Origin of the sequence: Rhodococcus sp. 4CII (genome assembly GCF_014256275.1) — a bacterium.
In the GTDB taxonomy this organism is placed as follows: domain Bacteria; phylum Actinomycetota; class Actinomycetes; order Mycobacteriales; family Mycobacteriaceae; genus Rhodococcus_F; species Rhodococcus_F wratislaviensis_A.
This window is the reverse complement of the sequence record NZ_JACCFE010000002.1, coordinates 916,969-973,179: the sequence shown is the minus strand read 5'-3', so window position 1 is coordinate 973,179 and position 56,211 is coordinate 916,969. Positions and strand designations below refer to the sequence as shown.

General features: G+C 68.7%; 58 protein-coding genes and 1 pseudogene (2 of these 59 cut by a window edge). 27 read left to right on the top strand and 32 right to left on the bottom strand.

The window, feature by feature from the left end; all coding sequences use genetic code 11:
- Positions 1 to 325, top strand: partial view of a thymidine phosphorylase gene (locus tag H0B43_RS05505; protein ID WP_185728954.1) — the 3' portion only. 971 nt of this gene lie to the left of the window's left edge; only the last 325 of its 1,296 coding nucleotides appear in the window; the start codon falls outside the window, past its left edge; it ends in the stop codon at positions 323 to 325.
- A gap of 9 nt (positions 326 to 334) precedes the next feature.
- A complete protein-coding gene (locus H0B43_RS05500; protein WP_185728955.1) occupies positions 335 to 1,420 on the top strand; it encodes an adenosine deaminase in 1,086 nt (361 codons plus the stop codon).
- Positions 1,421 to 1,439: 19 nt separating this feature from the next.
- On the opposite strand, the gene H0B43_RS05495 is transcribed toward H0B43_RS05500, so the two are convergent.
- Both H0B43_RS05495 and H0B43_RS41320 read right to left on the bottom strand, forming a co-directional pair.
- Entirely contained in the window at positions 1,440 to 2,693 is a 1,254-nt protein-coding gene (locus H0B43_RS05495) for a primosomal protein (protein ID WP_185728956.1), read from the bottom strand.
- Positions 2,694 to 3,100: 407 nt separating this feature from the next.
- Positions 3,101 to 3,847, bottom strand: a complete 747-nt coding sequence (locus H0B43_RS41320) for a hypothetical protein (protein ID WP_252189858.1) — start codon at positions 3,845 to 3,847, stop codon at positions 3,101 to 3,103.
- Positions 3,848 to 3,893: 46 nt separating this feature from the next.
- Here H0B43_RS41320 and H0B43_RS41315 point away from each other — a divergent pair, with 46 nt between their 5' ends.
- Positions 3,894 to 4,172, top strand: coding sequence for a M23 family metallopeptidase (locus H0B43_RS41315; protein ID WP_312033914.1), 279 nt, complete (start codon positions 3,894 to 3,896; stop codon positions 4,170 to 4,172).
- Positions 4,173 to 4,175: 3 nt separating this feature from the next.
- Here the strand turns inward: H0B43_RS41315 and H0B43_RS05485 are convergent, their stop codons facing one another.
- From H0B43_RS05485 to H0B43_RS05470, 4 genes are read right to left on the bottom strand one after another with little or no spacing between them, the layout of a single operon-like run.
- The gene (locus H0B43_RS05485; RefSeq protein ID WP_185728957.1) at positions 4,176 to 4,481 is read right to left on the bottom strand and encodes a YbaB/EbfC family nucleoid-associated protein; all 306 of its coding nucleotides are present in this window, start codon (positions 4,479 to 4,481) and stop codon (positions 4,176 to 4,178) included.
- Positions 4,478 to 4,822, bottom strand: a complete 345-nt coding sequence (locus H0B43_RS05480) for a hypothetical protein (RefSeq protein WP_185728958.1) — start codon at positions 4,820 to 4,822, stop codon at positions 4,478 to 4,480. The genes H0B43_RS05485 and H0B43_RS05480 overlap by 4 nt, the downstream gene beginning before the upstream one ends.
- An 8-nt stretch (positions 4,823 to 4,830) precedes the next feature.
- Positions 4,831 to 6,021, bottom strand: a complete 1,191-nt coding sequence (locus tag H0B43_RS05475; RefSeq protein ID WP_185728959.1) for a C40 family peptidase — start codon at positions 6,019 to 6,021, stop codon at positions 4,831 to 4,833.
- Positions 6,022 to 6,023: 2 nt separating this feature from the next.
- Positions 6,024 to 6,347, bottom strand: coding sequence for a type VII secretion target (locus tag H0B43_RS05470; protein ID WP_185728960.1), 324 nt, complete (start codon positions 6,345 to 6,347; stop codon positions 6,024 to 6,026).
- Positions 6,348 to 6,480: 133 nt separating this feature from the next.
- Between H0B43_RS05470 and upp the strand changes: the two genes are divergently transcribed.
- Positions 6,481 to 7,104: a uracil phosphoribosyltransferase gene (upp, locus tag H0B43_RS05465; protein WP_185728961.1), complete on the top strand. Its 624-nt coding sequence runs from the start codon at positions 6,481 to 6,483 to the stop codon at positions 7,102 to 7,104.
- 10 nt (positions 7,105 to 7,114) lie between these two features.
- Here upp and H0B43_RS05460 read toward each other — a convergent pair whose 3' ends face one another.
- Complete coding sequence (locus H0B43_RS05460) at positions 7,115 to 8,704, bottom strand: phospho-sugar mutase (protein ID WP_185728962.1); 1,590 nt, start codon at positions 8,702 to 8,704, stop codon at positions 7,115 to 7,117.
- A complete protein-coding gene (locus H0B43_RS05455; RefSeq protein WP_185728963.1) occupies positions 8,701 to 9,483 on the bottom strand; it encodes a purine-nucleoside phosphorylase in 783 nt (260 codons plus the stop codon). The genes H0B43_RS05460 and H0B43_RS05455 overlap by 4 nt, the downstream gene beginning before the upstream one ends.
- 20 nt (positions 9,484 to 9,503) lie before the next feature.
- Here H0B43_RS05455 and H0B43_RS05450 point away from each other — a divergent pair, with 20 nt between their 5' ends.
- Genes H0B43_RS05450 through H0B43_RS05440 form a run of 3 tightly spaced genes read left to right on the top strand, consistent with a single transcriptional unit; the run spans position 9,504 to position 12,523 of the window.
- Positions 9,504 to 10,202 (top strand): enoyl-CoA hydratase/isomerase family protein, encoded by a 699-nt coding sequence (locus tag H0B43_RS05450; protein WP_185728964.1) that lies wholly within the window; start codon positions 9,504 to 9,506, stop codon positions 10,200 to 10,202.
- Positions 10,203 to 10,214: 12 nt separating this feature from the next.
- A complete protein-coding gene (locus tag H0B43_RS05445; RefSeq protein WP_185728965.1) occupies positions 10,215 to 11,375 on the top strand; it encodes a M20 family metallopeptidase in 1,161 nt (386 codons plus the stop codon).
- Positions 11,372 to 12,523, top strand: coding sequence for a M20 family metallopeptidase (locus tag H0B43_RS05440; protein ID WP_185728966.1), 1,152 nt, complete (start codon positions 11,372 to 11,374; stop codon positions 12,521 to 12,523). The genes H0B43_RS05445 and H0B43_RS05440 overlap by 4 nt, the downstream gene beginning before the upstream one ends.
- Positions 12,524 to 12,536: 13 nt before the next feature.
- On the opposite strand, the gene H0B43_RS05435 is transcribed toward H0B43_RS05440, so the two are convergent.
- On the bottom strand, positions 12,537 to 12,998 hold the full coding sequence (locus H0B43_RS05435; RefSeq protein WP_185728967.1) for a gamma-glutamylcyclotransferase: 462 nt from the start codon (positions 12,996 to 12,998) through the stop codon (positions 12,537 to 12,539).
- Between the two features lie 116 nt (positions 12,999 to 13,114).
- Here H0B43_RS05435 and H0B43_RS05430 point away from each other — a divergent pair, with 116 nt between their 5' ends.
- Positions 13,115 to 14,518 carry an NAD(P)H-quinone dehydrogenase gene (locus H0B43_RS05430; RefSeq protein ID WP_185728968.1) on the top strand — a complete coding sequence of 468 codons (1,404 nt, stop codon included), beginning with the start codon at positions 13,115 to 13,117 and terminating at the stop codon, positions 14,516 to 14,518.
- Between the two features lie 169 nt (positions 14,519 to 14,687).
- A complete protein-coding gene (locus tag H0B43_RS05425; protein WP_185728969.1) occupies positions 14,688 to 15,872 on the top strand; it encodes a PLP-dependent aminotransferase family protein in 1,185 nt (394 codons plus the stop codon).
- On the opposite strand, the gene glpK is transcribed toward H0B43_RS05425, so the two are convergent.
- Entirely contained in the window at positions 15,857 to 17,350 is a 1,494-nt protein-coding gene (gene glpK / locus H0B43_RS05420; RefSeq protein ID WP_185728970.1) for a glycerol kinase GlpK, read from the bottom strand. The genes H0B43_RS05425 and glpK overlap by 16 nt on opposite strands.
- 50 nt (positions 17,351 to 17,400) lie before the next feature.
- Here glpK and glpD point away from each other — a divergent pair, with 50 nt between their 5' ends.
- A complete protein-coding gene (gene glpD / locus H0B43_RS05415; RefSeq protein WP_185728971.1) occupies positions 17,401 to 19,143 on the top strand; it encodes a glycerol-3-phosphate dehydrogenase in 1,743 nt (580 codons plus the stop codon).
- On the opposite strand, the gene H0B43_RS05410 is transcribed toward glpD, so the two are convergent.
- Positions 19,121 to 19,657, bottom strand: coding sequence for a hypothetical protein (locus tag H0B43_RS05410; protein ID WP_185728972.1), 537 nt, complete (start codon positions 19,655 to 19,657; stop codon positions 19,121 to 19,123). The two genes, glpD and H0B43_RS05410, sit on opposite strands and share 23 nt — an antisense overlap.
- Positions 19,658 to 19,841: 184 nt before the next feature.
- Complete coding sequence (locus tag H0B43_RS05405; protein WP_185728973.1) at positions 19,842 to 20,801, bottom strand: oxygenase MpaB family protein; 960 nt, start codon at positions 20,799 to 20,801, stop codon at positions 19,842 to 19,844.
- A gap of 53 nt (positions 20,802 to 20,854) precedes the next feature.
- Here H0B43_RS05405 and H0B43_RS05400 point away from each other — a divergent pair, with 53 nt between their 5' ends.
- Both H0B43_RS05400 and H0B43_RS05395 read left to right on the top strand, forming a co-directional pair.
- On the top strand, positions 20,855 to 21,433 hold the full coding sequence (locus H0B43_RS05400) for a TetR/AcrR family transcriptional regulator (RefSeq protein WP_185728974.1): 579 nt from the start codon (positions 20,855 to 20,857) through the stop codon (positions 21,431 to 21,433).
- 7 nt (positions 21,434 to 21,440) lie between these two features.
- Positions 21,441 to 22,172, top strand: coding sequence for a DUF1353 domain-containing protein (locus tag H0B43_RS05395; RefSeq protein WP_185728975.1), 732 nt, complete (start codon positions 21,441 to 21,443; stop codon positions 22,170 to 22,172).
- Here H0B43_RS05395 and H0B43_RS05390 read toward each other — a convergent pair.
- Positions 22,169 to 22,918, bottom strand: a complete 750-nt coding sequence (locus H0B43_RS05390; protein ID WP_185728976.1) for an Fpg/Nei family DNA glycosylase — start codon at positions 22,916 to 22,918, stop codon at positions 22,169 to 22,171. The genes H0B43_RS05395 and H0B43_RS05390 overlap by 4 nt on opposite strands.
- Position 22,919: 1 nt before the next feature.
- The gene (locus tag H0B43_RS05385) at positions 22,920 to 27,428 is read right to left on the bottom strand and encodes an ATP-dependent helicase (RefSeq protein ID WP_185728977.1); all 4,509 of its coding nucleotides are present in this window, start codon (positions 27,426 to 27,428) and stop codon (positions 22,920 to 22,922) included.
- A 113-nt stretch (positions 27,429 to 27,541) separates the two neighbouring features.
- On the opposite strand from H0B43_RS05385, the gene H0B43_RS42780 reads away from it, so the two are divergent.
- Positions 27,542 to 27,814, top strand: coding sequence for a DUF222 domain-containing protein (locus H0B43_RS42780; RefSeq protein ID WP_312033916.1), 273 nt, complete (start codon positions 27,542 to 27,544; stop codon positions 27,812 to 27,814).
- 4 nt (positions 27,815 to 27,818) lie between these two features.
- Positions 27,819 to 28,211, top strand: a complete 393-nt coding sequence (locus tag H0B43_RS05380) for a DUF222 domain-containing protein (protein WP_312033917.1) — start codon at positions 27,819 to 27,821, stop codon at positions 28,209 to 28,211.
- Between the two features lie 231 nt (positions 28,212 to 28,442).
- On the opposite strand, the gene H0B43_RS05375 is transcribed toward H0B43_RS05380, so the two are convergent.
- The 3 genes and pseudogenes from H0B43_RS05375 to H0B43_RS05365 form a co-directional block, all read right to left on the bottom strand.
- The gene (locus tag H0B43_RS05375) at positions 28,443 to 28,823 is read right to left on the bottom strand and encodes a VOC family protein (RefSeq protein WP_185728978.1); all 381 of its coding nucleotides are present in this window, start codon (positions 28,821 to 28,823) and stop codon (positions 28,443 to 28,445) included.
- Between the two features lie 29 nt (positions 28,824 to 28,852).
- A pseudogene (locus H0B43_RS05370) lies at positions 28,853 to 29,858 on the bottom strand (acyl-CoA dehydrogenase family protein).
- A gap of 30 nt (positions 29,859 to 29,888) precedes the next feature.
- On the bottom strand, positions 29,889 to 31,406 hold the full coding sequence (locus H0B43_RS05365; protein ID WP_185728979.1) for an aldehyde dehydrogenase family protein: 1,518 nt from the start codon (positions 31,404 to 31,406) through the stop codon (positions 29,889 to 29,891).
- A 341-nt stretch (positions 31,407 to 31,747) separates the two neighbouring features.
- On the opposite strand from H0B43_RS05365, the gene H0B43_RS05360 reads away from it, so the two are divergent.
- The 3 genes from H0B43_RS05360 to H0B43_RS05350 all read left to right on the top strand — a co-directional run bounded on the left by H0B43_RS05360 (position 31,748) and on the right by H0B43_RS05350 (position 34,406).
- Positions 31,748 to 32,212, top strand: a complete 465-nt coding sequence (locus H0B43_RS05360; protein ID WP_185728980.1) for an Lrp/AsnC family transcriptional regulator — start codon at positions 31,748 to 31,750, stop codon at positions 32,210 to 32,212.
- Between the two features lie 65 nt (positions 32,213 to 32,277).
- Entirely contained in the window at positions 32,278 to 33,621 is a 1,344-nt protein-coding gene (gene lat / locus H0B43_RS05355) for an L-lysine 6-transaminase (RefSeq protein WP_185728981.1), read from the top strand.
- A complete protein-coding gene (locus H0B43_RS05350; RefSeq protein ID WP_185728982.1) occupies positions 33,618 to 34,406 on the top strand; it encodes a tyrosine-protein phosphatase in 789 nt (262 codons plus the stop codon). Before lat ends, H0B43_RS05350 begins: the two co-directional genes overlap by 4 nt.
- On the opposite strand, the gene H0B43_RS05345 is transcribed toward H0B43_RS05350, so the two are convergent.
- The 8 genes from H0B43_RS05345 to H0B43_RS42775 all read right to left on the bottom strand — a co-directional run bounded on the left by H0B43_RS05345 (position 34,370) and on the right by H0B43_RS42775 (position 40,433).
- Positions 34,370 to 34,702 (bottom strand): VanZ family protein, encoded by a 333-nt coding sequence (locus H0B43_RS05345; RefSeq protein ID WP_185730089.1) that lies wholly within the window; start codon positions 34,700 to 34,702, stop codon positions 34,370 to 34,372. The two genes, H0B43_RS05350 and H0B43_RS05345, sit on opposite strands and share 37 nt — an antisense overlap.
- Positions 34,703 to 34,704: 2 nt before the next feature.
- Positions 34,705 to 35,043, bottom strand: a complete 339-nt coding sequence (locus H0B43_RS05340; protein ID WP_185728983.1) for a hypothetical protein — start codon at positions 35,041 to 35,043, stop codon at positions 34,705 to 34,707.
- Position 35,044: 1 nt separating this feature from the next.
- A complete protein-coding gene (locus H0B43_RS05335; protein WP_185728984.1) occupies positions 35,045 to 35,458 on the bottom strand; it encodes a DUF1707 domain-containing protein in 414 nt (137 codons plus the stop codon).
- 62 nt (positions 35,459 to 35,520) lie between these two features.
- Complete coding sequence (locus H0B43_RS05330; RefSeq protein ID WP_185728985.1) at positions 35,521 to 37,308, bottom strand: acetyl/propionyl/methylcrotonyl-CoA carboxylase subunit alpha; 1,788 nt, start codon at positions 37,306 to 37,308, stop codon at positions 35,521 to 35,523.
- Between the two features lie 130 nt (positions 37,309 to 37,438).
- The gene (locus H0B43_RS05325) at positions 37,439 to 38,815 is read right to left on the bottom strand and encodes a condensation domain-containing protein (RefSeq protein WP_185728986.1); all 1,377 of its coding nucleotides are present in this window, start codon (positions 38,813 to 38,815) and stop codon (positions 37,439 to 37,441) included.
- A gap of 21 nt (positions 38,816 to 38,836) precedes the next feature.
- Positions 38,837 to 39,253 carry a SufE family protein gene (locus H0B43_RS05320; protein WP_185728987.1) on the bottom strand — a complete coding sequence of 139 codons (417 nt, stop codon included), beginning with the start codon at positions 39,251 to 39,253 and terminating at the stop codon, positions 38,837 to 38,839.
- Positions 39,250 to 40,149, bottom strand: a complete 900-nt coding sequence (locus H0B43_RS05315) for a sulfurtransferase (RefSeq protein ID WP_185728988.1) — start codon at positions 40,147 to 40,149, stop codon at positions 39,250 to 39,252. Before H0B43_RS05315 ends, H0B43_RS05320 begins: the two co-directional genes overlap by 4 nt.
- A gap of 41 nt (positions 40,150 to 40,190) precedes the next feature.
- Positions 40,191 to 40,433 (bottom strand): hypothetical protein, encoded by a 243-nt coding sequence (locus tag H0B43_RS42775; RefSeq protein WP_312033918.1) that lies wholly within the window; start codon positions 40,431 to 40,433, stop codon positions 40,191 to 40,193.
- Between H0B43_RS42775 and H0B43_RS05310 the strand changes: the two genes are divergently transcribed.
- Entirely contained in the window at positions 40,432 to 40,707 is a 276-nt protein-coding gene (locus H0B43_RS05310) for a group III truncated hemoglobin (RefSeq protein WP_312033919.1), read from the top strand. The two genes, H0B43_RS42775 and H0B43_RS05310, sit on opposite strands and share 2 nt — an antisense overlap.
- On the opposite strand, the gene H0B43_RS41305 is transcribed toward H0B43_RS05310, so the two are convergent.
- Positions 40,674 to 43,634 (bottom strand): condensation domain-containing protein, encoded by a 2,961-nt coding sequence (locus H0B43_RS41305; protein ID WP_252189860.1) that lies wholly within the window; start codon positions 43,632 to 43,634, stop codon positions 40,674 to 40,676. The genes H0B43_RS05310 and H0B43_RS41305 overlap by 34 nt on opposite strands.
- Positions 43,635 to 43,885: 251 nt before the next feature.
- Here H0B43_RS41305 and H0B43_RS05295 point away from each other — a divergent pair, with 251 nt between their 5' ends.
- Positions 43,886 to 45,634 (top strand): MFS transporter, encoded by a 1,749-nt coding sequence (locus tag H0B43_RS05295; RefSeq protein WP_185728990.1) that lies wholly within the window; start codon positions 43,886 to 43,888, stop codon positions 45,632 to 45,634.
- On the opposite strand, the gene H0B43_RS05290 is transcribed toward H0B43_RS05295, so the two are convergent.
- The 3 genes from H0B43_RS05290 to H0B43_RS05280 are packed head-to-tail and all read right to left on the bottom strand — an operon-like array spanning position 45,617 to position 48,289.
- A complete protein-coding gene (locus tag H0B43_RS05290; protein ID WP_185728991.1) occupies positions 45,617 to 46,261 on the bottom strand; it encodes a nucleoside triphosphate pyrophosphatase in 645 nt (214 codons plus the stop codon). The genes H0B43_RS05295 and H0B43_RS05290 overlap by 18 nt on opposite strands.
- Before the next feature lie 10 nt (positions 46,262 to 46,271).
- Positions 46,272 to 46,625 carry an acyl-CoA carboxylase subunit epsilon gene (locus tag H0B43_RS05285; protein ID WP_185730090.1) on the bottom strand — a complete coding sequence of 118 codons (354 nt, stop codon included), beginning with the start codon at positions 46,623 to 46,625 and terminating at the stop codon, positions 46,272 to 46,274.
- A gap of 23 nt (positions 46,626 to 46,648) precedes the next feature.
- Positions 46,649 to 48,289, bottom strand: a complete 1,641-nt coding sequence (locus H0B43_RS05280; RefSeq protein ID WP_185728992.1) for an acyl-CoA carboxylase subunit beta — start codon at positions 48,287 to 48,289, stop codon at positions 46,649 to 46,651.
- Positions 48,290 to 48,405: 116 nt separating this feature from the next.
- Here H0B43_RS05280 and H0B43_RS05275 point away from each other — a divergent pair, with 116 nt between their 5' ends.
- From H0B43_RS05275 to H0B43_RS05255, 5 genes are read left to right on the top strand one after another with little or no spacing between them, the layout of a single operon-like run.
- Entirely contained in the window at positions 48,406 to 49,254 is an 849-nt protein-coding gene (locus tag H0B43_RS05275) for a biotin--[acetyl-CoA-carboxylase] ligase (protein ID WP_185728993.1), read from the top strand.
- A gap of 16 nt (positions 49,255 to 49,270) precedes the next feature.
- Positions 49,271 to 49,828, top strand: a complete 558-nt coding sequence (locus tag H0B43_RS05270) for an HdeD family acid-resistance protein (protein ID WP_185728994.1) — start codon at positions 49,271 to 49,273, stop codon at positions 49,826 to 49,828.
- A gap of 15 nt (positions 49,829 to 49,843) precedes the next feature.
- Positions 49,844 to 50,401, top strand: coding sequence for a PH domain-containing protein (locus H0B43_RS05265; protein WP_185728995.1), 558 nt, complete (start codon positions 49,844 to 49,846; stop codon positions 50,399 to 50,401).
- Between the two features lie 39 nt (positions 50,402 to 50,440).
- Positions 50,441 to 51,121 carry a response regulator transcription factor gene (locus tag H0B43_RS05260; RefSeq protein ID WP_025432276.1) on the top strand — a complete coding sequence of 227 codons (681 nt, stop codon included), beginning with the start codon at positions 50,441 to 50,443 and terminating at the stop codon, positions 51,119 to 51,121.
- 8 nt (positions 51,122 to 51,129) lie between these two features.
- Complete coding sequence (locus H0B43_RS05255) at positions 51,130 to 52,464, top strand: HAMP domain-containing sensor histidine kinase (protein WP_185728996.1); 1,335 nt, start codon at positions 51,130 to 51,132, stop codon at positions 52,462 to 52,464.
- A gap of 3 nt (positions 52,465 to 52,467) precedes the next feature.
- Here the strand turns inward: H0B43_RS05255 and H0B43_RS05250 are convergent, their stop codons facing one another.
- Positions 52,468 to 53,013, bottom strand: coding sequence for a GtrA family protein (locus H0B43_RS05250; protein WP_185728997.1), 546 nt, complete (start codon positions 53,011 to 53,013; stop codon positions 52,468 to 52,470).
- Positions 53,014 to 53,144: 131 nt separating this feature from the next.
- Between H0B43_RS05250 and H0B43_RS05245 the strand changes: the two genes are divergently transcribed.
- The 3 genes from H0B43_RS05245 to H0B43_RS05235 are packed head-to-tail and all read left to right on the top strand — an operon-like array spanning position 53,145 to position 55,310.
- On the top strand, positions 53,145 to 54,404 hold the full coding sequence (locus H0B43_RS05245; protein WP_185728998.1) for a 5-(carboxyamino)imidazole ribonucleotide synthase: 1,260 nt from the start codon (positions 53,145 to 53,147) through the stop codon (positions 54,402 to 54,404).
- On the top strand, positions 54,388 to 54,915 hold the full coding sequence (gene purE, locus H0B43_RS05240; protein WP_185728999.1) for a 5-(carboxyamino)imidazole ribonucleotide mutase: 528 nt from the start codon (positions 54,388 to 54,390) through the stop codon (positions 54,913 to 54,915). The genes H0B43_RS05245 and purE overlap by 17 nt, the downstream gene beginning before the upstream one ends.
- Before the next feature lie 14 nt (positions 54,916 to 54,929).
- Positions 54,930 to 55,310 carry a hypothetical protein gene (locus H0B43_RS05235; protein ID WP_185729000.1) on the top strand — a complete coding sequence of 127 codons (381 nt, stop codon included), beginning with the start codon at positions 54,930 to 54,932 and terminating at the stop codon, positions 55,308 to 55,310.
- Here H0B43_RS05235 and H0B43_RS05230 read toward each other — a convergent pair.
- On the bottom strand, positions 55,295 to 56,014 hold the full coding sequence (locus H0B43_RS05230; protein ID WP_185730092.1) for a TIGR03089 family protein: 720 nt from the start codon (positions 56,012 to 56,014) through the stop codon (positions 55,295 to 55,297). The genes H0B43_RS05235 and H0B43_RS05230 overlap by 16 nt on opposite strands.
- Before the next feature lie 23 nt (positions 56,015 to 56,037).
- Positions 56,038 to 56,211: the 3' end of an LCP family protein gene (locus H0B43_RS05225; RefSeq protein WP_185730091.1), read on the bottom strand. It continues 1,299 nt past the right edge of the window; the window shows 174 of its 1,473 coding nt (coding positions 1,300–1,473); its start codon lies beyond the right edge, outside the window; the stop codon is at positions 56,038 to 56,040.

Below are 56,211 nucleotides of genomic sequence, written 5' to 3'. Positions count from 1 at the left end.
CCGGCACACCGAGGTGCTGCTCTCCGAGTCGGATGGCGTGGTGTGCGGACTCGATGCCATGGCGGTCGGACTCGCCGCCTGGCGGCTCGGCGCGGGCCGTGCCAGGCAGGGCGAACCGGTGCAGGCGGGGGCGGGCATCGAACTGCATGCGAAGCCGGGGGAGACCGTGTCGGTGGGAACCCCGCTCGTCACGCTGCACACCGACACGCCCGAACGGTTCGCCGCCGCGAAAGCCGCACTTTCCGAAGCCTGGACGGTGGTCGCCGACGCGCCGCCGGTCATCGCGCCGCTCGTCATCGAGCGGATCGAGGATCCGTCACGCTAACGTCGACGCATGACCGCACTGGATCTGTCGGCCCTGCGCCGAGCGCCGAAGGTGTTGCTGCACGACCATCTCGACGGAGGCCTCCGGCCCGAGACGGTTCTCGAACTGGCCCGCGACTGCGGCTACGACGCGCTGCCCGCCGACACGGCGCCCGCGCTCGCCACGTGGTTCCGGGAGGCCGCCGACAGCGGTTCGCTCGAGCGATACCTCGAGACGTTCGCGCACACGGTCGCCGTCATGCAGACGCCGGTCGGGCTCGAACGGGTGGCCCGCGAATGCGCCGAGGATCTCGCCGACGACGGTGTGGTCTACGCCGAGGTCCGTTTCGCGCCCGAGCAGCACCTCGAGGAGGGGCTGACGCTGGACGAGGTGGTGGAACAGGTGCTGCTCGGATTCGAGGCGGGGGAGTCCGCGGCGGAGGTGCGCGGTCAGAACATCCGGGTCGGGGTTCTGCTCACGGCGATGCGGCACGCGGCGCGGTCCCGGGAGATCGCGGAACTGGCGATCCGGTTCCGGGACCGCGGCGTCGTCGGGTTCGACATCGCCGGCGCCGAGGCCGGCAATCCGCCCAGCCGCCACCTCGACGCTTTCGAGTACATGCGGGGCAGCAACGCGCATTTCACGATTCACGCGGGTGAAGCGTTCGGTCTGCCGTCCATTCACGAGGCCATCGCGTTCTGCGGCACCGACCGCCTCGGTCACGGGGTCCGGATCACCGACGACATCACCATCGGCCCCGACGGCGTCCCGGTCCTCGGCAAGCTGGCGAACTATGTGCGGGACAAGAGGATTCCTCTCGAACTGTGTCCCAGTTCCAATGTCCAGACCGGGGCGGTGGACGCACTCGAGAACCATCCGTTCGACCTGCTCGCCCGGTTGCGGTTCCGGGTCACCGTCAACACCGACAACCGGCTGATGAGCGACACGAGCATGAGCCGGGAGATGCTCCGGCTCGTCGAGACGTTCGGTTACGGCTGGACGGACCTCGAGCGGTACACCATCAACGCGATGAAGTCGGCCTTCATCCCGTTCGATCAGCGGCTGCAGTTGATCGACGAGGTGATCAAGCCGGGATTCGCGGTGCTGGTGGGCTGAGCGCCCCGAGGGCGGGTGCTCAGACCTTCCGCAGGCGGGCCTCGAATTCCCGCTCGAGTGTCCGCCACGCCGTGGCCTCGGCATCGAAGGGTGCGCTCGGCGCCATCCGCGTCGGGTCCGGGTTGAGGACGAACGAGACGTACCAGCCCAGTGGCTCGGACGAGGCGAGTGCGGTTTCCACCGAATCGTCATCGGCGAAGTCGGCTGCGTCGGTAAATAATTCGACCGCAAGGTCCAGCTGGTCCGCGTCGACGGCCTCGGGGCCGGCGGCCAGGTCGTCGGCAAGACCGGGCAGGACGTACACGTTCTCGTCGGTGACCTCGACCTCGAGCGACCCGTCGACGGCCGCCACCTGGATCTCCTCGTATGTACTGACCTGCGCGAGGGCGTGCTCGTGGTTGTCGGCGAGGTACCGGGCCAGTGCGCGCTCGGACGTGAAGACGAAGATCGCGCCGTCGCGGCCGAGGAAGATCGCGTCGTCGTCCAGGTAGCAGCGGAGGGTGAAGTACGTCTCGCCGGACGTGATGATCTTGACGGGGTCTACTCCCACCGCACCCCAGAACGTGTCGTCCTCTTCCTCCTCCTCTTCCTCCGCGGTCCCCAGATCGAGTGCGACGAACTCTTCGTCTTCCTCGGCCTCCTCGGCGACGTCGTCCACGTCGACGGTGTTCTCGTCGGCCGCGACCAGCTCGGCCTCGGCCACGGCTACCGCCTCGGCGTCCACCTCGGGGGTGGCCACGATGTTGTCGACGGCGTCGAGGACGTCATCCCAGCCCTTCGCGATGGCCGCGCCGATCTGAGCCCACAGTTCCTCGCCCTCGCGTCCCTCGAATGCGCTGGCGCCGGCGGGGAGCGCGCCCAGGATGGGGTTCGCGTTGAAGAACTTGGTGACCACGTCCAGTTCGCAGACCTCACCGATGTTGCGCACCATGTTGAGCGTGTCTTCGAGCTCGCTCACGACGAGAGCGTCGGGGTCGCTCGCGGCGAGCTCCGGCACACCGATCAGATCGAAGCAGAAGTTCTCGTCGGGTTCGAGCTCGGCAGCGGAGAGCCCGGACACCACACCCCAGGCGGGGTGCTCGACGAGATCGTTGTCGGTGTTCGTACGGATGAAGGCGGCCAGTTCGGCCACCGATTCGAATCCGTACAGGTCTTCCTCGTGACCCAGGAATGCTTCCCACTCGTCGTCGCCCTCACGCCACCGTGGTGCCCACAGTGTCACGAGGTCTCCGTCGGTGAGACCGAGTTCGATCGGGACGATATCTCCAGCCATGGCGCGAAGCCTATCGACCCCGCGGCCAAAGTTATACCCGGGCCGTGTGCTGACCGTTTCCGGCGCCCGCCACCGTGGTGCCGCGGCGGGTGCGACGTCGACGGCTAATCGGTCCCGACGTCACGTGCCGCCGCCCTACCATGACGTTCAGTGTGCGTCGAGTCGTTCGAGGAGGCTGCATGTTCCGGATCGGCGATGTAACTCGAAGGTCCCGACGGCGGCGGTCGTTCGTCTCCTCGATCGCAGTGCTGGGGATGTGCGCGGCGACGGTCGCGTGCGGCACGTCGGACGCCTCCGGGTCGGGTTCGCCGAACTGGGGGACCGAATGGTCCGGTGCCGACCGGCTGCCGTCGACCGCTCAGCTCGACGGGCCCTCACCCGTGGCGCTGTCGATCCCGTTCGCGCCGTCACCCGTCGCCGCGACGGACGACCGCAACCATCTGACGTTCGAGGTCCATGTCACGAACACCGCGGCCGTTCCACTGCTCGTGCAGCGGGTCGTGATCGACGTGCCGCATCGAGCGGACAGCGCCCTCGCGACCTACGACGGCGACGCGGTGGCCGCGAACATGAACCGCGTGGGTGACAACGCGACCCCCACCGACCGCCTGCAGCCGGCTCAGCTCGGGATCTTCTTCGTCGATGTCGCGATGGACGATGCCACACCCATTCCGGACGGAGTGCAGGCCACCGTCTCCGTCCGTGCGCTGGAGACCCCGCCGCCGGAGCAGCCGATTCCCGGCCTCGCCGGGATGGTCGACGAATCCGGGGGTCCCGTGCCTGCCACCCTCGACACGTCGGTGTCCGTCCCGCTCTTCGACGGGACGGTCCCGGTGATAGGCCCGCCGCTCCGAGGGGACGGGTGGGCGGCGATGGAAGGCTGCTGCGCCGACAACACCCATCATCGCCGCGGCGTCTGGTCGGTCGACGGACGCCTGCTGAACTTCGAGAGGTATGCGATCGACTTCCTGGGAGTCGACCGGGAAGGGTTCGCCTACCGGGGCGACAACACCAAGGAGAACTACGTCGGCTACCGCGCCGACGTCCTCGCGGTGGCCGACGCGGAGGTCGTCTCGGTTCTCGACGGACAGGAGGAGAACGTGATCGGCGAACCGCAGCCCGAGCGCAACCTCACCGAGGCGACCGGAAATCACGTCGTGCTCGACGTCGGAAACGGTGTACGCGTTCTACGGTCACTTCGTGCCCGGCAGCATCTCGGTGCGGGAGGGCGATCACGTCGCGAAGGGTGCGGTGATCGGCAAACTCGGCAACAGCGGTCAGTCCACGGCGCCGCACCTGCACTTCCACCTGATGGACAACACGAATCCGGCCCTGGCCGAGAGTGTCCCGTTCGAGTTCGACGCGTTCGACCTGGCAGGACACGCGACCCTGGACGACGTCACGTATCTGCCTGCCCCGGAACCCCGCACCGACGAGATGCCGCTCAGTCAGACGGTCGTCGACTTCGCCGGGGAGTGACGGTCAGACCTTCCCGAACCCGTCCTGCAGCGCGGTCATGACCCGCGTGCGCTGTTCGGTGGCGAGCCGGGCGGCTTCCTGTGTGGTGCTCGTGATCATGGTCGCGAGAGCGCGGGCGTCGAGCGCCGAGATGGAATCGTCCATCCAGAGGCCGGTCAACGTCCCGTTCCCGTCGACTTCGGCGGTGACCTGATCGGACTCGCTCGACGCCCGCGCCGTGATCGCCCGCAGTCCGGCGAGGGCCTCCTCGAGCAGCGTCACCTGTTCGGTGGCCCGCCCGACGATCGCATCCATGTCGTGTTCGCTCACAGTGGTCGCATCCAACTCGTCGGGGTGGGTTCTTCCTCGTCCTCGATCGCCTGCGCGGCGGCGACGTCGGCGCGCGTGGGCAGACCGAGCTTGTCGAGGATCTCGGGGGGCATGCCGTCGCGGGCGAGTTCGTCGCGTCGCCGCGCCCCGGCCTCCCTCGCCGAGCGCCGGCAGAGTGTCAGGATCTCGTCCGCGAGCCGCTGGCCGCCGTAGCGGAGTTCGCGCGGATCGATGCGGAGTTCGAGCGGCAGACCCTGCTCGGTGGTCCGGACCGAGACGGTGCCGGAGCGGTTGCTGACTGCGGCCGTCGTGCCCGCGGGTGGTGGGGTGGGGGGAAACATGATTCCTGTCATTCGGTCGGTCGGTAGAAGCCGTAGAAGCCCATGCCGCTGTTGCTGGTGCGAATCGGGCCGACCTGCACGGGATCGCCGGCCTCGACGAGCTGACCGTTACCGATCACCATTGCGACGTGACCGTCCCAGACGGCGAGATCGCCGGGCATGAGGTCGCCGGGGTCGACGGCGGTGCCGACGTTCTGTTCCTGTGCCAGCCGGGGAAGACCCACGCCCGCTTCGCCGTACGCCCACTGCGTCAGACCGCTGCAGTCGAGGCCCTCGCCCGGCGACGTCCCACCCCAGACGTACGGGACACCCTGCTGCGACAGCGCGTTGCGCACCGCATCGGCCGCTTCCTTGTTGGGCGCGACGGCGGTGCTGCCGTCGGGCAGGACCACCTCGACGCCCTCGCCGCCGTGGGCGGGGTCCGAGGTGGACGACGCGTGGCCGGCGCCTCCGGACCTGCCGGTGAGGGAATCGGTCCGGGACCCGCCCGCCGCGCGCCTGCCCGGTGAGTGCGCGGCCGGGGCGGAGATGCTCGTGAGTCCCGACATCGGCGACGTCCCCGACGAACTCGCGAACCCGGACGCCGCGCGGCTCACCGCGTCGGAGCCTGCAGGTGTGACGGGCGCCGCGGAGGCGGGCGCCGTGCTCGCCGCGGTCGTGCTCGCGGGTGCGATGGCGGCAGGTGCGGACGGGACGTCTTCGGCCGGTGTGAGCGCCACCATCCTGCCGGTCTGCTCGGCGAGTTCGGCCCGCACCGTCGCGACCACGGCGGTGGCCCGGCCGAGGTGGTCGAGTGCGGCCGCGACGATCATCGCCTGACCGGGCGGGGTGGCCAGGGCCGGTCCGGTCGCGACCGCGAGGGAGACGAACGATTGCAGGATCTCCTCGAGTTGCGCCATTCCGGCGCGGACGATCTCGGAAGCCACGGCGACGACGTCGGCCATGTCGTTGCCGCGGTCGGAGACCGCGACCGTCGCGCGCTGTGCTTCCTCGGTCTTCACGATCGCACCGGTGCCGCTCTTGCCCTGCCAGTCGCCGTAGATCGAGCTGATGCCGGTGCGGCCGGTGTCGTGCACGGCGTCGATCGCGACCGAGGAGGCGCGGAGAGCGTCGGCGGGACCACCGGCGGGGAGGACGCCGCTGCCGAATGCGCCGAGCAGGTCGAGGATCGGACGGGTGAGGAGATCGAGGGGGATCACGGTCAGGCCTCCAGCCCGACGGCGCCCGCGGCGAGCGCTGCCGTCGTGGCGACCTCGGTGCCCTCGTACGCGGCGGCGTTCGAGAGGGCGGTGGCGCTGATCGCGCCGAGCACGCCCGACAATTTCTCGATGGACGCCAGGTGTGCGGCGTGCGCCGTGGCGAAGGCCGCGACGAAGTCGCCACCGATCACCCCGAAGACCGGGCCGAGCAGCAGAGGGCCCGCGGCGGCTGCGCCGAGGCCTGCCACCTGCATCTCCGCCGCCATGGTCCCTGCCGTGGCCGCGAACTCGGCGATACTGGCGGTATCCGCCCTCAAGTCGTTCATCGTCATCCCCCCAGTCGGATTTGATACCGGTCACCCTATTGGACGCGCGTGAGACGGATTCGGTTCCACCCCCCGATCCGCCGAGAATCGCTCTCTTGCGAAATCTCGCCCGCCGCCCCCTTATTCTTCGAGCATGAACACGCACGTCGTCGACCACCCGCTCGCAGCCGCCCTCCTGACAACGATGCGCGATGCGCGCAGCGACAATGCCACATTTCGCGCCGCCCTGCGACGGCTGACGCACATGCTGGTGTACGAGGCGACGCGCGAGGCTCCGGTCGAGACGTTCGACGTGGTCACTCCCATCGCGACGACCGGCGGGGTGCGGCTGAGCCGTCCGCCGCTCCTCGTCCCCGTCCTGCGCGCGGGACTGGGCATGGTCGAGCAGGCCAGTAGCCTGATTCCGCAGGCGCGAGTCGGTTTCGTCGGCATGGCCCGAGACGAAGATACGCATCTGCCGGTCCCGTATCTGGAGTCGCTGCCCGCCGATCTGTCCGGCATGCCGGTGTTCGTCCTCGACCCGATGCTGGCGACCGGTGGTTCGATGGTGCACACGATCGACCTGCTCGTCGCCCGAGGCGCCACCGACGTCACGGCGGTCTGCGTGGTCGCGGCGCCCGAAGGTGTTGCGGCGCTGTCGGAGTCGGGCCATCCGGTGCGACTCGTGACGGCGGCGGTCGACGAGGGACTCAACGACGATGCGTTCATCGTGCCGGGTCTCGGCGACGCCGGAGACCGGCAGTTCGGGCCACGCTGACACCGGTCGGCTAGAGGGCTTCGGCGAACTCCCGCAACAGGTTCAACCGGGTCGCCGCCGCCGCGCGGGCCGCGGGTAGCGCCGATCGGTCCGGCGCCGGGACCACCACCTCGAGGTAGCACTTGAGCTTGGGTTCGGTTCCCGAGGGACGCACGACCATCCGTACGGTCGGCCCGGCGAGGACGACGGCGTCGGTTCGGGACTGCCCGCGCAGGTCCGCGAGGTCGGTGGCCTCGACGGGTTCGCCCGCCAGTTCGGCGGGCAGGTCCGACCGCAGGCGCCGCATCATCGCGGTGATGTCCGCGAGGTCGGTGACGCGCCGCGACACCTGGTCGCCGGCATGCACTCCGAACTCGACGGCGTAGTCGTCCAGCCGGTCCAGCAGTGTCGATCCCTCCGCCCGCAGGGTCGCGGCGAGGTCGGCGGTCACCACCGCCGCGGAGATGCCGTCCTTGTCGCGCACCGACTCAGGGTCGACGCAGTGTCCGATCGCCTCCTCGTACGCGTAGACGAGACCCTCGCCGGCACGGACGAGCCACTTGAAACCGGTGAGCGTGCGGGCGAAGCGGGCACCACGCGCGGCGGCCAGTTTTTCGAGCAGAGCGGACGAGACGATGGTCGTCGCGACGAGCGAACCCGCCGCGGCGGAGGCGAGGACGTGGTCGCCGAGCAGGACCCCGGTCTCGTCGCCGCGAAGCATCCGCCAGCCGTCCGGCCCGCGCACGCCCACCGCGCACCGGTCGGCGTCGGGGTCGAGGGCCAGCGCGACGTCGGCGCCGACCTTCTCGGCGAGCGCCAGGACGGCGTCCGAGGCGCCCGGCTCCTCGGGGTTGGGGAACTCGACGGTCGGGAAGTCGGGGTCGGGGGCGAATTGTGCGGTGACGGTGTGGACGTCGGTGAATCCGGCCGATGTCAGTGCGGCGACCGCGGTCTCGCCGCCGACGCCGTGCATCGCGGTGAGCGCGATGCGCAGGGTGCGCGACCGTCCGGCGGGCAGGGACGCGACCCGGTCGACGTAGAGGTCGACGAGGTCGTCGGACGCCGGTGGAACCGGAAGGCGGGGCACCAGATTCGCCGGTCCGACGCGCGTGATCGACGCCTCGATCTCCCGGTCGGACGGCGAGATCAGCTGGGCGCCGCCGTCCAGGTACACCTTGTACCCGTTGTCGGCGGCGGGATTGTGGGAGGCGGTGATCTGGATCCCGGCGGCGGCGCGGAGGTGGCGCACCGCGAACGCGACGACCGGCGTCGGCAGGGGGCGGGGGAGCAGGACGACCGAGAACCCGGCGCCCGCCAGCACTTCGGCGGCGGCGTGCGCGAACGCCTCGGATCCGTGCCGCGCGTCACGCCCGACCACGACGGTGGATCCGCCCAGGCAGCGGTCCTTCAGCCACGCGCTCAGCCCGGCGGTCGTGCGGATGACGACGGCGAGGTTCATGCCGTTCGGGCCTGCCCGCACCGGTCCGCGCAGTCCCGCGGTGCCGAACGTCAGCGGCGTGGCGAAGCGGTCGGCGAGTTCGCCGGAGGACAGGGCCGCCAGTTCCGCCCGGGTCCGGGGGTCGGGATCGGCGTCGATCCACTCCGCGATCGGATCGGTCACAAGCGTTCCACCAGTTCTCGCAGGAGCCCGCCCATGCGGTCGGCCGACGCCCGGCCCGCGGCGAGGACCTCCTCGTGATTCAGGTGTTCCCCGGTGATGCCGGCGGCGAGGTTCGTCACCATCGAGATCCCGAGGACGCGGGCGCCCAGTGCGCGCGCGGCGATGGTCTCGTGGACTGTGGACATGCCGACGAGATCCGCGCCCATCGTGCGCAGCATCCGGATCTCGGCCGGAGTCTCGTAGTGCGGTCCCGGCAGACCGGCGTAGACGCCCTCGACCAGTGATTCGTCGATGTCGCGGGCGAGGGCACGCAGTTCAGGGTCGTAGGCGTCGACGAGGTCCACGAATTCCGCGCCCACGAGCGGCGACCGCGCCGTGAGATTGAGGTGGTCGCTGATGAGAACCGGCTGTCCGACGCCGAAGTCCTCGCGAATTCCGCCGGCGGCGTTCGTCAGGATGACGGTCGTGGCCCCGGCCGCGATCGCGGTGCGCACCGGATGGACGACGGATGAGAGGGGATGGCCCTCGTAGGCGTGGGTGCGGCCGAGCAGGACGAGGATCCGCTTGCCTCCCACCTCCACGGATCGGACCGTTCCGGCATGGCCCGCGGCCGACGGGGGAGTGAACCCCGGTAGATCGGCCATCGGCACCGTGCAGAGCGATTCGCCGAACCGGTCGGCGGCGGCGTTCCACCCGGATCCGAGGACGACGGCAATCGAGTGTTCGGCGCAGTTCGTGTGCGCGGCGAGCGCGGCGGCCGCGGCGTCTGGCGTTCCCATGAGGCGATAGTCTTCCACCCATGCCCTATCTCGATCGCGACGGTGACGTATTCATCCTGTACCTCGGCAACGAGGGCGAGACGGACAACGAGAACCGCTTCCATCCGGACTGGATCGACGCCACCCACGCCGCGCTGGACGAGGTGGAAGCTTCCGAGGGGCCCGCGGCGCTGGTGACGACCGCGACGGGCAAGTACTTCACGAATGGCCTGGACACGACCTGGATCTTCGCGAACACCGACAAATTGCCGGACTATCTCGACCGCGTGCACACGATCTACAGCCGCCTCCTCGCGTTCCCGATGGCCACCGTCGCCGCGGTGCAGGGGCACGGTTTCGGTGCCGGCGCGATGCTCGCGTCGTCGCACGACTTCCGGGTCATGCGCGCCGACCGCGGGTTCTACTGCCTGCCCGAGGTGTCGCTGAACATGCCCTTCACCGTGGGAATGTCGGCGCTCCTGAACTCGCGCCTGCCCAGGCAGACCGCGGTCGAGGCGATGACGACGGGCCGCCGCTACGGCGGTCCCGACGCGCTGGCCGCAGGCATCGTCGACGAGATCGCGGACGGCGACGGCGTCCTCGCGGCGGCCGTGACGCGGGCCGCCGCGCTCACCGCCACCCGCGGGGACAACCTGGCCGGAATCAAGCGCGGCATCCATCACGAGGCCCTCGCCGCGCTCGCCACGGTGACGGACAAGAGCAACTTCAGCTTCGGGTGAGAGAATGAGCACGTGAATGCGGATGTCGAGGCGGCGGTCAGGTCAATCGAGACCGATCTGATAGCGCTGTCCCATTCGATCCACCGCGAACCCGAACTCGCGTTCGAGGAGTTCCGGAGCGTCGCGAAGATCACCGAACTGCTCAAACGCAGCGGGTTCGCCGTGCAGTCGGGGATCGCGGACCTGCCGACGGCGTTCGACGCGTCCTTCGGCAGCGGCGACCTCGTCATCGGCATCTGCGCCGAGTACGACGCCCTTCCGGAGATCGGCCACGCGTGCGGGCACAACATCATCGCGGCGTCGGCGGTCGGCGCCGGCGTCGCGCTCGCCACGGTGGCCGAGCGGCTCGGGATCACGGTGCGGGTCATCGGAACGCCTGCGGAGGAGAGTGGCGGCGGAAAGATCGTCATGCTCGAGCGGGGTGTCTTCGACGGTGTCGCGGCCGCGTTGATGGTCCATCCGGGTCCGATCGACATCACGGGGGCGACGTCGCTCGCGCTGGCCGACATCGCGGTCACGTTCAACGGCCGCGAGGCGCACGCGTCCGCCGCACCCGAGTTCGGTCGCAACGCCGCCGACGCCGCCACCGTCGCGCAGGTCGGCATCGGCTTGCTCCGCCAACACCTCTCGCCGGGCCAGCAGATCCACGGGATCGTCTCCGACGGCGGCACCGCACCCAACATCGTCCCTGCACGCGCCGAGATGCTCTACTACCTGCGCGCCGAGACGGGGTGGGCGCTGTCCGAACTGACGGCACGCGCGGAGGCGTGCTTCGCGGCCGGGGCCCTCGCCACCGGCTGCACCCACGAGATCCGCACGGTGTCGCCCACGTACACGGAACTCACGCCCGACCCCTGGCTGGTCGCGACGTACCGCGAGCAGATCGTCGACATGGGACGGACGCCGCTGCCGCTCGAGTGGGAGGGCGTCCGGCCGCTGGGCAGTACCGACATGGGCAACGTCACCAACGTCCTGCCTGGAATTCACCCCATCATCGGCCTCGACTCGGACGGGGCGGTGACGCATCAGCCCCGGTTCGCGGCGGCGTGCGTCACGGAGTCCGCCGACCGCGCCGTGGTCGACGGAGCGATTGCACTGGCTCGCACGGCAGTTCGCGCCGCTACGGACGACACACAGCGGGTGCGGCTGTTGGAAGGAGTTGATCGCCGGTGAACGCGGCAGTCGACAAATGGATTCTCGCTCACACCGACGAACTGTCCCAGTGGCGGCGGCACATCCACGCCAATCCCGAACTGGCGCGGCACGAGTACGCGACGACGGAATTCGTGGCGACACGGCTGGCGGCGGCCGGGCTGACACCCGAACTGCTACCCGGGGGAACCGGGCTCACCTGTGACCTCGGACCGTCGGACGGGCCCCGCATCGCCCTGCGTGCAGACATGGACGCCCTCCCGCTCCAGGAACTGACCGGCGCCACGTACTCGTCGACCGTCCCCGGTGTGTCGCACGCGTGCGGGCACGACGCCCACACCACCATCCTGCTCGGAACGGGGCTGGCGCTCAGCGAGATTCCGGACCTGCCGGTGGGTGTGCGGCTGATCTTCCAGCCCGCGGAGGAAGTCATGCCCGGCGGCGCGCTCGAGGTGGTCGCGGCCGGGAGGCTGGACGGTGTGTCGCGGATCTTCGCCCTGCACTGCGATCCGCGGCTGGCGGCCGGGCGGGTCGGCGTCCGGCTCGGTGCGATCACGTCCGCGGCCGACACGATCGAGGTGCTGCTCGACTCGCCGGGCGGGCACACGTCACGTCCGCATCTGACCACCGACCTCGTGTTCGCGCTGGGTACCGTCGTCACCGGGTTGCCGGGAATGCTGAGCCGCCGCATCGACCCGCGTACCGGCACCGTGATGGTGTGGGGCGCCGTCAGCGCCGGCCGGGCTCCCAATGCCATTCCGCAGACCGGCATGATGACCGGCACCGTGCGGACCGGCGATCACGAGACGTGGGAGATGCTCGAGCCGCTGGTCCGGGAGATCGTCCACGGGCTGCTCGCGCCCACCGGGGTCCGCTACCAGCTCAACTATCGCCGCGGCGTCCCCCCGGTCGTCAACGACGAGGTGTCGACCCGCATGTTCGAGGACGCCATCCGCACGGTCGGCCCGGACGCCCTCGCCGACACGCCGCAGTCCGGCGGCGGCGAGGACTTCTCCTGGTATCTCGAAGAGGTTCCCGGCGCGATGGCCCGGCTGGGCGTCTGGTCGGGCGTAGGCGAGCAACTCGACATCCACCAGCCCACGTTCGACCTGGACGAGCGGGCGCTGGGCGTGGGTGTGCGGGTGCTGTCGAGCCTGGTGCTGGGCTGAGGCCCCGCAGGCCCTATTCGGTGCCGGGCCCGACGTTGCGGCTGTTGCGGGTGCGCAGGTCGCGCACGTAGTCGGAGGGGGCTCCGGCGATCTCCGCGGCGTCGGCCATCACCCCGAGGTAGCGGGCCGACGGCAGGCCGCCCTCGTAGGCGTCGAGTACGTACAGCCACGCGAGAACGGGTTCGCCGTCGGTGTCGACGCGGACGCGGATCTTGCGGTGGATGCCGAGCTCGGAGCCCTCCCAGCGGTCGAGGCTGACCTCGTCCTCCTCGGGGACGTCGTAGAGCACGACGAACACCTTGGAATCGGGGTCCTCGACCACGGTGGCGAGTGCGCCATCCCAGCCGATGTCCCCGCCACTGAACGTCAGGCGCCAGCCGTGCAGCCACCCCGTCCCCGCCATCGGCGAGTGAGGGCAGCGCTGCAACATCTGCTCGGGATGCATGTTGGACCCGTAGGCGGCATAGATCGACACGGCGGCAAGCCTAAACGGTGGCTAGTAATCTGTTGCATGCAGTGCACGACACGACGCGCTGCGACCGCTCGAGAAGCCGGCCGGAGACCCCGGTCGACAGTTGAATTGGAGGACAGATGACCCGAATCGTGATCATTGGTGGCGGGCCTGCCGGATACGAGGCAGCGCTGGTGGCCGCACAGCACGGCGCCTCCGTCTCCTTGGTCGATTCGGACGGGCTGGGCGGCGCCTGCGTCCTGTTCGACTGCGTGCCGTCCAAGACGTTCATCGCTTCCACCGGCGTGCGCACCGACATGCGGCGGGCCACCGACCTGGGCATCGCGCTCGATCCGGAACAGGCCACGGTCGCTCTGCCGCAGATTCACGCGCGCGTGAAGAGCCTCGCGCAGGCGCAGTCCTCCGACATCCGCACCCGCCTGCAGACGGTCGGTGTCGAGTTGCTGTCGGGCACCGCCGAGCTCACCGACTCGCGGCTCGGCATGGCGTCGCATCAGGTGTGCGCCACCCTCGAGAACGGTGAGAAGAAGACACTCGACGCCGACGTCGTCCTCATCGCCACGGGTGCGAGCCCACGCGTGATCCCCGGTGCGGAGCCGGATGGCGAACGAATCCTGACCTGGCGCGACCTCTACGACCTGGACGAGTTGCCCTCGCACCTCGTCGTGGTGGGTTCCGGTGTGACCGGCGCCGAGTTCGTGTCCGCCTACACCGAGATGGGTGTCAAGGTCACGCTCGTCTCCAGCCGCGACCGCGTGCTGCCCGGGGAGGACGCGGACGCTGCCCTCGTGCTCGAGGACGTCCTCGCCGAACGCGGCGTCACCCTCGTCAAGCACGCCCGGGCCGATGCCGTGAAGCGCACCGAGGACGGCATCGTCGTCGTCCTCGCGGACGGTCGCACCGTCGAGGGCAGTCACGCCCTGATGACGGTCGGTTCGGTGCCCAACACGCAGAATCTCGGGCTGGAGAAGGTGGGCATCGAACTCGACAAGGGTGGGTACCTGCGCGTCGACCGGGTCTCGCGGACGCCGGTGTCCGGCATCTACGCGGCGGGAGACTGCACCGGCCTGCTGCCGCTGGCGTCCGTCGCTGCCATGCAGGGCCGCATCGCGATGTACCACGCGCTCGGTGAGGGCGTGAGCCCCATCAAGCTGAAGACCGTGGCGTCGGCGGTGTTCACCCGCCCGGAGATCGCCACGGTGGGCGTCAGCCAGGCCGCGATCGACGACGGCGAGGTGCCCGCCCGCACCGTCATGCTGCCGCTCAACACCAACCCGCGCGCGAAGATGTCCGGCCTGCGCCGCGGTTTCGTGAAGATCTTCTGCCGCCCGGCCACCGGTGTGGTGATCGGCGGCGTGGTGGTCGCCCCCAACGGGTCGGAACTGATCCTTCCCATCGCGATCGCCGTGCAGAACAACCTCACGGTCAACGATCTCGCCGCGACGTTCTCGGTGTACCCGTCGCTGACCGGGTCGATCACCGAGGCGGCACGTCAGCTGATGCGGCACGACGACCTGGACTGATCTCGAAATGTGGGAAACGCATTTCACATGGTGACGTATGCGGTGGGATAGTCGAGACACGGTCCGAAATCATCGACCGTGCCTCGGCGCTCTCCCGCCCCGCAGACCCAGGACGGACAGGGTGTTCCCCACCTGACCTCTGCTTCGACGTGCCTCCTGGGAGTCGTACATGCCGCACTCACTCGCCCGCCGCATGGCGGGGCTGCACAGCTCCGCCATCCGTGACCTGCTCACCCTCACCGCCCGGCCCGACGTCGTCAGCCTCGCAGGCGGGCTACCCGACCCCGAATTCATTCCGCGCGAACGTATCCGGAAGGAAGCGGAACTCGCGCTCGCGGACCCGGCGTCCGTCCAGTACGGCGAGACCACCGGGTTGCGCCGGCTCCGCGACGTGCTCGCCGAACGCGAGGGCGCCCGGATCGGCAGACCGCTGGGCGCCGCGGACGTCGTCGTCACCCACGGCTCGCAGCAGGCGCTGAGCCTCCTGGCTCAGGTGCTGCTCGATCCCGGCGACGTCGTGATCGTCGAGGAACCCGCCTACACCGGAGCGCTGCAGGTGTTCCGGGCGGCGGAGGCCGACGTCCGGTCCGTCCCGCTCGACGCCGGCGGCATGGACACCGCGGCCCTGGAGGGTCTGCTCGCGGACGGGCTGCGGCCCGCCGTGGTCCACACGGTGAGCAACTTCCACAATCCGCGTGGCGTCGTCCTTGCGCAGGGTCGCCGGAAGCATCTCGCCGCTCTGGCCGACCGGTACGGCTTCTGGGTGATCGAGGACGACCCGTACGGTGAGCTCTTCTTCGACGGTCCGCCCCCTGCGCCCGTGGCGGCCCTGTCGGATCGCGTGATCCGGCTGTCCAGCGCGTCGAAGATCCTGGCGCCCGCACTCCGGGTCGGTTGGCTGCACGGCGACCGGCGGGTGTGCGAGGCCGTCGAACTGCTCAAGCAGGGCGCAGACCTGTGCGGTTCGTCCCTGACGCACCAGATCGCCGCGGGACTGCTGTCCGACGAACCGTGGCTGGACCTGCACCTGGACATGCTGCGCGACCGGTACGGCTCCCGTGCCCGGGCGCTCGCCGACGGCGTCTCCTCGACGTTCGGCGACCGCGCCCGGGTGTCGTCCGCAGTCGGCGGGATGTTCTGCTGGACCGAGTTCGCCGACCCGGGCCTGGACACCGCGGCGCTGCTGCAGACCGCCGTGGAGCACGGCGTGGCCTTCGTCCCCGGATCCGCGTTCGGCGTGGCCGCGGGGCACCGGAGCGCGCTGCGGCTGTGCTTCGCGACCTGTTCGGAGGGCACGCTGACGGATGCGGCGGCGCGACTCGGCGCGGCCTACGCCGCTCACGCCCAGTCGTAGGTCCGTTCGACGGCCTTGTTCCATTCGGCGTAGAGCCGGGTGGACTCGGCCTCGTCCATCGCGGGCTCCCAGGTCTTGTCGACGGCCCAGTTCGCGCGGATGTCGTCCTCGCTCTCCCAGAACCCGACCGCCAGACCGGCGGCATACGCCGCGCCCAGCGCCGTCGTCTCGTTGACGACGGGACGGATGACGGGCACCCCGAGGATGTCGGACTGGAACTGCATGAGGGTCTCGTTGACGACCATGCCGCCGTCCACCTTCAGGGACGCGAGTGCGACACCGGAATCGGCGCGCATCGCCTCGATCACCTCGCGGGTCTGGTACGCGGTGGCCTCCAGCGCCGCGCGGGCAAGGTGGCCCTTGTTCACGAAGCGGGTGAGCCCCACGATGGCGCCGCGGGCGTCGGGCCGCCAGCGGGGGGCGAACAGTCCGGAGAACGCGGGCACGAAGTAGGCCCCGCCGTTGTCCTCGACCGACTTCGCCAGGTCCTCGATGTCCTTGGCCGACTGGATGATTCCGAGGTTGTCGCGCAGCCACTGCACCAACGACCCGGTGACGGCGACAGACCCTTCCAGTGCGTACACGGCCGGCGTGTCACCGATCTTGTAGCAGACGGTGGTGAGGAGGCCGTGCTTGCTGTGCACGGGGGTGGTCCCCGTGTTGAGCAGCAGGAAGTTCCCCGTCCCGTACGTGTTCTTCGCTTCGCCCTCCGACAGGCAGGCCTGCCCGAACGTCGCTGCCTGCTGGTCGCCGAGGATTCCCGCGACGGGCACACCCGGCAGCGTCCCGCGTTCCCGTCCGACGCCGTAGACCTCGGACGAGCTGCGGATCTCGGGCAGCATCGACATCGGAATGCCGAAATCGGCGCAGATCTCCGGATCCCAGTCGAGCGTCTCGAGATTCATCAGCAGGGTGCGGGAGGCGTTGGTGACATCCGTCACGTGCGTGCCCTCGGTGATGTGCCACAGAATCCAGCTGTCGATGGTGCCGAAGCAGAGTTCGCCCGCGTCCGCCCGCTCGCGTGCGCCGTCGACGTTGTCGAGGATCCACCGGACCTTCGGCCCGGAGAAATACGTGGACAGCGGCAGGCCGGTGCGCTTCCGGTACCGGCCCGGCCCCTCGTCGCCGCCGAGTTCCGCGCACAGTGCGTCGGTGCGCGTGTCCTGCCAGACGATCGCGTTGTACACGGGTTCTCCGGTGTTCCGGTCCCACACCACCGCCGTCTCGCGCTGATTGGTGATACCGATCGCGGCGATGTCGCGTCTGGTGAGATCGGCTTTCGCGAGCGCGGACGCCACCACCTCGCGGGTGTTGATCCACAGCTGCATCGGGTCGTGTTCCACCCAGCCTGCGCGCGGAAAGAACTGGTCGTGTTCCTTCTGGGCGACACTGACCACGGCGCCGTCGTGATCGAAGATCATGCAGCGGCTGGAGGTGGTGCCCTGGTCTATCGCGGCGATGTACTGAATCACACGCATGAAGCTACTAGCCTGGGCATGAATCCGTCGTCATCTCACAGGAGCCCGAGTTGAGTAGTCAGCCAGGTGTGCAGTTCCTCGGTCCCCGGCAGCGCGATGCCGCGTGGGACGAGCTGCAGACCGAACAGTTCGACGTTGTCGTGATCGGCGGCGGTGTGGTCGGGGCCGGCGCGGCGCTCGACGCGGCCACCCGCGGGCTGAAGGTGGCGCTGGTGGAGGCGCGCGATTACGCGTCGGGAACGTCGAGTCGCTCGTCGAAGATGTTCCACGGCGGCCTGCGCTATCTCGAGCAGCTCGAGTTCGGTTTGGTCCGGGAGGCGCTCCGCGAACGGGAACTGTCGCTGACCACCCTCGCGCCACACCTCGTGAAGCCGCTCAAGTTCTTGTTCCCGATCACCCACCGGCTGTGGGAGCGCCCCTACATGGCGGCGGGCATCTTCCTCTACGACCGGATGGGCGGCGCCAAATCGGTTCCGGCGCAGAAGCATCTCACCCGCGCGGGTGCACTGCGGATGGCGCCGGGGCTCAAACGCAATTCGCTGACCGGCGGCATCCAGTACTACGACACCGTCGTCGACGACGCCCGGCACACCATGACCGTCGCCCGCACCGCCGCCCATTACGGGGCCGTCGTGCGGACGTCGACGCAGGTGGTCGGTTTCCTCCGGGAAGCGGACCGGGTGTCCGGGGTGCGGATCCGGGACTGTGAGGACGGCCGCACCGCGGACGTGAAGGCACACGTCGTCATCAACGCCACAGGAGTGTGGACCGACGAGATCCAGGCGCTGTCGCGGCAGCGGGGCCGGTTCCGGGTCCGTGCGTCCAAGGGCGTCCACATCGTGGTGCCGCGCGACCGGATCGTCAGCGACGCCGCGATCATCCTCCGCACCGAGAAGTCGGTGCTGTTCGTGATCCCGTGGGGCAGCCACTGGATCATCGGCACCACGGACACGGACTGGAACCTCGACCTCGCGCACCCGGCGGCCACCAAGGCCGACATCGACTACATCCTCGGCCACGTCAACAAGGTGCTGGTGACGTCGCTGACCCACGACGACATCGACGGCGTCTACGCGGGTCTGCGTCCGTTGCTCGCCGGGGAGAGCGACGAGACGTCCAAGCTGTCCCGCGAGCACGCCGTCGCGCGGGTCGCGCCGGGCCTCGTCGCCATCGCCGGAGGCAAATACACCACCTACCGTGTGATGGCCGAGGACGCCGTGGATCTCGCGGCCGAGGACATTCCGGCGCGGATGGCGCCGTCCATCACCGAGAAGGTCCCCCTCGTGGGTGCGGACGGCTATTTCGCGCTGGTGAACCAGACCGTCCACCTCGGCCGGTTGTACGGACTGCACCCGTACCGCGTGAAGCACCTGCTGGACCGGTACGGCTCGCTGATCGGCGAGGTGCTCGATCTGGCGTCCGACAAGCCGGAACTGCTCCAACCGATCACCGATGCGCCCGCGTACCTGCAGGTGGAGGTCGTGTATGCGGCCGCGGCCGAGGGTGCGCTGCACCTCGACGACATCCTCGCGCGGCGCACCCGCATCGCGATCGAATACTCGCACCGCGGTGTGAACTGCGCCGAGCAGGTGGCGCAGCTGGTGGCTCCGGTCCTCGGCTGGGACGCCGACGACGTCGACCGTGAGGTGAAGACATATCAGGCACGGGTGGAGGCGGAGGTGCAGTCGCAGGCGCAACCCGACGACCTGTCCGCCGACGCGTTGCGGGCGGCGGCTCCCGAATCGCGGATCGAACTGCTCGAACCGCCGGTCAGTGTGTCAGAAATACCTTGATGATCACGATGATCGCCGCGACCGCGGCGAGACCGAACGCCGCCCAATGGGTGCCGGACGTGACCTTCTCGCGGCGCAGTCGGCTGATCACGTAACTGATCGAGGCGATCCTCGTGATCATCACCAACTCGGCTGTCAACTGCGCGGTTTTCGGCTCCAGCCAGCCGATCAGCGCGGTGGCCAGGATGACACTGGGGAACACCGCCGACGTGAGGATGGGCAGGCCGTCCCGGAGTTCCCCGCCGCGTTCGGCCCGGGTGAGGGTGCGGTCGAGACGCAGTGTCTGGCCGACGGACTCGGCGAACACGTGCGCGAGGAACGTGGACAGCGCCGCCCCGACGACGATCGCGATGCCGACGGTTTCCTGCGACTTCGTGACGGGGATCAGCGCGGCGAGGACGAGGATGTTGCCGTAGATGTAGGCGCTGATGCGCCGGGCGACACGTTCGGTGTCGATCGAGGCATCGGTCAACTGCGCGGGGCGGTTGAAGAGCTTCGGAAGGTCCCACTCCATGGTCCCGAGCATTCCACGCGCGTGCAATCAGCGAGTGTGGACGAGCGATTTCGGTGCGTGTGCGGCGACGACCCCGGAGAGCGCCATGACGACGAGGGCTGCAACAGCGAAGAATTCCATGGGATCGAGCGTCGTACCAGAACCCGTGAGCAGTGTGTTCGTTGTCTGTGAGCTCCCTGGGAACTCAGAGCTTCGGGCTGTAGTGCTGCGGGTCGTCGCGCCGTCCGATCGGCGGAAGATTGCGCCGCGGTGTGTGGACGAGCGGTGCGTGCGCAGGCGTTCGTCCGGTCTCGCGGTCCCAGCCGGCGCGGGCACGTGGGTGATAGCGGTACCGCCACGGGACGAGGCGGAAGGCGGCGCCCACCGCGCGTCCGACGGCCTTGTGCAGCCGCGCGTCGCGCGTGGTCCAGCGGTAGCCGAGGAGGTCGCGGATCGGTTGGTCGTACATGCCGACGGTGAGCCACACGAAGCCCTTTGCCACCGGGACGCGGAGGATCGCCCAGATCGGACCGGGTAGCCACGACAGGAACGGGGGCACGCCGAGACCGGAGAGGTCGAGGACGTCGCGAGTGGCCTTGTTGTCTTCGAGGACGTTGCGGCACATGTGGTCCCAGTACTCCTGGAACGCCTCCCAGGTGTCGGGGACGGGTCGCATGCTCATCCCGTAGAGGCGGTACCACTGGATGTGCTCGGTGAAGAGCCGGCGCTTCTGGTCCTCGCTGAGACCACCCATGAAGTGGTCGCCCGTGAGGACGGTGCCCATGAAGAACGTGGCGTGCGCCCAGTAGAACGTGTCGGGATCGAGGGCGTGATACCTGCGGCCGTGCTTGTCGATCCCCTTGATGGTGTCGTGGTAGCCGCGCACCTGCTCGGCGGTCTGCCGAGCACGGTCGCCGTCGAAGACGACGCCGCCGATCGGGTACAGCGACCGGTACAGCCGTTCCCATCGCTCGTCGAAGAAGCGGGAGTGTTCCTCGACGCCCGCGCCGAGTCCGGGATGCATGTTCTGCATCGAGCCGGCCCAGACACCCTGCAGCATTCCGCGCCAGTCGCCGAAATACTTCCAGGTCAACGAATCGGGGCCGAGCGGGACGGGAGCCGGGGCCGGGACGGGCGTGCCGTCCGCGTTCAAGTGACTACGCACGTTGTCAGACTAGGATCTGACAACACGCGTAGTCAAGGACGGAGGCGGGACGAGTGACGTTGGAGGACCGACGGGAAGCGCGGCGGAACTCGCTGCTGCGCGCGGGCGTCGCGCTGCTCGGTGCGCCGGACGGTCCGGCGGTGAACGTGCGCGCGGTCTGCCGTGCCGCGTCGCTCACCGAGCGGTACTTCTACGAGTCGTTCCAGGACCGGGACGAATTCGTGCGCTCGGTCTACGCCGCCGTGGGCGATCAGGCGCAGACCGCGCTCGTCGAGGCCGTCGCGTCCACCCAGACCGCCCGGGAGCGCGCCGAAGCCGCGGTCGACGCGTTCGTGAAACTGATGGTCGACGATCCCGCGATGGGCCGTGTGCTGCTGCTCGCACCGCTGTCGGAACCCGCGCTGAGCCGACGGGGCATCGACCTCATGCCCGGCTTCGTCGGGCTGGTGCACGACCAACTCTCGGCCGTCGACGACGAGGTGGAGAAGCAACTCGTCGCGATCGGTGTCGTCGGCGCACTCACGACACTGTTCATCGGGTACCTCGACGGAACTGTTGCCGCGTCGCGCGAGCAATTCGTCGCGCATTGCGTCACTCTGGTGGTGGAGGCAAACAAGGCCGGCCACGAGTGAGGTGCGCATGCCGTTCCAGGTATCCGTGGACGATCCGACTCGCCCGCAACCCGAGCTCCGGGTGCTCGACCGCAAGTTCTTCCAACTCGTCGGCGAATTCGTCTACGTCCACGACGACACGGTGGTGACGGTGCCCGGGTGCGCGCCGATGCCGTGTCTGCTGCGCACGGATCTCGCGTCGATCCCCGCCCCGCTGCAAGGGCTGCTCACCCCGTACGGCCGTCAGTTGCTGCCCGCGATCATGCACGACGACCTGTGCAAACGCGCGAGCGCCCAGGGGCGGGAGGGAAACGCGCTGCGACGGCGCGCGGACGAATTGTTCCGGCTGGCCCTGCTCGACGAGGGCGTCGGGCCGTTCCGCAGTCGCATCTTCTGGGTCGGCGTCGAGGTCGGCCGGTTCTGGACGTTCACCGACTTCGCCCGGTTCCTGCTGATCACACACCAGGTGTTCGGGATGCTGTGCTGGGTGGTGGGCGTGCCGTGGGCCGTGACGACCTCGCATTTCGGCCTGGCGACGCTCTTGCTCGCGCTGCCGGTTCTGCTGTCGCTATTGTGGCGCAGGGATTTCCCCGTCGCCCTGCTCGGGTGCATTCTACTGCCCGTCATCGCACCCACGTATCTGCTGACCATCGCCACCGCCGCGGTGCTGTGGGTGCCGGATGGTGCCGCCTGGCTTCTCGGCCGCCGGCGGACACGCAGGCCGCCGCCGCTGGGGCCGCCGACCACGGTTCTGCGTTAGCTCCCGGCGGGGGGTTGGCAATACGTGCAGAAGAAGATTTGCTGCTGGCCGAGGTCGTGGCCCTCGATCACCGTCCGGCACCGGCGGCAGCGCTGTCCGGCACGCCCGTACACCCACGACCGACGCCGGATGGAGTTGTTCTTGTCGGCGTGAATTATGCGGTGCGCGAGCGTGACCATTGCGGGCAGGTCGCTCACCTCGGCCGCCGGCGTATACGGGTGGACGCCGCGGAGGAAACAGACCTCGTTGCGGTACACATTGCCGAGACCGGCCAGGTTGCGCTGGTCGACGAGCGCCAGCCCGATGGGCTGGTCGCCGGCGGCCCGCAGATTGCGGATCGCGGTGTCGGCGTCCCAATCCGGCCCCAGCACGTCGGGACCGAGGTGCCCGACCACGGACTCCTCGTCGTCACGCGCCAGGATCTCCGTGATGCCCAGCGAAAATCCGACCGCCACCCGATCATCGGTAGCCAGCACGATGCGCGCCTGATGGGTCGGCCGCCGCCACTTGGAGTCCGGAGCGTAGATGTGCCACGCGCCCTCCATCTTCAGATGGGTGTGGATGGAGTAGTCGCCGACGCGGATGAGGAGGTGCTTGCCCCGGCTGACGACCTCGTCGACGACCTGGCCGGTCAGGTCGGCGGTGGCATAACGGGGCACCCGCACATCGCACCTGGTCAGCACCTTGCCCTCCAATGCGTCGCGCAGCGAGTTGGCGGTGCGCCAGACGGTGTCGCCTTCGGGCATCTCAGGCTCGCAACCGGAAACCGCGCGGCGTGGGCGAGAACCCGGCCTCGGTCAGGATCGGAGCGAAGTCGCTGCCGTGGATGGTGTCGCCGTCGACCTTCTCGACCACGATCTTGTCGATCCCTCCGCGTTTGACCACCCCGGCGAGGGCGACGGCCGCGGTGCGGAGAACACCGGGGTCGTCGGTGAAGGTGAGGACCGTGCGACCGCCCCGTTCGACGAACAGGATCAGCTCGCCCTCGACGAGCACCACGAGGCCACCGGCCTTGCGTCCGGGCCGGTGCGCGGGTGCGTCGTCACCGCGTTTCGGCCAGGGGAGCGCCGCACCGTACGGGTTGGCGGGATCGCTCGCGGCGAGCGTCACGGCGGGCAGCGCGGTGTGTCTGCCCTCGAGTGAGTCGCCGTAGCTCCGGAGTCGGTCCACCACGGGTGGGGTGGAGAATTGCGCACCGCCGAGCGTGTCGACGAAATGTCCCCGCCGGCAGCGACCGTTGTCTTCGAACGTGCCCAGCACCTTGTACATCAACGCGAAGCCCCCGGGCACGTTTTCGGTCATCACGGACCCGCGGGTGACCACCCCGTATCGCTCCAGCAGCAGTTCGGCGGTGGCGCTGGCCCGCAGGGTGGCATCGGATTCGGCGGCGGGGAGGATCGACCACCGTCCCCCGGCCGTGGGTGGCGCGGTGCGCTTCGGAACCGCGAGGCTGCGGTAGGCGCGGGCGCGTGGAGGTCGTCGCGGCGAGCGGTGGCTCGTCGTGGTCCGAGTCGTGTCCGACAGCAGGGCGCGCACCGGGGCGAGGGTGTCGTTGCCGATGTGTCCGAGCCACACCAGATCCCACAAGGCGGTGGCCAGTGCCGTGTCGTCGGACATGTCGAGGGTGTCCGCGAGTTGCCGGAAGAAGTACGCGCCACCGCCGGCGAGTGTGTCGAGGACCGGGCTCTGGACCTCCGACAGTTCCGATTCCACCGGCGCGGTCAGTGTGAGCGGAGCGGTGTCGGCCGGGTGGAGACACACCCATCCGTCCTTGCCCGAGATGCTGCCTGCGCCCGACCACAACACCTCGCCGGTGGACGTGAGTTCGTCGAGCATGGCGGGGGAGTAGTCGGCGACCCGCGACGGCAGGATCAGCGATTCGAGCGCCGAGGCGGGAACCGGAACGCCCGCAAGCTGTTCCACGACAGTGGCTACCCCGTCGATGCCGCGCAGTGTGCCCCCGACGTGTTGCCAGCTCGGGAGGAAGCGGCCGAGGGTGGCCGTGCTGACCGGTTCGACCTCCTGACGCGCGGCGGCCAGAGAACGCCTGCGGAGTCGGCGGAGCACCTCGGCGTCGCACCACTCACTGCCCGTGGCACCGGGCCGGAACTCGCCCTCGACGACGCGTTTGCCCTGCGCGAGCCGCTGCAACACGTCGCGGGCCACCGCGGAACCGAGCCCGAACCGGGTGGCCGCGTCGGTGATCGTGAACGGGCCGTGGGTGCGGGCGTACCGGCTGATCAGGTCGGCGAGTGGATCGTCGACGGGTTCGATGAAGGCGGCGGGCACCCCGATGGGCAGCGGCACTCCGAGGCCGTCCCGTAGGCGCGCGGCGTCCTCGATGGCCGTCCACCAGTCGTGACCGGCGAAGGACACGGCGAGCGCTCGTTTGGCGCGCACGAGCTCGTCGAGCCAGGGGGTGGGATCGGTCGTCGACCGGGCGGCGACTTCGTCGGAGGTCAGGGGCCCGAGCATGCGCAGCAGGTCGGCGACGCCTTCGAGATCCTTCGCCTTGCGGTCGGGCAGCAGGCGCTGCAGTTCGAGTTCGGCGTGGGCGATGACGTCCGCGTCGAGCAGTTCGCGCAGTTCCACCCGTCCGAGCAGCTCCGCCAGCAGTGTCGAGTCCAGGGACAGGGCCGCCGCCCGGCGTTCGGCGAGGGGGCTGTCGCCCTCGTACATGAATTCGCCGACATAGTTGAACAGCAGCGCGCCGGCGAACGGCGACGGCGACTGCGTCTCGACCTCGACGATGCGAATCTGACGGCGTGCGAGCTTACGGAACAGGTCTTTCAGCGCCGGGAGGTCGTAGACGTCCTGCAGGCATTCGCGGACGGTCTCGAGCAGAATCGGGAACGTCGGATACCTGCGGGCGACGTCGAGCAGCTGGGCGGACCGTTGACGCTGCTGCCAGAGTGGTGCGCGTTTGCCCGGTGTGCGGCGTGGCAGCAGCAGCGCCCGGGCCGCGCATTCGCGGAACCGCGACGCGAACAGCGCGGAACCGCCGACCTGTTCGGTGACGATGTCCTCGATCTCGTCGGTGTCGAACGCGAACAGGTCGGCGCCGGGTGGGGTGTCGTCGGTGTCGGGGAGGCGCACGATGATGCCGTCGTCGGAGGCGGTCGCGTTCGAGTCGAGACCGTACCGTTCGCTCAGCCGCGCGCTCACCGCCAGCGCCCACGGCGCGTGGACACGCTGGCCGTACGGCGAGTGCAGGATGAGCCGCCAGTCGCCGAGTTCGTCCCGGAACCGTTCGACCACCAGAGTGCGGTCGGTGGGGACCTGACCGGTCGCCGCCTTCTGCTCGGCGACGAGCTGCACGAGGTTGCTCGTGGCGTTCTCGTCGAGTCCGCCGGTACGGCAGCGTTCCTGCACCTCCGTCTCGTGCCCGAGTGAGACCTCCCGCAGGAACTGTCCGAGTGCCTCGCCCAGTTCCGCCGGACGCCCCAGGCCGTCGCCGTGCCAGAACGGCAGCCGCCCCGGCTGGCCGTAGGCGGGGCTGACCAGCACCCGGTCGAAGGTGATCTCCTCGATCCGCCAGCTGGTGGCCCCGAGTGCGAAGACGTCGGTGACCCGCGACTCGTACACCATCTCCTCGTCGAGTTCGCCGACGCGGGACGCCTTCTCGCCGACCATGTAGACCGTGAACAGGCCGCGGTCGGGGATGGCACCGCCCGACGTGACGGCGAGTCGCTGCGCCCCGGGACGTCCCGTGAGGGTGTTGGCCTCGCGGTCCCAGACGAGGCGGGGCCGGAGCTCGGCGAATTCGTCGGACGGGTACAGACCCGCAAGGAGGTCGAGGGTGGACTCGTACGCAGAGCGTGGCAGCGTCGCGAACGAGCCGCTCCGCCGGACCGTCTCGAACCAGTCGTCGACGTCGAGTGGTTCGAGTGCGGTGGCCGCCACCGTGTGCTGGGCAAGGATGTCGAGCGGGTTCGCGGGGACGGCGAGCGCCTCGATCTTGCCGGTGACCATCCGCTCGACGGTGACGGCGCAGTGCACCAGATCTGTGCGGTGCTTCGGGAACACCACGCCGCGCGAGATCTCCCCGACCTGGTGTCCGGCGCGGCCGACGCGCTGCAGCCCATTCGCCACCGACGGTGGCGCCTCCACCTGGATCACGAGATCGACTGCGCCCATGTCGATTCCGAGTTCGAGGCTGCTCGTCGCGACCACGCACCGCAGCCGTCCCGACTTCAGGTCGTCCTCGATGAGGGCTCGCTGATCCTTGCTGACCGACCCGTGGTGGGCGCGGGCGAGGAGGGGGTCCGCACCGAAGTTGACCTCGGACGGTGCGCCGATCTGCGACGCGGGTTTCGGGTTCTTGTCGACGGCGGTTCCGGCGCGTTCGGCGTAGATCTCGTTGAGGCGCGCGGTGAGGCGCTCGGCGAGGCGTCGCGAGTTGGCGAACACGATGGACGACCGGTGCGCCAGCACGAGGTCGACGATCTGTTCCTCGACGTGCGGCCAGATCGACCCCGCGTGCGGCGTCGCCGAGGCCGAACCCTCGGCCGGTTCGGCGAGCCCGAGTTCCGTCATGTCCTCGACCGGCACTTGAACGGTGAGGTCGAACGTCTTCGGCGACGGCGGCGCCACGATGCGGATGGGCGCCGAACCGGACAGGAACCGGCCCACCTCCTCGTGGGGCCGCACCGTCGCGGACAGACCGATGCGCTGCGCCGGCGTCTCGAGCAGCTGGTCGAGGCGTTCGAGCGACAGGGCCAGGTGGGCGCCGCGCTTGGTGCCGGCCACGGCGTGCACCTCGTCGACGATGACGGTGTCGACCTGGGTGAGCGTCTCGCGCGCAGCGGACGTGAGCATCAGGAACAGCGACTCGGGGGTGGTGATGAGGATGTCGGGTGGATTCTTGATCAGCGCGCGCCGGTCGCCGGCCGGTGTGTCGCCGGAGCGGACACCCACCGAGATTTCCGGCGGCGTGAGCCCGAGCCGCTTCGCCGTCTGCGTGATCCCGACGAGTGGCGCGCGCAGGTTGCGTTCGACGTCGACGCCCAGCGCCTTCAGCGGGGAGATGTAGAGGACCTTGGTCTTGCGGTCCTTCCCGTCGGTGGCGGCGAGTTGGTCGAGGGACCACAGGAACGCGGACAGTGTCTTGCCCGACCCGGTCGGCGCGACGACCAGCGTGTGCGCTCGGCTGGCGATCGACTCCCACGCACCGAGCTGCGCGGCCGTCGGCGCGGGAAAGGCGCCGCCGAACCACTCGCGCGTGGCGGCAGAGAATCTGCCCAGGACGTCGGTCACCGTTCCATAGTGCACCGGGGGTACGACACGCACGGCACATCGATGTCCGATGCTCGATGCGGGCTACGCGGTGATCGCCGCGCGGGAGCCCTATTCGGCGGGGCGCGGCCCCCGTGTGGCGTGTACCGAAACCCAGCGGACGCGACGGTGCCATCGGCCCCGACCACGCCCGCGCAGTCGCGAAGATCATGCGCAAGATCCCGCACGCCGTGCCGAACTCGGACATCGCCACAGCCGAATCCATCCTGGCCGAATGTGCGCGCGGCGGTACTCCGGAGGACGTGGAGAATGCCGGCCACCGCTTCCTCGCTCATCTCGATCCCGACGGGAACTGGGCGACGATCGTCACCACGCGGCGACGCCGAGGACCCGTCGATCGATCGTGACGCCGTGGCAGCCGCCGCAGCGAGGGACACCCGCACCGCTGCGCAGCGGAACCACGACGCCCTCAGCGCGATGTTCCGGGTGATTCTCGAATCCGGGATCCTCGGTCGGCATCGGGGTATGCCTGTCGCGGCGATCATCTCCATGACCCTCGACCAACTCGGGAAGGCAGCCGGCGGGGTGGCCACCACAGCCACCGGTGGCCTCCTCCCCGTCGACGACGCACTGAAGCTCGCCGAACCCGCACTGCCGTGCCCGGGTGCACGACGGGCCCACAGGTTGGGCGACCACCAGCGTGCCACCCGGGGACGCGTACGCCGGACGCACCGAATGGATACCGCCGCCGCGCATCGACCCGGACAGAAAACCGCGAATCAATCACCGACACCATGCCGGTGAGCTGATCGATCGGGCTCGCCGGCGGTTGCGTGACCGGGCGCGAGCCGACGGCCGAGTGCCGTAGTCGAGGCCTGCAGTCACACAGTCGCGAGATCCGCGGCGGGTACTGCTGCCGGAGCGAACGACGGTGGAGCCGTCAGACGGTAGACGACGGCACCGACAGGTACGCACGCGCAGCTCCGGTGGCCACGAACTCGACGCGGTGCAGAGGATCCCGCGCCGGCGAGGTTGTCAAAGTGGAGCGAGGCGTGCTCGGAGCAGGCAGAATTCGTTGCCTTCGGGATCGGCGAGGACGTGCCAGGGCTCTTCCCCGGTCTGGCCGATGTCGGCCGGGCGTGCGCCGAGTTCGAGGAGGCGTTCGAGTTCGGCGTCCTGATCGCGGTCGGTGGCGTTGACGTCGATGTGCAGCCGGGGATTCCCGGGTTCCGGTTCGTCTCGGCGGCTGAGAATGATCGTCGGCTGCGGGCCGCCGAACCCTTCGCGCGGCCCGATCTCGATGACTTCGTCGCCCTCGCGGTCGAGCATCACGAAGTCCAGGACCTCGCACCAGAACCGCGCCAGCACCTCGGGATCGCGGCAACCGAGCACGAGTTCACTGATACGGCATGCCATGGACGAGACCTACTTTCGGTACGAAGCCGCTAGTCGCGGCCGAGGCGTTGAAGCAACGCGGACTTGATCGCCGGCCGTCCCGCTGCGACGAGCGTGAAAGTGGCCTCGCGCATCAGTCGTTCCGCGGTGTTCCCGGCCAGCAGAGACGAACTGCCCTTCGCCGTGACGAGGGCGGTCGCGGTACGGATCGCGAGTTCCGAAGCGCGAGCGCGCGCATCGGAGATGTCGGCCCGGCCCTCGAGGGCGGCGTTGAGATCGAGGCGTGCCCTGGCGGCCTGCTCCTCGAACGGGTCCGCGTCCACCCCGAGAGTGTCCAATTCGCTGATCGCCCGGCGGGTGATACCCATCGCCATGCACCCGTTGATCCACGACCCGAAGATCTGGCTCTTCGCGAAATCGTCGGGGGAGACGACGGCACTCACCAGATCCCGCGGCACCGCGAGCCCGTCGAATGTCAACCGGACGGTGTTGGACCCGCGGGCCGCGATCAGCGGCAGTTCCTCGACGGTGAGCCCTCGCAGCGGCTGCGCGGGAATGATGACGTGCACGATGGAGTCGTCGAATTCGTCGCGCGCCGACACCTGGAGAAGATCGACGATGCCCCAGCCGGTCACGAACGGCGACACCCCGTCGAGTACGTATCCGTCGTCGACGCTGCGTGCCCACAGTGTCGGCGGGACGGGAATCGCGCCGGCCAGCGCGACGCCGGCCCGCACCGTGCCGTCGATGAGACCGTCGAGGTAGCGATCCTGCAGGGCGGTGTTTCGGTGAGCCGGCGAGACCGGCCACGACGCCGTGATGCTGCATCCACGTGAACGCGGTCGCGAGGCAGCCGCCGCACAATGTCTCCATCACATCGACCAGCACCGACGGCGTCACACTGTCCTCGCCGGGTGCCGCGAGCCCGTAGAAGCCGTCGGCCGCGAGCGTCTCGAAGTGACTGTCGGGAATCTCGCCGTCGGCGTCGACGCTGTCGGCCACCGGGAACAACACGTTCTCGGCAATCTCACGCGCCATCTCGGTCCAGTTGCTCACGCCCCGAGAGTAGCCGGTCGGCACCGTCGATCAGGTGAACTCCACCCCTTGTGCGAGCGGGAGTTGGTCGGAGTAGTTGATGGTGTTGGTCGCGCGGCGCATATAGGCCTTCCATGCGTCGGACCCGGACTCACGTCCGCCGCCCGTTTCCTTCTCTCCACCGAAGGCTCCACCGATTTCCGCGCCGGACGTGCCGATGTTCACGTTGGCGATGCCGCAGTCGGAACCGTCTGCCGCGAGGAACCGCTCGGCCTCACGCTGATCGGTGGTGAAGATCGACGACGAAAGGCCTTGGGGCACTTCATTGTGCAACGCGATCGCCTGATCGAAGGTGTCGTAGGTGAGGACGTAGAGGATCGGTGCGAAGGTCTCTTCCCGGACCACCGACGTCTGGGCAGGCATGCGGACGACGGCCGGCGAGACGTAGTAGGCGGAGTCGCTGCCACCGCTGCGTTCGCCGCCGCAGACGACGGTGCCGCCGTCGGCGCGGGCCTTGTCCAACGCGGTCTGCATGGCGTCGAACGCGGATCGGTTCACCAGCGGACCGACGAGGACGCCGTCGTCGAACGGATTCCCGACCTTCAGCTGGCCGTAGGCCGAGGAGATACGTTGCACCAGTTCGTCCGCGACGGACGAGTGGACGATCAGCCGCCGCAGGGATGTGCAGCGTTGCCCCGCCGTTCCTGCCGCGGAGAACACGATGCCCCGAACCGCCAGATCGAGATCGGCTGACGGGGCGACGACCGCCGCATTGTTGCCGCCCAGTTCGAGCAGGCATTTGCCGAAACGCGCGGCGACGCGTGGCGCCACGGCGCGACCCATCCGCACCGACCCGGTAGCGCTGACCAACGCGACGCGAGCGTCGTCGACGAGTCGCTCGCCGACGTCGCCCCCACCCTGGATCACCGCGTGGATTCCTGCGGGTGCGCCGACGTCCCGGGCCGCCTGTGCCAGCAGGGCATCACACGCGATCGCCGTGAGCGGAGTCCGGTCGGACGGCTTCCACACCACCGTGTCGCCGCAGACCAGGGCGACGGCGGTGTTCCACGACCACACGGCGACGGGGAAGTTGAACGCGGAGATCACCCCGACCACGGCCAGCGGATGCCACGTCTCCATGAGGCGATGTCCGGGACGTTCCGAGGCCATCGTCCTGCCGTACAACTGGCGGGACAACCCGACCGCGAATTCGCAGATGTCGATCATCTCCTGCACTTCGCCCTGCGCCTCGGACGGAATCTTGCCTGCCTCGAGGGTGACGAGTTCGGCCAGATCGGTCTTGTGCTCCGTCAGAAGCTGACCCAGCCGGCGCACCACGGCGCCGCGCCGAGGGGCGGGGACGGACCGCCACTCCAGAAATGCCTCGTACGCTGTGGTGATCGCCCGGTCCACGTCGTCGGCGCTGCTGGCGGTCACCGTGCGCAATTCGGTTCCGGTGATCGGTGTGCGCGCGACGAGTGGGCCGCCGGCCTCGGTGATCTCGGCACCGCACCGGATCAGCGCATCCTCGGCGCGTCGGCACAACTCCTCGGGGGCGGGAAGATTCACGATGCTGTCCTCTCTCGGGTGGTGTCCTGCTGTCGTCGGTAGAGCACGACCGGGTTCGTCACGGGCCGGCCGAGCGTCTTGGCGAGCCACCGTAGGTGAGCGTCGGTCGCGCCGCCGACCACGCACGGACGCCGAACTCGACTGCCGGGCGGTCGAACCATTCGCGCCCTTCGGGTGTCAGTGCAATCCCGCGCGACTCCGCAAACCACGATCCGGTCCGGGTCGGCGAGCGCGTGAAACGACGCGTGGCGCACCAGAACGTCGAGGCGACGCCGGGCGAAGCGGTCGCGCAGCTCCCAGGTTTCATCCATCGTGCACCTCCGCTGGGCTAGCCTGCGCTGGTGGTGGAATCTTTCCGTAGCGACGCACCCCATACTCCTCTCGACGACATCGATCGGGTCCTGATGCAGGAGCTGGTGGCCGACGGCCGGGCGACTCTGGCGACCCTGGCCGAGAAGGCCGGGCTGTCGATCTCGGCGGTGCAGTCGAGGGTACGCAGACTCGAGGCCCGCAAAGTGATCCGCGGGTACACCGCGAAGATCGATCCGGATGCGCTCGGGCACGGACTTTCCGCATTCGTCGCGATCACCCCTCTCGATCCGTCGCAGCCCGACGATGCACCCGCCCGGTTGCGGGACCTCCCCGCAATCGAAGCCTGCCATTCGGTAGCGGGGGAGGAAAGCTATGTGCTGCTGGTGCGTGTCGCGTCGCCGCGGGAGCTCGAACACCTGCTGCAGGAGATCCGGGCCACCGCCAACGTACACACCCGCAGCACCATCATCCTGCAAACATTTTACGACAAATGAGCCTTGTGCCGGATATATTGCCGAAGTGCCGCCGCTCGACAGGAATTTTGACGTAATCTCTCGGTATGAGCACCGCGATTCGATTCACCGGAAGTGGGGGCGAGCTGCCTGCGAGCCAGGTGCACGACGTGCTGCGCGAACGCATTCTGGTCGACGGTTTCGACCTGGTGCTCGACCTGGAACGCTCCCGCGGGACGCATCTCGTCGACCTCAGGGACGGCACCAGCTACCTGGACATGTTCGGGTTCTTCGCGTCGTCGGCCCTGGGGATGAATAACCCCGAACTCGCCGACGACGACACCTTCCGCCGGGAACTGGCGGTGGCCGCGATCAACAAGCCGAGCAACTCCGACATCTACACCGTCCCGATGGCGCGGTTCGTCGAGACGTTCGCCCGCGTGCTCGGGGATCCCGCACTGCCGCACCTCTTCTTCATCGACGGTGGCGCACTCGCCGTCGAGAACGCACTCAAGGTGGCGTTCGACTGGAAGAGCAGGCTCAACGAGAGCCGAGGGCTCGACCCGGCGCTCGGCTCGAAGGTGCTCCACCTGACCGAGGCGTTCCACGGCCGCAGCGGATACACCATGTCGCTCACCAACACCGAGCCCGGCAAGGTGGCGCGGTACCCCAAGTTCGACTGGCCGCGCATCGACTCCCCGTACCTCGCGGACGGGCGGAATGTCGAGGAAGCCGAACGTCACGCACTCGACCAGGCGCGCCGCGCCTTCGCGGAAAACCCTTCGGACGTGGCGTGTTTCATCGCCGAGCCGATCCAGGGAGAGGGGGGAGACCACCACTTCCGCCCGGAATTCTTCCAGGCGATGGAAGCACTCTGCCGAGACAACGACGCTCTCTTCGTCTTCGACGAGGTGCAGACCGGATGCGGTCTCACCGGCACCGCTTGGGCGTACCAGCAATTGGGAGTGCACCCCGACGTCGTCGCATTCGGTAAGAAGACCCAGGTCTGCGGAATCATGGCCGGCGGCAGGGTGGACGACGTCCCCGGCAACGTGTTCGCCGTCAGCTCGCGGATCAACTCCACCTGGGGTGGCAACCTCACCGACATGGTGCGGTCCCGCCGGATCCTCGAGATCATCGAGGCGGACCGGCTCGTCGACCGGGCCCGGATGACCGGGGCGCACCTCCTCGAACGACTGCGGGGACTCGCCCGCGCGAACGCCGACGTGACCGAGCCGCGGGGACGCGGCCTCATGTGCGCGATCACGCTCCCGACGTCGCAGCGACGGGACCGGGTGGTCGCGGACCTGCGGGACCGCGAGCGGGTGCTGATCCTGCCGACCGGCAAGCGTGGGATCAGGTTCCGTCCGCCCCTGACGGTGACGACCGCGGAACTCGACGCCGCCGTGGATGCGCTGGCCCGGGTGCTGGGCGGTACCGTCGACGCATGACGCCGATACCGCTCACGTCCGTGCCCAACCTGCGAGACGTCGGCGGCTACCGAACCGGAGACGGCCAGAAAGTGCGCACGGGCGTGTACTACCGATCGACCGATCTCAGCCGGGTCGCGGACACGGACCTGCCGCTGCTCGCCGACCTCGGCATTCGGACGGTCTACGACCTGCGCACCGCCGACGAACGTGACGCGGCCCCCGACACTCTCCCGAGCGGGGCGCGTGCGGTCGCGTTGGATGTGCTCGCCGACAAGGGGATACGGTCGATTCCCGCCCAGATGCTCCAGGTGATCGCCGACCCGATGATCGCCGAACGCGAGCTGGGAGGCGGACGCGCGATCGAGTACTTCGAAGGCAGCTACCGCGATTTCGTCCTGATGCCGAGCGCCGTGTCGTCGTACCGGGCGTTGTTCGGCGGCCTCGCCTCGGACGGCGCCTTGCCCGCTCTCGTGCACTGCACCACGGGCAAGGACCGGACGGGCTGGGCCACCGCGGCGCTGTTGCTGCTCGTCGGGGTCAGCGAGGAGGACGTCTTCCACGACTACCTGCTGACCAACGAACTTCTGCTTCCGTCGTTTGCGGGCGTGTTCGAGCGGTTCGTCGACGCCGGCGGCGACCCGGCGTTGCTCGAGCCGGTGCTCGGAGTTCGTCAGCAGTACCTCGAGGTGTCGCTGGCCGTGATGCGCGAGCACTACGGGACCATCGAAGGGTATTTCTCCGACGGCCTCGGCCTCGACACGGCGGTTCAGGCCGTGCTGCGGGAGCGCATGATCGCGGACTGAGCGGACAACCCGATCGCCACACCCACCATGTCTGCGCAGAGGTCCCAGACCGAACCGTGCCTGCCGATGGGCAACACAGCCTGCAGGATTTCGGTGGTCACCGCGAACGCGGCGAGCCACAGCACCGTGACCCGCGGCGTCAGCAGCGCATAGCGTGAGGCGGCGGCCAGCGCCGCGAACAACGCGGCATGCACCACCTTGTCGGCGTGCTCGGGGCCGGAGGGGGTCGCCGACGCAGGGGACAGCAGCATGACCAGGGTCAGAACGGTGAGGGCCGCCACGGGAACGGATCGCATACTCACCGCTCGACCGTGAACCCCAGTGCGCCTTCCGCGAACCGTTGCACCGCATCGGACCCGCTCGCGAGCGCATCCTCGTGGCCCGGGCGCGCCCACCCGGTGAGGATCGCCGCGTCACCGGACGGGGTGAGCCCCACCTCGGCGAGGAGTTCGCCGGTGTTGGGCTGACAGATCGCCCACGAATAGTGCTCGTCGGTCAGCCACTGCGCCGTGCGGCGGGCGACATAATCGGGTTCGGCGATCCCACCGTCCGCGAGCGCCGGGCGATCGTCGACCCGTTCGTCGGCGCGCAGAGCCCGCAGGTACCAGCCGCCGGCATTGACCTCGACAGGTTCCACGTCAGCGGTCCTGATCACGATCGCGGCGGCGATCACGGTGACGGTCGTCGCGGGTCCCGAACAGGATGGCGCCGGCGGCAGGAATCATCAGGAAGAACAACCAGCTGTTGTCGACCGGGACCACGAAGAACAGCACGAGGGCGACGAGTGGGATCACCGACATCACGATGCGGCGCCAGTTCTGATCGCTCTCGGGGCCGGCCGACTCGACCGTGGCGGGCGAGTCGGCCGTGGTGGCCGGAAGATCGGTGAACACTCGTTCGAGTTCACCGCGCGTCGTGGCGTTCGTGACCGCGAGACTGCGCTCGTCGAACTCGACGACCGTCAGCCGGCCCGCCGCGAAGTGTTCGCTCAACAGGTTCAGGGCCTGCTCACGTTCGGCGGTGCCGATCCGGATCTCGGGAACGTCAGACATGCGTACAGACTACTGACCCGTGAGTACTCGTCCACCGCGGGCGGTTGACGAGTACTGACAGGCTATTTCAGTTCGGCGAGGACGGTGCCCTGGGTGATGGCGGCGCCGGGTTCGACGGCGAGGCCGGTGACGGTGCCGGCCTTGTGGGCGTTGACGGGGTTTTCCATCTTCATGGCCTCGAGGACGGCGATGAGGTCGCCCTCGGCGACCTGTTGGCCTTCTTCGACGGCGACCTTGACGACGGTGCCCTGCATGGGGGCGGTGACGGCGTCACCGGACGCGGCGCCGCCGTGGGCGCCGCCGCGGGTGCGGGCCTTGGGCTTCTTCCGGACCGCGCCGGCCGCGCCGGTGCCGGTGCCGAGGGTGAACTGGCCGGGCAGGGACACCTCGACGCGGCGGCCGCCGACCTCGACGACGACGTTCTGCCGGGGCAGGTGCTCGTCCTCGTCGATCGGCTGGTTACCGGTGAACGGTTCGATCTGGTTGTCCCATTCGGTTTCGATCCACTTGGTGTACACGTCGAAGGACTGGCCGTCGCCGATGAACGCGGGGTCGGAGACGACGGCCCGGTGGAACGGGATGACCGTCGCGAGGCCTTCGACCTGGAATTCGGCCAGGGCGCGGCGGGCGCGGGCGAGGGCTTCGTCGCGGGTGGCGCCGGTGACGATGAGTTTGGCGAGCATGGAGTCGAATTGGCCGCCGATCACGGACCCGGTTTCGACGCCGGAGTCCATCCGGACGCCGGGGCCGGTGGGGGGCACGAACTTGGTGACCGGGCCGGGGGCGGGCAGGAAGCCGCGGCCGGCGTCCTCGCCGTTGATGCGGAATTCGAAGGCGTGCCCGCGGGGGGTGGGGTCCTCGAGGATGTCGAGTTTTTCGCCGTTGGCGATCTTGAACTGTTGCAGCACCAGGTCGATGCCGGCGGTTTCCTCGGTGACGGGGTGTTCGACCTGCAGGCGGGTGTTGACCTCGAGGAAGGAGACGGTGTCGCCCTGGACGAGGTATTCGACGGTGCCGGCGCCGTAGTAGCCGGCCTCCCGGCAGATGGCCTTGGCGGAGGAGTGGATGCGGGCGCGTTGGTCGTCGGTGAGGAACGGGGCGGGGGCCTCCTCGACGAGTTTCTGGAAGCGGCGTTGCAGGGAGCAGTCGCGGGTGCCGGCGACGACGACGTTGCCGTGCTGGTCGGCGATGACCTGCGCTTCGACGTGCCGGGCCTTGTCCAGATACTGTTCGACGAAGCATTCGCCGCGGCCGAAGGCGGCGACGGCCTCGCGGGTGGCGGAGTCGAACAGTTCGGGGATTTCCTCGATGGTGTGGGCGACCTTCATGCCGCGGCCGCCGCCGCCGAAGGCGGCCTTGATGGCGACGGGGACACCGTATTCCTGGGCGAAGGCGACGACCTCGTCGGCGTTCTTGACGGGGTCCTTGGTGCCGGCGGCCATCGGGGCCTTGGCTTTTTCGGCGATGTGGCGGGCGGTGACCTTGTCGCCGAGGTCGCGGATCGATTGTGGGGAGGGGCCGATCCAGATCAGGCCGGCGTCGATCACGGCCTGGGCGAAGTCGGCGTTTTCGGAGAGGAAGCCGTAGCCGGGGTGGATGGCGTCGGCGCCGGATTTGGCGGCGGCGTCGAGGATTTTGTCGAACACCAGATACGATTCGGCGGAGGTCTGTCCGCCGAGGGCGAAGGCTTCGTCGGCCAGGCGCACGAACGGGGCGTCGGCGTCGGGTTCGGCGTAGACGGCGACGCTGGCCAGGCCGGCATCGGCTGCGGCCCGGATCACCCGCACTGCGATCTCACCGCGGTTCGCGACAAGCACCTTGGTGATGTGCGCGCTGGCATGACTGGGCACTGAGCCTCCTGTGGTTCGCATGGTCTGTCTCCGCGCTGATCCCCTGGGGGCACCAGCGGTGGGTTACGGCATCACTTCGGAGTGTAAGCACCGAAGTGATCGGTGTTGTCACCGGATCGAAAAACTCCGATCAGGCCTGTCCGACGCTTCGCAACCCTACCGACGGGTAGTTGGTTGAAACCTGTTCTATTTGCCGGCGGAGGCTTCCGACCCACGTATGGACGCTGGCGGCGGCGATGTCGTTGCCCGGATATCGGACCGCCAGATTGACGCCCCGCGGCGTTCGATTGATCCACGCGTACACGTCGTGGGTGTACTGCCTGCTGCGCAGGGCCCGGGCATTGCGCTCCAGCCAACGTCCCGCCTCCGGCACGAACCGCACGTCCATGTAGGAGACGACGAAGCGTGGCCGGATGGGGATGTCGAGTTCCTTCTCGATCCGGTCGAACGGAACCACCGAGAGCGGCTTCGTCCGTGCCACGCTGTCGGCGGCCTCACGCGCGACCGCGGCGAAGTCGTCGGACGGCACCTCGAAATCGATCGGGCTGAGACCCACGAACCATCCCAGCGCGGACGCCCACTGTGGAGAGTGCCGGGTGTGGACCGGGGTGACGGTCCGAAAGCGCTCGAGCCCTGCGACTTCCGCGCCCGCCAGGCCGAGGCAGGCGAGCAGGCCGGGGAAGAATCCGACATCCGCCTCGCGGCAGGCCGAATTGAAAGCGGCCGCCTGGTCGGCGTCGAGGATCCACGCCGACAGGTTCTGCTGGGCCAGCGTGGTCCGCGGGCCGATCTCGAGAGGGAATTCGGGGAGTCCCGGTCCCTCGAGCGCGGACCGCCACACCTCGAGCGCCGCACGATTCACCTCGGCGTCCGTGGTGGTCGCCCGCTCCTCGTGGCCGAAGTCGACGTAACTGCCGACCGGAAACAGGTTGGCCGTCCGGCCGGACACGGCTTCCTCGTACAGTGCGGTCAGCTCGTGCGCGACCAGCACGATGGAGTATCCGTCGATGATCGAATGGTCTGCCGCGAAGAACACGGTGAAACGGTCGCGCTCGACCGTCTCGAGCGTTGCGAAGACATACGACGGCCAGCTGTGCGGCGAGGCGTACTCGTCGAACAGATCCTGGAGGTGTGCGAAGTTGTCGCCGCCCGCGGCGTCGTAGCCGTGGCTGACGACGCCCACGTGCAGCCCGCCCTGCGGCACCGTGCGCCGCCGCACGCGGTCGGTCTCCGAGTCGAAGGTCGTGTGCGACCGCAACACCTCGTGGCGGTCGGTCCACCTCCCGAGCGCCGTCCGGAACGCCGAGACGTTCAGGGCGCCGCGGATCTCGAAGGCGGTGCCCAGCCAGGACTCCCGGCCGCCGGCGTCGGCGCAGCGGCGCAGGTGCGCCTCGTGGATGTACGACGCCGGGCGGGGATCGTCCACCCATTCCGAGCGGGCGCACGGTAACCATTCGGTGAGCGCACCCACCGGAACGGGGTAGTCGGCAAGTTCGGTGAATTCCATCAGTGTGTGTTCAGGTCCTGCCTAGCCGCGAAGGTGGCGCTTGATTCGGGCGAGCATCGCGGACATGCCACGCAGTCGCAGCGGACTGACGGCGTCGGCGAGCCCCAGTGCGGAGTAGAAATCGTCCGGGACTCCCAGGATGGCGGCAGCGCTGTGCCCGTCCAACCCCTGGTGCAGAATCGACGCGAATCCCCGCGTCGTCGGCGCTTCCGCGGGGGCGCTGAAATGCAGCCGCACATGCTCCGGGTCGGAGTCGTCGACCGACAGGAACAGCGGGGATTGGCACTCGGGTACCGGTTCCATCGCGTCCTGCGCGAGTTCTGCGGGCAGGGGCGCCAGTTCGCGGCTGAACTCCAGCAGCAACTGCAGCTTGTCCGAACCGTCGACGGCGGCGAAGTCGTCGACGATCTCGGCAAGCGAATCGGGTAATGCGGTCATGACGACGCGCCGGGAACATCTCCCGGCTCTTCACCCCTGACGATGGGAACGCGAACCATGTTGCCCCACTCCGTCCACGAACCGTCGTAGTTGCGCACGTTCGGGTAACCGAGCAGGTGGGTGAGGACGAACCACGTGTGGCTGGACCGCTCACCGATACGGCAGTACGCCACGATGGCGTCGTCGGCGGAGACACCGCCGTAGATCTCGTTCAGCTCACCGCGCGAACGGAAACGGCTGTCGGGTGCTGCCGCCTTGGCCCACGGAATGCTCAGCGCACTCGGAATGTGCCCGCCGCGCAGGGCCCCTTCCTCGGGGTAGTCGGGCATGTGGGTGCGTTCGCCGGTGTACTCCTGGGGCGAACGCACGTCGATCAGCGGTCCCTCGCCGAGGTGATCGAGAACGTCGTCCTTGAACGCGCGGATCGGGGCGTCGTTGCGCTCGACCACCGGGTAATCGGTGGGGGACGTCTCGGGGACGTCGAACGCGGTGTCCCGGTTCTCGGCGATCCACGCATCGCGGCCGCCGTCGAGGAGACGGACGTCCTCGTGGCCGAAGAGCGTGAACACCCAGAGTGCGTACGCCGCCCACCAGTTGCTCTTGTCGCCGTAGATGACGATGGTGTCGTCGCGGCTGATGCCCTTGCGGCTCATCAGGTCGGCGAACTGCTCACCGTTGATGTAGTCACGCGTCACCTGATCGTTGAGATCGAGGTGCCAGTCGACCTTGACGGCGCCGGGAATGTGGCCGACGTCGTAGAGGAGCACGTCCTCGTCCGACTCCACGACCTTGAGGCCGGGCGTTCCCAGATTCGCGGAGAGCCACTCCGTCGACACGAGTCGACCGGGGTTGGCGTACTCGGCGAAGGACTGGGTTGGATCTGGCGCTACGGGCACGGGTGGGCTCCTGGGGCAGATGCGGCGGGGACGCATCAATTCTATGCGGACGCCGGAAGTTCGTCCGACCGGCGTTCACAGTCACCGTCCGCGGGCCGTGAGGGAGCCACGGCCGGGGCGTACATTCGCTTCCGAACGGAGGCCACATGCCCGACATCTCGACGCGCGCCGACCTGGAAGTTCTTCTCCGGCACTTCTACGGCCGGGCATTCGCCGACCCGATTCTCGAACCGGCCTTCGAGACGCTCGCGGTGGTCGGCGTGGACGATCACCGCGAGCGTCATGTGCGACTTCTGGGAGACGGTCCTGTTCCGCACCGGCACCTATCGCGGCAGCGTCGCTGCCGTGCACCTGGCGCTGCACGGCAGTCACGGCTTCACCGCCCTCCACTTCGACCGGTGGGTCGAGTTGTGGGCCTCGAGCGTCGAGGAACTGTTCGACGGTGACGTCGCACAGCGGGCCACCCGGGAGGCAGCCACCATCGCACGCGCGATGCGCAGGCGGCTGCTCGATCCCACCGGCCCTCAGACGACCGGAGTGCCCTCCAGGTTCAGCTGACTGGTGAGCTCCGCGATGGGCGTGACGCCGTTCTCGCAGATGTCCTGCATGATCTCGCGCAGCCGCACGAGGAACTCCGTGACCGCACGCCGCGCCGTCGACGTCTCCGGGAACCTCGATCGCAGGGCGAGACCCCGCTGAGTGCGTGAGATCCAGAACTGGGCGTCGTCCGCGACCGTCACATTGCTGATGTGGTGCGCGTTCAGCTGGTCGTGATCGTCCGTGCCCGGCAGCCGGCGGTAGTCGATGTACGAGACCATGAACACGTCGGTGCGGGTGCGGCGGTATCCGTCGCCGAGCGCCTCCCTCACCTGAGCCATCGTCACACCCTTCAGGGTGAGCGCGGTGCGGAACGAGGCGTGAGTGTGCGCCAGTGACGACTGGAAATCGCAGTCGGGTGTCAGTTCGACCGTCAGCGGCGCGCTCGTCGTGAGCCACCCGATTGCGTTGGCCCACTGCGGGTCCTGGCGAATGTGCAGGGGAAACTGCAACGGCATCCGGGAGACGCCGTTGATCGACTGCACCGCCATCCCCATCGCGGTGAGCGTGCCGGTGAAGAGGCTGCCCCCGGAATCGAGGCATATCTCCTCGAACCGCTCGGTGCCTGCCGCGTCGAGGAGGGGCCGGACGTCGGCGCCCTGCGGGGCGGGTTTGCCCGCCTCGACACCGAGGTCGAGCGGAAAACTGGGCGCGGTTCCGCCGCACCTCTCGTAGAAGCGTGCCCATTCGCGCACCCGGGGGTCACCGATCTCGGTGACGGGCGCCTCGGCCTCGAGTTCGCAGTACCGCAGGAAACTCCCGGGATCGCCGAGTTCCGCCGTCAGATCCGCCTCGGTGAGCACGCCCGCGCCGCCGAGTCCGACGAGTTTCTGATAGATCTGCCGGAGTTCGCCCAGCGCGATGACCAGTGAATATCCGTCGACGAGAGTGTGATCGAACGCACTGACCACCGTGTAGTGGGAATCGCGTTCGATCGTCGCGAACAGGTAGGCCGGGAAGGTCAGCGGATCGCACGCTGCGGTGAAGCGAAACCGCAGATGCTCGCGGAGTTCGTGCGATGACGTCGTCACCGACGACTCGGACGCGACCACCATGATGTCCTCGGGATCGAGATCCACCCGCTCCATCGCGTCCGGACTCACGTCGAACCCGGTCTGCAGTGTGTCGTGGCGCCGAATGAAATGCACCAGCGCCTGCGCGAGCGCGTCCCGGTCGAGTTTGCCGGGAAGGTCGAAAGCTGCTGCCATCCAGACGCTTCGGCCGACGCCGTGCGTGCGCGCGGTATCGAGATGGAACTGCTGGTTGTACGACGGTGGCACCGCGGACGGGGAGACCGCACCCGGTGCGACGGACCATTCCGTCACCAGGCCGGGTTCGAGCATGTACCGATCGATCGACGTGACGTGCACTACTCCGCCCCTGCGGCAGTCGGCGAGCCCGCGGCCACCGGTGCGAACGGCGAGACCGTGTAATCGCCCTCCCGGGCCACGGTTTTCATGACGGTCGACAACCGTTCGGCGTACGCGGTGACGGACCGGTGCGCCGCGTCGGTATCCGGATGCGAGATCGCCATCCATGTGCCCTCGAGGACCCGGTTGATCCAGATCGACGCGATCTGCGTGGCCTTGCCCCCGACGATGCCGGTCGCCCGGGTCGACACGAAATTCTCGGTCTGCGGCAACCGGCGCCCGTCGATGTACGACACGATCGGGGGCGGAGCCAGTGTGGTGTGCTGCGACATCGCCTCCGGACCGGCGTGAGTGAGCACGGTGTCGATCACCTGCTGAACGGACACTTCGCCGAGCGCCTTGCCCGACCGGTAGGCGGCCTGTGCGCGCTGGGCGAGACCGGTGAACGTCGCGGCATCCCCGAGGGGCGAACCCGACCGGAACGAGATTGATGAACCACCCCTGGGACCAGTAGAACTGCGGATCGTTGCGGGTGGTCACGGGAGACAGAGCCATGTAGCGGTCGCGCCCGACCAGTTCGTGTTCGGTAATGGCGAGAGCCGCGAACACCCCGCCGATGAAGTTGGACCCGTTGGCCTTGCACACGGCGCCGAACCGCTCGCACTCGTCGGCGTCGGCGAGGTCGAAACGGCTTCCGATGGCCGGCTGGGGTGCGTCGGCGGCGCCGAGGTCCAGGGGGAAGCTCGGGAAGGTCCCGCCGTTGCGGGTCAGGTGCCCGATCCAGCCGTGCACCTCGGGAGAGGCGAGGGTCAGCGTCGCCGCCTTCTCCCGTTCCTTCCGGCTGTACTCCACGTAACTGCCCGGTGCGGGCAGTTCCGGCGAGGTGCCGTCGAGTTCTGCCTGATAGATGATCCGCGTCTCGGCGAAGGTGAGGATCATCGACTGCATGTCGGTGTGGGCGTGATCGACGGCGTGGAACAGGGTGAAGCTGTCGTCCGCTGCAGGCGCCTCGGTGTCGTAGTGCTCGACGACACCGAACACGAAGGCAGGCCAGCCGAGCGCGCTCGTGTCGTTCGCGAAGCGCGCCGCGATGTGGTCGCGGACCTGCTCGGAGGTGGTGAGGGTCTCGCCCTCGTGCGGGACGAGCGCGATGGAGTCGGCGGGCACGACGTGCCGACGGACGGCGTTGCTCGTGTCCGTCGGGTCGGCGTCGGCGTTCGCGAAGGAGAACCAGCTGTGCAGCGTGTCGTGGCGCAGGACGTACCGCTCGAGGGAGCGAGTCATCGCCTCGGTGTCGAGCCTGCCGGGGAAGTCGAAGGCGATGCCGATCCAGGGCGACTGGGTCTCCCCGTTGTTCGCCGCCAATCGTGCGCGCCGCAGGTGCCGCTCCTGCATGGTGGTCGGCAGTGCCGGATCCACCGGCGCCACGGCAGCCGCCCGTGCACTCGTATCCGTGACTTTCCACTCGACGACCCGCCCAGGCTCCGGCTTCCAGTGGGTGATCAAGTTCAAGTCCATCGAGCGGCTCCTGATGTGTCGATTGAGAGGTTGCGAGTTCGGTCGGTGTGGCGCGGACTTCTCGCAACAGGATGCGGCACCGGGTGCCTTACCGCGAGAGGTAGAGAAGTATGAGACTGATTGCAGGTCGGTCCCGATCCAGTCAAGTGTCGAGCACAAGGGTCGTGCGCTGCAAGTTCCTCACGTACCATGCAGCAACCTTCGAGCGACCGCACAGCTTTCCGTGAGTGCCGAGCCGCTAGCCTGTCTCGATGCCTGCGACTCAGCGTGATGCACTCTATCGGGGTGAACTCGGTCGGTGGGTTCCGTGGCTGGGTCTGGCCACCAGTCTCGCCGCCGTGTTCATGCAACTGCTGGACGCGACCATCGTCAACGTCGCGCTTCCGAGCATCGCGGTCGATCTTGGGGCTTCGGTGTCGGCGCAGCTACTCATGGTCAGCGTCTACACACTGTCGTTCGCGTGCTCCCTGATCACGGCCGCACGATTGGGGGACCTGCTCGGACGGCGCCGGGTCTTCTTGACCGCGCTGGCCGTGTTCGTGACCGCCTCGCTGCTGTGTGGACTGGCGCAGTCGCCGACCGCTCTCGTCGCGTCCCGCGCGCTGCAGGGTCTGGCCGCGGGATCGATGTCAGCGCAGACGTTCGCCATCATCTCGGGGCTCTTCCCGAAACGGTCCCATCCGCGCGTGTTCGGTATTTACGGCGCGACCATCGGGCTCGCCACGATCTGTGGTCCCCTCGTCGGCGGGCTTCTCATTCAGTGGGATCTGTTCGGCTGGGGGTGGCGGTTGATCTTCTTCGTCAACCTCCCGCTCGGACTCGCCGCGCTGGTCCTCGGGTACTTCTATCTCGTCGACGCGAAGCCCGACGTGGTCCACGGCGGTGGCACCGGCCGCCGCGAAGCGCGGAGCCTCGACATGGGCGGCGCCGTGCTGTCGGCGCTCGGATTGTTCCTCCTGATCTTTCCGCTGGCCGAGGGCCGGGAACGGGGCTGGCCGACGACCATCGTAGTGATGCTGCTGTGTTCGGTACCGGTGCTGATCGCGTTCGTCGTCTACGAGTGGCGACTCGGGCGCCGCGGCGGCGACCCCGTCCTGCGACTGCAGTTGTTCACCGACCGCGCGTTCTCCCTCGGCGCGGCCATCGCGTTCGTGTTCTTCGGCACGCTCACATCGCTGATCTTCACCATCTCCCTCACCCTGCAGTTCGGGTTCGGGTTCTCCCCGCTGCGGGCAGGTGTGATGACGTTGCCCTGGGCGCTGGGGACGGGCCTCGCCGCGCTGGCCTCCGCCGTGGTCTACCGGCGCATCGGCAACCTCGTCCTGCCGTTGGGAATGGCCTTGTTCGCCGGCTCCCTCGTCGTGCTTTCGGCGCAACTGCTGCACGAGGGAACCGATCCGCGCTGGTCGGCGCTGGCCGGCCCACTGTTCGTCGGGGGAGCCGGCCTCGGACTGTTCGTGGCACCGCTCCAGACGGCGATTCTCGCGACCGTGCAGCCGCAGAACGCGGGTTCGGTGTCGGGCCTACTCCCGACCGTCCAGCAGGTGGGCAGTTCGATCGGGCTCGCGGTGATCGGGGTGGTGTTCTTCAATCTCGTCGCGACGCAGTCCGCAGATGCGGTCCAGGCGGAACGGCCTGCGCTGACCGCTGAGCTCGCCGCGGTCGGGGTGCCGCCGGGGCTGATCCCGCGTGCGGAGGAGACGTTCGTGCGGTGCGCGACGGAACAGCTCGGGTCCACGTCCCCGATGAAGGTGCCCGATGAGTGCCGGTCGCTGGGATCCGGGGGCGCCTCGCTCGGAGCGGCGCAGCAGCAGATCGCCGATTCCGATGTAGTGGCTGCACGGGAATCGACCCGCAGCGCGGCGGGTGAGGCGTTCCTCCAGGCGGAACGCCGAATCCTCTGGATCATCGCGGCGGTCGCCGCGGCGATCGGTGTGGCGTCGCTGACGCTGCCGCGCCGCAATCAACCGGCCGACGACGTGTCAGTCGGCGTGGCCTGACGTCGCCCACAGTTCGGCGACACCGACTCCGACCTCCGCGAGCAACGTGCGGACGAGGGGCAGTCCGATGCCGATCACACTGGACGGATCGCCCTCGATGCGGTCCACGAACCATCCGCCGAGGCTGTCCAGGGTGAACGCACCCGCAACCTGGAGTGGTTCGCCCGTCGCGAGGTAGGCCTCCAGATCCGCGTCGGGCGGGCTCGCGAAATGGACGACGGTCGCGCTGTGGTCGTGCGCGTCGCCCACGACCGTTCCGTTCACGAGGCGCAGGACGCTGTGCCCGGTGAGCAGGGTCGCGCTCCGGCCTGCCATCGCCGACCAGCGGGCACGGGCGACGTCGACGGTTCCCGGTTTACCTTGCAGGGAGCCGTCGATGAGCAACATGGAGTCGCATCCGACGACTACCGCGTCGGAGATCCCGTCCCGCGCGAGAACCGGGAGGACGTCGTTCGCCTTCGCGCGCGCCAGTTCGGTGACGACGTGCTCGGGGGCTGCTTCGGCACCGAGTGCCGCGATGATCGCATCCTCGTCGACTCCGGAGACCCGCACCACCGGTTCCACCCCGGCGCTGCGCAACACGGCCAGCCGCGCCGGGGATGCCGAGGCGAGAACGAAGGACGTCACGAGGCCCTGATCAACGCCGGTACGCCGACACGTTCGGGAATGCGTACGGGGAGAACGGGGCGTTGCTGCGATGCATGCGAGTGGGGGCACCCCAGGACTCGGGTGGGAGGTACGAATCCGGGTCGCCGCTGCCCGCCGCTGCGACCGCGGAGAGCACCGCGACGAGCGCCGCGATCTCCTCGTCGGACGGGGAACCCCTGACCACGGTCAGGAAAGGCTCGCCGGGCGCGGCGACATCCCCGTCACCCGGCGCGTCGGTAGCCACGCTGTCCGAGAGCGTCGTGTCTGCCGCGGATCCGTTGACCGACGACGCCGCGTTCGCTCCGCTGTCGGTGCGCACGTCGTCCTCGGTGAGGGCGGTCACTCTGTCCAATGATTCGCCGACGCTCATAGCGGGATGTTCCCATGCTTCTTGGGCGGGAGGGTGACCATTTTGCGTTCGAGCAGGCGCAGGGCGGCCACGATCTGTCCGCGGGTGTGGGACGGGGGGATGACGGCGTCGACGTAGCCGCGTTCGGCGGCGACGTACGGGTTGACGAGGGTGTCTTCGTATTCCTGTTGCAGTTGCAGGCGCAGGGCGTCGACGTCGTCACCGTTGCGGGCGGCCTCGAGCAGTTGTTTGCGGTAGACGAACCCGACGGCGCCGGAGGCGCCCATCACGGCGATCTGGGCGGTGGGCCAGGCCAGGTTGACGTCGGCGCCCATGTGCTTGGAGCCCATCACGTCGTAGGCGCCGCCGTAGGCCTTGCGGGTGATGACGGTGATCTTCCCGACGGTGGCCTCGCCGTAGGCGTAGAGCAGTTTCGCGCCGCGGCGGATGATGCCGTTGTATTCCTGGTCGGTGCCGGGCAGGAATCCGGGGACGTCGACGAGGGTGATGATGGGGACGTTGAACGCGTCGCAGGTGCGCACGAACCGGGCCGCCTTTTCGGAGGCGTCGATGTCGAGGCAGCCGGCGAAGACGGTGGGCTGGTTGGCGACGATGCCGACGGAGCGGCCGTCGACGCGGCCGAAGCCGACGACGATGTTGCCGGCGCGTTCGGCCTGGACCTCGAGGAATTCGTCGTCGTCGAGGATGCGGCGGATGACCTCGTGCATGTCGTAGGGCTGGTTCGCCGAGTCCGGGATGAGGGTGTCGAGTTCGAGGTCCTCGGCGGTGAGCGAGTCTTCGAGGGCTCCGGTGATCGGGTCGGTGGGGATCATCCGGGGGGCGGCGGCCTGGTTGTTGGACGGCAGGTAGGACAGCAGGTCCTTGACGTAGTCCAGGGCGTCCTGTTCGCCGGAGGCGACGTAGTGGGCGACGCCGGACTTGACCATGTGGGTGTGGGCGCCGCCGAGATCTTCCATGGTGACGTCTTCGCCGGTGACGGTCTTGATCACGTCGGGGCCGGTGACGAACATCTGGGAGGTCTGGTCGACCATGACGACGAAGTCGGTCAGGGCGGGGGAGTACACGTGGCCGCCGGCGGCGGGGCCCATGATCAGGGAGATCTGCGGGATGACGCCGGAGGCTTGGACGTTGCGGTGGAAGATTTCGCCGTACAACCCGAGGGAGACGACGCCTTCCTGGATGCGGGCGCCGGCGCCTTCGTTGATGCCGATCAGGGGGCGGCCGGTCTTGAGGGCGAGGTCCATGACCTTGACGATTTTTTCGCCGTAGATTTCGCCGAGGGAGCCGCCGAAGACGGTGGCGTCCTGGGAGAACACGCACACGTCGCGGCCGTCGACGGTGCCGTAGCCGGTGACGACGCCGTCGCCGACGGGGCGGTTGTCGGCGAGGCCGAAGTTCACGCTGCGGTGCCGGGCGAGGGCGTCGAGTTCGACGAACGAGCCGTCGTCGAGCAGGGCGGTGATGCGTTCGCGGGCGGTGAGCTTGCCCTTGGCGTGGACCTTCTCGACCGCGGCTTCACCGCTCGGGTGCTGCGCCTGGGCCTGACGATTACGCAGGTCGGCGAGCTTTCCCGCCGTCGTGTGAATATCGGGCGTACTCGCCGACTCCGCCGCGCTCGGCTCCTCAACAGTGGTCATGACAGGTCAGCTTAACGAGAGCGGGCGACGTTCCGGCAAGGGAGGTGGTCAGGCGGCACGTTGCCCCGACCCGGCTACTGACCAGTACCTTTTCCTGCTCGTCCTAGGCTGTGGGGATGTGGACCGACCTGAACCGACCCCCGCTCAACGCCGACAATCTGCGGGCTGCGCTCGTCCGCGGTGACGACGACAGCGATACCCGCAGGTTCTGGTCGCGGCTCGACGTCGTCCAGGAGACCGGGTCCACCAACGCGGACCTTCTCGCGCGGGCCGCGGCGTCGAACAGCGACCGGCACGTGCTGCTCGCCGAATTCCAGGGCAGCGGCCGGGGCCGCCACTCGCGCGCCTGGGTGAGCCCGCCGCAGGCACAGATCGCGGTCTCCGCGCTCCTGACGATGCCGGGGATGGGGGTGGGTGACATGGGGTGGCTGCCGCTCCTGACCGGAGTCGCCGTCGTCGATGCGCTGCGTGCCGTCGCGAAGGTACCCGCGGAACTGAAGTGGCCCAACGACGTCCTGATCGACGGTCGCAAGGTCGCCGGGATCCTCGCCGAGGTGTCCGCCACCACACCGGATCCCGCGGTGGTCGTCGGGATCGGACTCAACGTCAGCCTCACGAGAGACGAACTTCCCGTGGCACACGCGACGTCGCTCGTGCTCGAAGACGCCGAGGTCAGCGACCGTGACACCCTCGTACGTGCGGTGCTCCGCGCGATCGCCGACCGCTGGCAGCAATGGCACGACTCCAACTGGGACGTCACCGAACTCGCGGAGGCCTACCGCGCGCGCTGCGGCACCCTCGGTCAGCGGGTGCGCGCCGAACTGCCCGGCGGGCGTGAGCTGATCGGCATCGCCACGGACGTCGACGCCGAGGGGCGGGTCGTGATCGCGCCGGACGGCCAACCCGGCACGGTCGCCGTCTCCGCAGGTGACATCACACATTTACGCCCGGTGCGCACCGATTAGTGCGACACTGTGGTACATGAGTACCTCAATTCCGGAGTCCTCTGTCATCGCAGCCCGGCGCACGTTGACCGGCCTCACGGTGGTGCTCGGTCTGCTCACCCTGGGACTGGGCATCGCAGTGCTCGTCTGGCCGCACGTCACGCTCACCGTGCTGGCCGTCCTGATCGCCATCCAATTCTTCGGATTCGGCATCGTCCAGATCATCCGGGCGTTCGCCGACGTCGACGCCGGAGGTGGAACGCGCACACTGGTGGGCGTATCCGGCGCCCTCGCAATACTTCTGGCGTTCCTCGTACTGCGGAGCCCCCTCCAGACGGTCGTGATCATCGCGCTCGTCGTCGGTGCGTGGTGGGTGTTCCGCGGCGTCCTCGACATCGTCGCGGGCGCGTCGGGTTCGGTCGCGGATCGCGGGCTGACCATCGTGCTCGGGGTGATCAGCGTTGTCGCCGGGGCCATCGTGCTTCTGCAGCCCGAACTGTCGCTCGAGGTATTCGTGATCGTGGTCGGAGTGTGGATGGTGCTGTACGGCATCATCATCGTCGTCACCCCGATCGTGCTCAGCCGCATGCGGTAGAGGCACACTCTTCGCATGGGATATCCGGAGGACGCCCTTGCCGAGGACGAAGAACTGCTGCTTCACCGTCATCCGCACTGGAAGATGCTGCTGCTTCCGGCCGTCACCTTCCTGCTGGCGACGGCAGTAGCGGGTTTCGCGGCGGGCTTCGCGGAGAACAAGCTGGACGGTTCCGCGTTGACCGTCGTGCTCGTCGTCATCCTCGCGCTGTGGCTCGCGCTGGTCGTATGGCGCTGCGTCGCGCCGTTTCTCAGCTGGAAGTTCACCCACTTCATCGTCACCGACCGTCGCGTCCTCATCCGCCAGGGTGTGATGACACACACCGGGATCGACATCCCCATGGGGCGCATCAGCAACGTCCAGTTCCGGCACGGCCTCCTCGACCGAATGCTCCGCACCGGAACGCTCGTCATCGTGTCCTCTTCCGACGATCCGCTGGAATTCGACGACATCCCCGACGTCCAGCGCGTCCATTCGCTGCTCTACCACCAGGTGTTCGACGCGATGGATCTTCACCGTGACCACGAGCGCGACGACCCGCGTGGCGACGCCGACACCGGCAAAGGCTGGTAACCGGACACAGCGGTCTCCGCGCCTCCGTACGCTGTGGAGGTGACTGCAGTTTTGCTTGCCGAAGATGACGAAGCCATTGCCGCCCCGCTGTCGCGGGCACTGGGCCGGGAGGGATACGACGTCACCATCGAGCAGACCGGCCCGGCAGCGCTGGAGCAGGCCCTCGACGGTGCATACGACCTGCTGATCCTGGACCTCGGCCTGCCCGGCATGGACGGACTCGAGGTGTGCAGGCAAGTGCGCGCCCACAGTTCGGAACTGGCGGTGCTCATGCTCACCGCACGCACCGACGAGGTCGACTTCGTCGTCGGCCTCGACGCGGGCGCCGACGACTACGTGGGCAAGCCGTTCCGGTTGGCGGAGTTGATGGCCCGCGTGCGCGCCCTGCTGCGGCGTCGCGGCGGCGGTGAGGACTCGGTCGTCGAGGTCGGCGGCATCCGGCTCGAGCCCGCGGCCCGCCGGGTGCTCGTCAACGGAACCGAGATCGCCCTCGCCAACAAGGAGTACGAACTGCTCCGGGTCCTGCTCGAGCACGCGGGCCAGGTGGTGTCCCGCGACACCATCCTCGCGGAGGTCTGGGGCGACGTGGAACTGCGCGGCTCGAAGACCCTCGACATGCACATGTCGTGGCTACGCCGGAAGATCGGTGACGAGGGCCCCGCCGCCGAGCGTCGCATCGCGACGGTCCGCGGCGTCGGCTTCCGCATCAACACCGACTAGGCGGGGTAGTGCGCCGCAGAATTCTCCAGTCGATCCTCGCAGTCGTGATCCTGACGGCGCTGCTGCTCGGTGTGCCGCTCATCTACACGGCATGGTTGTGGGTCGAGGATTTCAACCGCAGCGATCTCCAGGTCCGGCTCGACCGGATGGCGACCGAGATCATCAATCAGGAGGGCGTCAACGGCGTCGTCGAGGGCGACCTCGACACGAACTCCCTGCGCTTGCTGACCCCGGCCGGGGGACGGCTCGTCGTGGTGTATCCGACCACCGACGACGGCGCCGCCCGCGTGGACATCGGTGAGCCCGCCGTGCAATCGCCGCTCGTGGAGTCCCTCGCGATGGGCACGTCCGGTTCGCTCCGTCTCGAGGTGCCGTCGGACGAGATGCGCACCCAGCAACGGCAGGCGGTCGGGGCCGTCGCCCTGCTGGTGCTCGTGTCCATCGCCGCCGGGACCGTGGTCGCGTATGTCACCGCGAAGCGGCTCGCCGACCCGCTCCGGGACGTCGCCGACCGGGCGGCCCGCCTCGCCGAGGGCGACTTCCGGCCCGACGTGCGGCGCCACGACATCCCCGAACTCGACCGCGTCTCCGACGTCCTCGACTCCGCGACCGTCGAAATCGCGGGACGGCTGCAGCGCGAACACGCACTCGTCGCGGATGTCTCCCATCAGCTCCGCAGCCGGCTGACGGCCGTCCGTCTCCGGCTCGACGAACTGTCCGTGCACTCGGACCCCGCGGTCGTGGTGGAGGCGGACGAGGCGATGGCGCAGGTCGACCGACTGACGGTCGCGATCGACGAACTGGTCCGTTCGTCGCGCAGCACCGGCACCGAGACCCAGGTGTCGGTGATCCGGGAGCTCAGCGTCGTCATCGCCGACTGGAAACGGCCCTTCGAGGACGCCGGCCGCACGCTGCTGCTGCGGGGCGACACGAACGTGATGGCGTCCACCACCGGTTCGCGGCTCCGCGAGGCGGTCGCCGTCCTCGTCGACAATGCGCTCATGCACGGGGCGGGAACGTGCACGGTCGCGGTGCGCCTGATTCAGGGGCAGACGCTCCGGTCACCCGGCAACGACACATCACCCCGCGAGGCCACGGTGTGTGTGGAGGTGTCGGACGAAGGCGTCGGAGTCAGCAACGACCTGGCGCCGCACATCTTCGACCGCGGTTTCTCGGGTGCCGGTTCGACCGGTGTGGGGCTGGCGCTGGCTCGCGCCCTCATAGAGGCCGATGGTGGCCGGCTGGAACTGCAGCGACGCCGCCCGGCCCTGTTCGCGATCTTCGTCCCGATCGCCCGCGAGCACGTGCCGACACGGGTCACCGGGATCAGGGAGCCCCGCTGACGATCAGGCGTGGCCGGACGGCTCCTCGGCGGCTTCGTCGACGAGATCCGGATCGATGAGGTGCACGTTCTCGTCCGGGAACGCGAACCGGCGCAGAGCCCAGAACCGGAACACCATCTGCAGCAGGTTGCCGATGATGTAGTTGAGCACGAAGTCGACGACGACCAGGGTGGTCAGGTTCTCCTGGTTGGCGCGGATGTCGAACACGTTGTTGGCGATCCACAGCGGCGCAGCGGCGAGAAGAACACCGATCCCGCTGATGCTGAAGAACAGTAAAGCCTCGTGGTGGCGTTCCCGTCCGCCCCGATTCTTGAACGACCATTCGCGGTTGAGGATGTAACTCAGGACGGTCGCCAGAATTCCGGAGAGAACCTTGGCGACAACGGGCTTCTCTTCGAGGATCGTGAGGCTCAACGAATAGAAGATCGCGAGGTCGAAGATCATGGTGGTGCCGCCCACGATCGCGAACTTGATCAGTTCGTGATGGCGCAACGCGAGGGCCCGAAAGGGCTGGGGAACGCGTGCAAGGACGCCGTCGACAAATGACACAACGGATGAGTTTACGAAAGTTCGACCGGATACCACCAATTGACGCCGAGATCATCAGGAGAATCACAGAAACTGTGGCCCGCCTACCTCGGCGGCGGAACCCGGCGCCGGACGTGACAAACTAGTGACCCGTGACCGGCAACTCTGATTCCACACCGCGTCCCACGACCCCCCGCGATCTGACCGCCGGGCAACCCGTCGTGACGATGATCGGTGGCGGCCAACTCGCGCGAATGACTCACCAGGCCGCAATTGCGCTCGGCCAGACGCTGCGCGTGCTGTCCGGCACCGCCGGCGAACCCGCCGCGCAGGTGAGCCCGGACGTCGTCCTCGGCAGCCACACCGACCTCGAGGCCCTCCGCAGGGCCGCGGTCGGTTCGCACGCGCTGACCTTCGACCACGAGCACGTGCCGACCGAGCACCTGGACGTCCTCGTCGCCGAGGGCGTCAACGTGCAGCCGCCGCCGCAGGCGCTCATCTACGCGCAGGACAAACTGGCGATGCGCCGCAAACTCGGCGAACTCGGCGCGCCGGTCCCTGCCTTCGCCGAGGTGACATGGGCCGAGGACGTCGTCAAGTTCGGTGCCGAACACGGGTGGCCGGTCGTCATCAAGGCGGTGCGCGGCGGCTACGACGGCCGCGGCGTGTGGATCACCGATGATTCCGACGAAGCCGAGCGCATCGTCACCCAGCAACTCGACAAGGGCGTATCCCTCCTCGTCGAGGAGAAGGTCGCGATGCGCCGCGAGCTGTCCGCGATGGTGGCCCGGTCACCGTTCGGGCAGGGCGCCACCTGGCCGGTCGTGGAGACGGTGCAACGCCACGGGCAGTGCGCCGTGGTCCTCGCTCCCGCCCCCGCGCTGCCCGACTCGGTCGCCGAAGCCGCCGAGGAACTGGCCCTGCGGATCGCGTCCGAACTCGGTGTGGTCGGCGCCATGGCCGTCGAGCTGTTCGAAACCACCGACGGCACACTCGTCGTCAACGAACTCGCGATGCGCCCGCACAACTCCGGCCACTGGACCATGGACGGCGCCCGCACCTCACAGTTCGAGCAGCATCTGCGTGCCGTTCTCGACTATCCCCTCGGCGACACCGCACCCCTCGCCCCGATCACGGTGATGGCGAACGTGCTCGGCGCGCCCACCGCACCCGAGATGAGCATGGACGAACGCGTCCACCATCTCTTCGCCCGGATGCCCGATGCAAAGATTCACCTCTACGGCAAGGGTGAACGCGAGGACCGGAAGATCGGCCACGTGAACATCGTCGGCGGACCCGGCTCGATCGACGACCCGGAGTACGTGGCACGAGTGCGCGAGCGCGCCGAGCGCGCCGCGCATTGGCTCTCGCACGCTGAATGGACCGACGGATGGGATGTACACGGTGAGTGACTCGGCAGCACGTCAGGGCGCACAGGTCGGACTCATCATGGGCAGCGACTCCGACTGGCCCACAATGGAGGCCGCCGCGGAGGCGCTCGCCGAATTCGGGGTGCGCTTCGAGGTCGGTGTCGTCTCCGCGCACCGCACACCGCAGCGCATGCTCGACTACGCGAAGGACGCCGCCGGCCGCGGCATCCAGGTGATCATCGCCGGCGCCGGTGGCGCCGCCCACCTGCCGGGCATGGTCGCGTCGGCCACTCCGCTGCCGGTCATCGGTGTGCCCGTCCCACTGAAGTATCTCGACGGCATGGACTCGCTGCTGTCGATCGTGCAGATGCCCGCCGGTGTCCCCGTGGCGACCGTCTCCATCGGCGGCGCCCGCAACGCGGGTCTGCTCGCCGTCCGCATCCTCGGCGCCGCCGACCCCGCCCTGCAGCAGCAGATGGTCGCGTTTCAGGACGGGCTCGAGAAGATGGTCCTCGACAAGGACAAGGCACTCCGCGACACGCTGATGGGCTGACCTATTCTGCGCAGATGAAACGCAGCCGCGGAGTGCAGATGATTCGCGCGTCGCGGGGCAACTTCCAGTCCGCCGCGATCACCCGCCTGGCGCTGGGGTATTCCCGGATGTGGGGGGCCCGCATTGTCTTCGACGACGAGTTCGGAATGTTCGTGTGCAGCGGCATGCGGGGTGGATATGCCCGCGGCGGGACGACCGTCGGCGGTGCGTTTCTCACGGGCCGGGAACCGGCCAGGCCGCTCGTGCGGCACGAAGCGGTCCACGCCGACCAATGGGCGAGGTACGGGTGGACGTTCGCGCTGCGCTATCTGTGCGAAGAGGTGCGGCGTCCCGGTGTCCGGAACCGGTTCGAGATCGCCGCGGGCCTCGCGGACGGCGGCTACCGGGAGAGTTGACGGGTGATCTTCTCGGTGCCCACGCGCCGGGATTGCGCGTCGGCGTCGGCGTTGGTCACCTGCACCAGTGACGCCCCGGCGGCGAAGACGGCGACGAGACCGTCGATCAGTGCGTCGGGGGAGTCCCACGCCTCCTCGGACAGCACGCGATCGGTTGCGGTGATGCCCCGTGACTCGGCGGAGGTACGTGCGGCGGCGAGGACGTCGTCGACGCCCTTGCCTGCGAGTGCGGGTCCGGCGACCGTCGGCCGGAACTGATCGCCGTGGACGCGCACGGACGTGGCGTAGTCGGTGATGCCGACGGGGAGGTCGGGGACGGGCCTGCCGAACGCGTCCAGCGACAGCGCCGCGACCTCTGGGACGTCCTCGACGTCGCCCAAGTGTTCAGCCGAGACGAGGGCGACGTCGGCGTCCGCGTCGGGTTCGAGGACGACCTCGGCGCCGGCCCACCACGCGCCGAGCAGGACGGCGGCGGTCTGCCAGTGTGCGGGCAGGAGCACCGCGACGCGGCCGCCGGGTTCGAGCGCGAACTCGTCCCGCAGCAGGTTGGCGGTCTTGGCCGCCCAGTTGGCGAGGGTCAGGGCCGACAGTTCGACCCGTTCGCCGGTCGCGTCGTCGTAGAACGTCACGCGCGGCCCGGCGGGGTCGTTCTTCAGGATGGGGTCGAGCAGGGCGTCGGTCAGCGTGCGGGACGCATGGTTCATGGACACAATCCGATTCTCGTTCTCTAGTTCACGCAACGCGGGCCCGACGACCCGGCGTCGATGGGCGGGCCGGACGGTGCCGGGGTGGGGGTCGTTCCTCCGGTGGACACGGGCTCGAGGCCCGTCTCCGAGGACCCGGACGAGGAGGACGTGGTGCTGGTGGTCTCGGCGGACGTCGGACCCTGGTAGTCGCTCGC

Coding starts and splice junctions, on each gene's coding strand:
- H0B43_RS05390 (WP_185728976.1), bottom strand. CDS start 22,918: ATGCCCGAAGGCGACACCGTCTGGCGCACCGCCAACTCGCTGCGCGAC.
- H0B43_RS05425 (WP_185728969.1), top strand. CDS start 14,688: ATGCCGCACTCACTCGCCCGCCGCATGGCGGGGCTGCACAGCTCCGCC.
- glpK (WP_185728970.1), bottom strand. CDS start 17,350: ATGCGTGTGATTCAGTACATCGCCGCGATAGACCAGGGCACCACCTCC.
- purE (WP_185728999.1), top strand. CDS start 54,388: ATGTACACGGTGAGTGACTCGGCAGCACGTCAGGGCGCACAGGTCGGA.
- H0B43_RS05230 (WP_185730092.1), bottom strand. CDS start 56,014: ATGAACCATGCGTCCCGCACGCTGACCGACGCCCTGCTCGACCCCATC.
- H0B43_RS05430 (WP_185728968.1), top strand. CDS start 13,115: ATGACCCGAATCGTGATCATTGGTGGCGGGCCTGCCGGATACGAGGCA.
- H0B43_RS05335 (WP_185728984.1), bottom strand. CDS start 35,458: ATGTCTGACGTTCCCGAGATCCGGATCGGCACCGCCGAACGTGAGCAG.
- H0B43_RS05450 (WP_185728964.1), top strand. CDS start 9,504: ATGCCCTATCTCGATCGCGACGGTGACGTATTCATCCTGTACCTCGGC.
- H0B43_RS05395 (WP_185728975.1), top strand. CDS start 21,441: ATGCCGTTCCAGGTATCCGTGGACGATCCGACTCGCCCGCAACCCGAG.
- H0B43_RS42775 (WP_312033918.1), bottom strand. CDS start 40,433: ATGACGCTCGCGGTGATCGTCCACGCCGACCACCGCGAGCGTCTCGAA.
- lat (WP_185728981.1), top strand. CDS start 32,278: ATGAGCACCGCGATTCGATTCACCGGAAGTGGGGGCGAGCTGCCTGCG.
- H0B43_RS05410 (WP_185728972.1), bottom strand. CDS start 19,657: ATGGAGTGGGACCTTCCGAAGCTCTTCAACCGCCCCGCGCAGTTGACC.
- H0B43_RS05265 (WP_185728995.1), top strand. CDS start 49,844: ATGGGATATCCGGAGGACGCCCTTGCCGAGGACGAAGAACTGCTGCTT.
- H0B43_RS05235 (WP_185729000.1), top strand. CDS start 54,930: ATGAAACGCAGCCGCGGAGTGCAGATGATTCGCGCGTCGCGGGGCAAC.
- H0B43_RS05350 (WP_185728982.1), top strand. CDS start 33,618: ATGACGCCGATACCGCTCACGTCCGTGCCCAACCTGCGAGACGTCGGC.
- H0B43_RS05480 (WP_185728958.1), bottom strand. CDS start 4,822: ATGTTTCCCCCCACCCCACCACCCGCGGGCACGACGGCCGCAGTCAGC.
- H0B43_RS05500 (WP_185728955.1), top strand. CDS start 335: ATGACCGCACTGGATCTGTCGGCCCTGCGCCGAGCGCCGAAGGTGTTG.
- H0B43_RS05295 (WP_185728990.1), top strand. CDS start 43,886: ATGCCTGCGACTCAGCGTGATGCACTCTATCGGGGTGAACTCGGTCGG.
- H0B43_RS05470 (WP_185728960.1), bottom strand. CDS start 6,347: ATGAACGACTTGAGGGCGGATACCGCCAGTATCGCCGAGTTCGCGGCC.
- H0B43_RS05495 (WP_185728956.1), bottom strand. CDS start 2,693: ATGGCTGGAGATATCGTCCCGATCGAACTCGGTCTCACCGACGGAGAC.
- H0B43_RS05375 (WP_185728978.1), bottom strand. CDS start 28,823: ATGGCATGCCGTATCAGTGAACTCGTGCTCGGTTGCCGCGATCCCGAG.
- H0B43_RS05270 (WP_185728994.1), top strand. CDS start 49,271: ATGAGTACCTCAATTCCGGAGTCCTCTGTCATCGCAGCCCGGCGCACG.
- upp (WP_185728961.1), top strand. CDS start 6,481: ATGAACACGCACGTCGTCGACCACCCGCTCGCAGCCGCCCTCCTGACA.
- H0B43_RS05455 (WP_185728963.1), bottom strand. CDS start 9,483: ATGGGAACGCCAGACGCCGCGGCCGCCGCGCTCGCCGCGCACACGAAC.
- H0B43_RS05320 (WP_185728987.1), bottom strand. CDS start 39,253: ATGACCGCATTACCCGATTCGCTTGCCGAGATCGTCGACGACTTCGCC.
- H0B43_RS05345 (WP_185730089.1), bottom strand. CDS start 34,702: ATGCGATCCGTTCCCGTGGCGGCCCTCACCGTTCTGACCCTGGTCATG.
- H0B43_RS05280 (WP_185728992.1), bottom strand. CDS start 48,289: ATGACCACTGTTGAGGAGCCGAGCGCGGCGGAGTCGGCGAGTACGCCC.
- H0B43_RS05310 (WP_312033919.1), top strand. CDS start 40,432: ATGTGCGACTTCTGGGAGACGGTCCTGTTCCGCACCGGCACCTATCGC.
- H0B43_RS05325 (WP_185728986.1), bottom strand. CDS start 38,815: ATGGAATTCACCGAACTTGCCGACTACCCCGTTCCGGTGGGTGCGCTC.
- H0B43_RS05275 (WP_185728993.1), top strand. CDS start 48,406: ATGTGGACCGACCTGAACCGACCCCCGCTCAACGCCGACAATCTGCGG.
- H0B43_RS41305 (WP_252189860.1), bottom strand. CDS start 43,634: ATGGACTTGAACTTGATCACCCACTGGAAGCCGGAGCCTGGGCGGGTC.